This window comes from Anoxybacillus sp. PDR2, assembly GCF_009834045.1.
GTDB lineage: Bacteria > Bacillota > Bacilli > Bacillales > Anoxybacillaceae > Anoxybacteroides > Anoxybacteroides rupiense.
The window spans coordinates 657,501-715,171 of the sequence record NZ_CP047158.1 but is presented as its reverse complement, the minus strand read 5'-3'; the positions used below and the strand labels follow the sequence as shown (position 1 = coordinate 715,171).

The window sequence follows — 57,671 nt, the reverse complement described above, 5'->3', positions numbered from 1 at the left end:
TATGTACTTGGCTCAGTTAGCATTTTTTGGACAAATTGCTTGCCAAACTGTTTGCAACTCTCCCTTTCTTCACTAGTCGGTGCCAATTCAATCTTTAATCCTTCCAGCACAACAGCTGCCCCTAATTCCTGTAATTTTTCCACTAAAATATCAACCGCGGCTCCGTATTTTTCATAGCCGGAATCACACGAGCCAAATACAGCTGCTTTTTTTCCTGATAAATGAATGGAATCCATTTCATCATAAAAATCAAGAAAATCGTCCGGCAGCTCTCCATCTCCCCATGTATATGCTCCCAATAAAATGCCATCATACGCTTCCAGCTCATCTGCGCTCGCATCCAGCACCTCTTTTACCTCCACTTCTATTCCCTCTTCTTGAATTCCTTCTAAGATGGCATTTGCTATTTCCTCTGTATTTCCTGTCATGCTTGTATACACCATGATTACCTTCATCATGACAATCTCCTTTTCTAAAAACGAATGATAATCATTATCAATAATCATTCTATTTGATAAAGATTATCATTGTCAATTATATTTTTTTATTTCGGTTCAATGAAAATTCGTTTCCACAAAGTAAGGGAGGCTCTATCAATAAATCCATGCTGGTTTTCCGATATTCACTAACCGTTTCGATGATTCTTTCGGTTCATTAAAACGGCTTTCTTATAGCAATTTTTCAACCCGAACGCCTTAACAAAATAAAAAAGCAGGTAGCCTCTGCTTTTTTATTCCTATTTTCAACATCATGCTTTCTGGACTCTTAATTGAATTCGATTTCCAAACGGATCGACTGTTACTGCTTCTGTTCCTGTCCATTCAACTTTAGCCCCTATTGCTTTCAAGCTTTCAATCGCCTTTTCAAGCTCCTTTTCATGCGGAAAAACGATAGAAAACAAGCGCAAACCAAGCGCGTTTTCCGGCGGTTTCGGAGCTCCTACACCTATCCATGTATTCAATCCAATATGGTGATGGTACCCTCCAGCTGAAACGAATAATGCATGATTGTCCATGCGAATTGTAATATCAAATCCTAAACCTTGGTGATAAAATTGTTCTGCTTCATGCATATGGGCAACATGTAAATGAATATGACCCATTTTCGTTTTTGGCGGCAATCCTGTCCAAGGAGCGTGATCTGCCTCTGCTAGCAATCCCTCTACATCAAGTGACTCGGTCACCCCTTTGTATTCGCCGTTTTCTGCTTTTTCCCATTGCTCTCTTGGCCTATCAGCATAAATTTCAATGCCATTTCCATCTGGATCAGCCAAATACACCGCCTCGCTGAATTGATGATCTGATGCGCCTTGCAGCGGATAACCTACCTTCAGCAAATGAAGCAGCACACGTGCTAGGGTAGAACGATCGGGAACTAAAATGGCAAAATGATATAAGCCCGTCGTTCGCGGCGGTTTCCTTACTGTATCGCTGCTTTCCTCCAATACAATAAGCCGCGTGATCCCGTCAGCTGTTAGCACCGCTAAGTTTCCTTTCTGCTCTAATAGTTGAAGCCCTATCCATTTCGTATAGAAATGAATGGAGCGATCGAGCTTTGCGACACGTAAATGAACATGGCCAATCTCTACTTTCGGATGAATCGTAGATCTCATGAATGAAGACTCCTTTGATTTATTTTAATTTAATAATATTTAAATTCGAGATAAATAAGCAAGTGGTTAAATAAAAATATTTTACTTTTTATCATAAATATCAAATAATAATTAATATAAAAAATATAAAAAAAGAAATAAAATGGATATTTATCCATTTTATAAAAAATGAACAAAGAGGCAATCTCATTGTCCCGTTATAAAGGGAAAATCCTTTTAATTGTTAATACGGCAAGCTGTTGTCATTTACGCTTCAAAGCATCCACCTTATCCAACTGCCTTTTTTACAAAATTTCTCCCCAAATTTTAATAGCTGTTCCTAAAATTAAAACCGCTAAAATGATTTGAAGCGCTTTTGTATTCATCTTTTGCCCTGCTTTTGCCCCCAGCGGAGAGGCGATTATACTTGCTATAACCATAATCAGCGCCGGGATAAAGTCAACTTGTCCTGTCACAATTTTACCAAATGTGGATCCAATCGAAGAAATAAAAGTAATCGCCAACGAAGAAGCGATCGTCATTCTTGTTGGAATCTTGAGCACAACAAGCATAATGGGAACTAGCAAAAACGCACCAGCTGCCCCTACAATGCCTGACCCGATTCCAACCATCAATGCAAGACCCGCTGCAAGCCATTGATGAAAAGTAACCTGATCTAGCGGAACATCATCAATTCCTTTTTTAGGAATAAACATCATCATTGCAGCGAGCGCTGCAAGCACTCCATAAACAAGATTAATGCTTGCGCCTGTCATAAATTTTGAGCCGTATCCACCAATAAAGCTGCCAATTAAAATGCTAACACCCATATATAGAATAAGCTTTTTATTTAAATAACCACCTTTTCGATAGGCCCATACACCGCCAATGGTGGCAAAAAACACCTGCACCGCACTTACTCCAGATACTTCATGAGCGCTGAACGCGGCCAACCCAAAAAGCGGCGGAAGGTAAAGCAGCATTGGATACTTAATAATCGAACCGCCGATCCCCACCATTCCTGAAATAAAAGAACCGATAAAGCCAATGAGAAAAATAACAATAATAAAATTAAGCGTAATGTCCACTTGATAAATCCCCCTTTATCAAAGAAAGAAAGGGTACTTTATGCGTACCCCCATGCGTTTTTACCGCTTAATGTGTATGGTGTAGCGCGCAGCGATTAGGTCCGATCTCAAGTTCTTGCTGTTGTTCAGCATCCGCTTCCTTTAAACCACGATTAATGGCTACAATTTCCTCGAAGTTTGGCGGTGTTTCATTATTGGCGTTTTGTACTACCATTTCCACAAACTCTTCTTTTGATTGATTCTGCATCATCTCATTGCGGGCACGAATATTCCCAAGTGTATCTCCTACAAAGCCGGCACCATTCATCTCATCATCCAAACTCGCATAATGGCCTGGCAACACCACAACATCATCCGCAATAGCCGCTACTTTTTCGTAAACCGTATCATATAAATCAAGCGCCCATTCCGCGGCTTTTCCTCCTAAATCCGGTCGTCCCAATCCGCCTACGAAAATCGTATCTCCTGAAAAGAGCAGCTTATGATTGACAAAAAACGAAACACTCCCTGGAGTATGTCCCGGTGTTTTCACCGCCAGCACTTCTAATTGAACCTGTTCAAAATCAATCGTGTCGTGCATTTCTAACGGTTCAAAATGATAGACCGCTCCTTCGCTTTTCATTAAATAGTATTTCGCCCCTGTCCGCTCTGCTAGCTCTCTACCTCCAGAAATGTGATCGGCATGCAAATGTGAATCGACAATATGGGTAATATTCACTCCTTCTTCCCTCGCTACATCCTCGTACACATCAATAAAACGAGAAGGATCGACAACTAAAGCTTCTTTTCCAGAAATAACCATATATGACAAACAACCTTTACCGACTCGAATAAATTGATACACCTTCATGTTTTCATCTTCATATACCATCGCTTTATGCAAATGCTCGCTCCATGCTTGCATCCCATCGACAAGTGTAAAGACATTTTGGAATCCAGCCTCCTCAAGCTGTTCTGCTACAAACTCAGATGAACCACCTTTCGCGCAAACCACGATGACTTCCTGATCTTTTGGAATGCGATCCACTACTGCTTCGATCCCGTCTATTAATTCAAAATAAGGAACGTTTAAATACGCAAAATTTTTCCCTTCAATTTTCCAATCCTTAAAGTCACTTTCGTTGCGAACATCAAAGATAAAGACGTGCTCCTTCTTTAACACTTTACTTGTTAATTCTTTTACAGTCATTTGCTTCATAACCAAAATCCTCCCTTATCGTATGATGAAATCCCCCAAATCCCTCTCGCTTACATCTGTTCCTTCTCTAACGGTCCTGTCCACTGCGACATGCCAGGAATTACATTCCATACATGTAAAAATCCATATTCCATCAGCTTCTGCGCCGCTAGATCGCTGCGGTTTCCTGTTCGACAGATCACATACACATGGCTCTCTTTTGATATTTGGTCCATTTTTTGCTCCAATTCTCCAAGCGGAAGCGAAAGCGCACCAGGAATATGTCCAAATGCATATTCTGCCTGTTCCCGAACATCTAAAACAGTCGTGTTCGCTTCATTTAACCGTGCAAGCAACTCTTCGTTCGAAATAATATGAGGAAATTGTGGTTGCTCTTTTTCCTCATTTTCACCTGCCTTACGAATATAATGTTTTAGCACGTTCCCCTCTTCCATCGTTCCAATATACTGGTGTCCTGTGCTTTCTGCCCACGCTTTAATATCAGCTTTAGAACCTTTATCTGTAGCTTGAATCTCTAATACTTGACCCGGCTGTAATTCGTTGATGGCCTTTTTGCTTTTTACAATCGGCATTGGACATGATAGTCCTTTCGCATCAACCGTCATGTTTACATGAATCATCTGCTCTCCTCCCATTGCTTGACAGGCCCCTCCCATGCCAGCATGCCACCTGTCATGTTTGCTGCCTTATATCCATAGCGTTCTAACAATTGTACAGCTTTTGCACTTCTTCCTCCTGAACGGCAAACGATCACGTATTCTCGATCTTTTGATAACTCGTTCATCCGAAACTCAAGAAGTCCGAGCGGAATATTCAGTGCGCCTGGAATGGCCCCCGCTGCTACCTCTTCTGTTTCGCGAACATCAATAATATGCAGGCGATGCCCGCCTTTAAGCCGTTGCTCCACTTCTTTTGCTGTTATTTCCTTCATGTTTTTTCCTCCCCATGCTTTCTAGCGCCATGCATTCATGCCGCCTCTCACATTCGTCACTTGCTGAAATCCTAGCTTCTTTAACAGCCTGTTTGCTTTCGTGCTTCTCATGCCACTTTGGCAAATTACAATCACTTCCTGCTCCTTTGACAGCTCATGAGCACGCTTTTTCAATTCGTGAAGCGGAATATTTTTAAATCCATGAATATGATGAGCGTGAAACTCCAACGGTGTTCGAACGTCAATGTACTGCACTTTTTTATTGCCTAATTCTTTTTTTAAATCAGCCGCAGCGATCGTTCGCACACCTTTAGCCGGAAGAAAGCGGCTTGCGAAAAACCATGCGATCAGTAAGAAAAGAATGGTATTAATGATCGTTTGTGCCATGATTCTCACCTTAAATAAATAAATTCACATTTCCTTCTGAAGCATCTGCCAAGTAAGCAGCTACCCCAGCAAACTCAACACCTTCAATCAACTCTTCTTGCGTAAGCCCTAGAAGGTCGACAGTCATTTGACAAGCAACAAGTTTGACTCCTTGCTCTTGCGCCATTTCTATCAGCTGCGGAAGAGGCATCGTGTGATGCTTTTTCATAACACTTTTAATAAGCCTTGGTCCAACTCCCGCAAAATTCATTCGGGAAAGTCCCATTTTATCTGCCCCTCGCGGCATCATTTTCGCAAACATCTTTTCTAAAAAGCTCTTCTGGACAGGGATTGCTTCATCTTTTCTAAGCGCGTTGAGCCCCCAAAATGTATGAAAAATGGTGACTTCATGATCATACGCCGCAGCGCCATTGGCAATAATATAGGCCGCCATGGCTTTGTCGTAATCACCGCTGAATAAAACGATCGTCGTTTTTTTCTTGTTATCCGCCATCTAACTCCTCCTTTTCACAAATACATGTATAGGTATATTTTTTTACAAAAAAATAATTATGCTTTTTTGATCCAAAATGTAAATACGCCATTTTCCTCTTTCATATCCATCAGCTGATGTCCGCTTGCTTGTGCCCATGCGGCTAAATCTTTTTTCGCACCTTTGTCCGTTGTTTTCACCTCTATTACCTCACCAGAAGCAAGCTGATCGATAGCTTTTTTTGATTTCACAAGAGGCATTGGACATGACAATCCTTTGGCATCAACGACTTTTGCAATATTCATTAGTTAGTTCCTCCTTATTTTCATTTTTACCATTACCCCTATATGTATATTATTGCGATGCAAAAAATTTGTCAACTCCTATTTTAAAGAGTTGACACCTTATTTTATCGGCTCTTTACTAACAACTCTACTGCTTCTTTTACAAGCTGCTCCGTCTGTTCTCCTTTTTCAATATTTTCTCGAATACAATGCTCTAAATTCGTGCTCACAATAACCGCCATGGCCCGGTCGATCGCATTTCTGGCAGCGGCTAGCTGAGAAACTACACTTTTGCAATCTTTTCCTTGCTCCATCATGCTGATCACACCTTTTACTTGTCCTTCGATTCGCTTAAGGCGATTTTTGATTTCTTTGCTATAGTCCATTTTGATTCACCTCTTTTTAGCCCTTGATTAGCCTGCTGATCTTCATTTATCTTCAAAAGCATTGCTTTCTTTACATTATAACATGTATATCTTTAATTATATACCTATAAAGGTATATATTCAAGCACTTGCATCGCGTTGCTCCATATATCATCATTTAAGCGGAACAACCGATGAGGCTGTCCCGCTTCTTTGCATGACCTATGGCTGACTAATCAGCGACATAATGGTTTCTGGATCAAAACCTAGTACCCATTTTCCATTGATTTCTGTTTGTGGAACTCCTGTATGTCCTGTTGTCTCCACAAGCCGCTTCGCCGCTATTGGATCAAGTTGGACATTCACTTCTTTAAATGGAACCCCCTGCTCCTGCAAAAAATTTTTGAGCATCACACAATAAGGACATGTCGTCGTCGTATACACGGTTACATGATTCATGTTTTTCCCTCCATCCATTTACTAAAGTAATGTCTGCGTCTTGCGCAAAATTTAAGAATGCTGTTGTTCCAACAACACCAGTGCCATCAACCAAATACTCTTTTTAAGGACCAGCTCATCCATTGTCACTTGATATGCAAGACATTGGATGTCTCATTCTTGTACTGTTCCTTTTCAAAAATAAATACCCATACATGTATATTACCTATATAGGTATATAGTAAAATAAATATTGTGTGATGTCAATGTTGTTTTCCCTCAGTTATCAACAACAAACTAGGGGCCTGATCTGAAAACAACAATGTGTCAGCGTATGAACGTCTAAAATCTTATGCACTAAAAGACGGAAATCAGCAACAAATGAATAAGCACAACATTTGACATTGTATTTTTCTGCTGATTAAGACTTCGGACGATTCACAACAATGGACAGATTTCTTTAGCTTTAACAGCTAAATAATAAATGCGGGATCTATTTTTCGCTACAGTATCCCTTTCATAACCTTCTTTCTAGAAAGCTAACTGCGCCAAATCATACGAGGCCCATCATCCAAAAATCGGTTACATCCATATAAAAAGGATCGCTGATTATAAAAGAACAGCAAAAAAATACAGTCCAAACATGGCCACAACTGCAAACATTAAAGTTGATAAAAAGAGAATCAACGGTCTTGATGTCCGAAAGGTTTGTTCATTAATTTGTTTCGCTTTTTGAAAATAGCTGACAGTTGAAAAAATGATGGTGCTGACTCCAGCCAGTACCGACAGTATGCCGATCCATTGCACAGCTGCATTCGGCAACGTATGGAAAGAAGATTTGATATGTAAATTAATGATTAAAAAACCGATACCGGTAATAGCAATCGCCGTTCGAATCCACGCTAAATAGGTTCGTTCGTTTGCCAAATGCTGCTGAATATATTTTGAGTCAATAGTAGCGACTCGTTCTTTCTCCGCTTGCATATTGCGCACCTCCCGCTCTTTCCTGTACTATACATGAGAAAAAAATAGGGTTCAATCCTAAGATCATTTTACCAATTTTCGATTGCGTTTTAACGAAAGTTCTCACGGGAATATGGCTAGAATCTCGTATATACTAATGTCCCTTGCACCAGCCCCTAATATAGATGCATAGATAAGCTTGCATTTTTTTCACGATCAGATGGCCGCACAAAACCGGAAAATGGGCTGAAACAGTACTTTTTAGATTTTTGTCATACACTTCAATAAATAACGAAGTCAAATCTATAACCGCCTCGTCTTCAACCTCGATGTTCCTCATCCCTCCTTCCACGGTTAAGCCTGATTGATATTTTCCCATAAAAATTGCACCCTAATTGCTAGATCTATCTAACAATTAGGGTGCCCAACTGCCAGTAGCTTTGTTCATTATATAAATTTCCGATGCACCGTCTTCCCTTCATATGTGAACAGTACCGGTTTATTTTCAACAATTGTTTCCATATGAACGGTTCGTCCCCAAAGCTGATAAATATAAGGAAGCACCTTTTCTAAATATTTAATATCAAGTTCAATTCCTTCATACCAATGCTTTAAATACAATTCGCCATTGCGCATATAATCTCCGTCATTAACGGTAATGTATGGAAATCCCCCATTCACACGAGTACTGACTAGCTGATCGCGAACATGCTCCCAGTCTTTGTCAACAATTTTATAATCCTTGCCTTGTTTTTGGAATAAGTACATATCCTCACGCATCACTAGCTCTTTCGTTAAATAGTTGCGGAGAAAGGAAATATCTGAATCAAGCTCGCGCACCTCAAAAATTTTGGCACGCCCTGATCCCGGCTGAACGCCCCTTCTTTTCATCTCCTCTGTTGGATTATTCCATCGTTCTTCGATATCTTCAAATATTTTCAACCCTAAATAATACGGATTTATGCTTGTGCGCGACGGCTGGACAACTCCCGCATTGAGCTTAGCAAACTCAATCGCTTCATCGCTCGTCAAATCCATCTCCCGCAAAATGCGCTGGTGCCAATAGGACGCCCAGCCTTCATTCATAATTTTTGTTTCAAGCTGCGGCCAAAAATAGAGCATTTCTTCCCGCATCATTGTTAAAATATCGCGTTGCCATTCTTCCAGCTCGCGGCTGTATTCTTCAATAAACAAAAGCACATCCTTCTCCGGCTGCGGCGGAATTTTTCGCCGTTTTTTACGCGGGGGAGCGGTGGATTTATTTCGTTCATCGAGCAACCATAAATCATCATATGGAGTCGGCTTTACGCCCTCTTCCTCTTCTTCAATTTCTGTATCCGCAAGCGTCCACGACAGCTTCGACCGAAGCAGAGATGGATCAATATGCTCCTGAATAGCCAAGACTGCATCTAAAAATTTTTCCACCTCTAATTTTCCATACTGGTGTTCATAATGTTTAATCCGCTCTGCCGTCGCAGCCATGCTTTCGACCATATCTCGTTTTGTGTTGCTAAAGCGGACATTATTTTTGAAAAAGTCGCTATGGGCCAAGACATGAGCGACAATCAATTTATTTTGAATTAATGAATTCGAATCTAACAAAAATGCATAGCATGGATCGGAATTAATAACTAGCTCATAAATTTTACTCAGCCCTAAATCATAATGAAGCTTCATCTTGTAAAATTGTTTCCCAAAGCTCCAGTGAGAAAAACGTGTCGGCATTCCATAGGCGCCAAATGTATAAATAATGTCAGCAGGACAAATCTCATATCGCATCGGATAAAAGTCTAAGCCAAAGCCTTCAGCAATCTCCGTAATCTCCGCAATCGCCCGTTCTAGCTCTTTCAACTCGCCTTGCCTCATGCGCATCTCCTCCTTTTTCTCTTATCCTAAATGTATGAGAAAAAAGAGCATTTGATACGTGTAGATCGCTTGTTTATCCACCCAAGCTTTTAGAAACAAGGCATGCCTATAAACTGTCCTCTTATGAAGAAACGCTCACCGTAAACGGAACAGTAATCACCTTTCCTTCGTGTTGAAACTGTGCCCAAACTTGATAAATTCCGTCTTTAGGAAACTGGACCATAAATGAAGCTTCTGATCCTTCGGCCTGTTCGTCAATCGGATGCGCGTGCAAATAATCATAGCTTCCTTTTCGGATAATGACAACATGTCCCATGGCACCTAAATATGGCTGTAAATGAATAGGCTTGCCGCTCTTTTCATCTTTTAAACGAAATGTCAATGTCGCCTCTTGTCCAGCTACGAGCTTATCAAAAGACAGCGTAATTTCTTTTCCCTCTGCCACTTTAGTTAAATGCTCGTCCGGTTGAAGCGGAACAGCCTTTGCCTTTTCTCCTTGAACGACAACATCATCATTTTTAACTGTAGGATCTCCCCCTTTTGGAACATAATCAGCATACAGCTGATATTCGCCACCGCTTGGGAACGTGACGGCCGTTGTAAATAAGCCGTTACCTTTATATTTAGGATGCAGATGATCAAAATACGATAAATCGCTGCTTACGATAATCAGATGCATCTGTTTTTCATGCTGAATTTCAAAATCTTGAACGGGATTCCCTTTTTGATCCTGAATTTGTATCGTTAAATGGGCTTGTTCATTGCTTTTCAGAGGCTTTTCCGCAAACTTCCAAACCATTTGCGTAGCCGCATGATTTTCTTTACTCATGTGCTCGTGCATTTCGTTATGAGCCACGCCCTGCTGCTGATCTCCGTGATGCATTTGCTCGCTTTCATGGCTGTTGTTTGATTGGCTGCAGCCACTGGCTGATATAAAAATCGCCATAAGAGTGAAACATATTTTTTTTCTCATTTCGCTTCTTTCTCCCCTCAAATAAAGAATGTATGGCAAAATGCTAAACTGACGGCACACTCCAAAAAAATATACACATTAGCCGCCGACAGTGCCAAAGAAACAGGCCATAACTTTTTATGGAAAAAAGAGAACGCAATATCCTTTTGTGGTTCCAACATTTGCATAATGCGATAATTCAGCGGTGATTTAGCAAAATGCGCCGCTCCTTCATTTAACAATTCATGTTCTCCCATTTCCGCTACTTTTAAGAGGACGTTTCCAAGCGGAGTGCTGTTCTTCATTTTTCTCATCGCGTGTTGATCAGCAAGCAATTCTCGTGAAATGCGGTAATATTGTGCAAGGTGCTTGATAAGAGGAATGTAACCTAGTTGTTCAGAAACCGTCTTTATCAGCATAAGTTTTAACGGATCTCGCTGCATCGCGTGAAATTGTTCATGAAACAAGATAGCGCGCAGTTCCGCCTCTGAAAAATGTTCGATAACAAAAGTGGATAGCACGATTTTAGGCTTTATGAAACCAATCGTCAGTGCAATAAACTCTTCATTCTTAATCACTAAAATTCGATTGCCCAATTCCGGGTACTTAACGTTCATATGCTGAGTACGAACTTCATCTGCCAAAAGCAAAAACGCCGTGTACCACTTTTTAGATAGAAACAGTTGCTTCCCCATATTCCCAATCATTTTTATTAATAAAAAAATAAAAAACAGACTTAGAGCTGTTGCAAATACAACATTCTTATCGTTGGCTGTCATGGAAAATGGGTATTTTAACCACTCAAGCACAATGGCCGCAAAATGATGAAATAAAAATAGCGCTATTTCGGCTAGAGTTAATGCCGCAAACAAAACCACACTAGCAAATACAAGAGTTGATTTGCTTTTTAAAGTCATTCATTCTTCCCTCTTTTAGATTCGTTTAATTTTTCCTTTAATTTTTCCAGCAAAGAAGGATCTAAATCACGAATTGCATCCACCATATGCGCTACAGCCAGTCCGCCAAACTCTTCAATTAAACCGTATGCGACTGATTTCGTTTGCTCGGACAAAAACTGCTCTTTCGTTTGAATGGAAGTAAAATAGGCTATTCTTCCCCTCATTTCTTTACGAAGATGGCCTTTATCCGCTAGCCTGTTCATGACGGTCATCACCGCATTGATCGAGATTGGCTTTTCCCGGCAAATATGCTGTTGAACATCTTTAGCCGTAACCTCTCCTGCTGTCCAAATATAATTCATGACCTGTGACTCCAATGCTCCAAAGAAACGTTTTAAACCTTCTTCATTCATCTTAAAATGATTGATTTTCAATCTTTATCCTCCTCTCAACTACAATATGTAGTTATATCCTACATACTGTAGTTGAAAAAGTCAAACAAAAAACACCACTGTGAATGTGGTGTTTTTCTAGCTTGCTTTTTAATGTTCGTGTAAGCTTGATACGGATACCCGTTGTTTATGATTTGGATTTCCTAACGGATAAACAACCGCCATTTCATTTTGTTCATCTACTTGTTCAATATAAATGCGTTCTCCGTTATAAGTGACGTCGGCCATGATCGGAGATGCAGCAATTTCTCGCGCCCTTCTTACATCCATTGCACTTGTCCTCCCTTTTGAAATTGATAACGATTTTAATATGGGCCATTGTTTCAATGAATATACGCATAAAAATCAACAAAAACACCAGCATAAATAAAGGAATGATCTTCATGACACACAATCTAAGCGGCAAAAAAATAGACAATGAGCCATGTGCAAACATACACAAAATCTGCCGCTCAAAAATACACTCTCCTCTTTCTCCGCGCATATCATAAAGCGAAGAGAAAGGGGGGGAAAGCTATTGTACTACTATGATCCATATGCTACTTATTATCGTGAACAGCCTAAAACAGGCAGTATCCGAAAATTAGCAAACGATTTATTAAATGGAATGAAAGGAGAAGCTACCGCTATTCATTTTTATACCCAGCTCATGCAGCTGGCAAAGACAAACGAAGAAAAGTTATACATCTCTCATGCGTTGAAAGATGAACAAGCGCATTTACAACAATTTGTTCATTTGTACATCTCCTTGTTTGGTGCACAACCTGTTTATCAAGCTGAGTCGAAAACCTTTTCGTCATTTGCTGAAGGATTAAAAATAGCTCGAGAAGACGAATTTGAAGCATATGAACAATATCGAAACACCTATCTTTCGACCCATGATCAGCATATCCGCGATGTGTTCTTTCGCGCAATGACCGATGAAATCGAGCACGCGCTTCGTTTTTCCATCTTAGCCCTTGAGCAAGCAAGAAGCTGATGCTAAAAGCGTCAGCTTCCATCTTATGCCCCCGCCTACACTCTGTTTAGAGAGGGTGGATCATCCATATATCTGGATATAAGCTGCAATAAAGAATTTGGCGGTTTTGCTCATGGACAAGCCTTCTTGATATAGAAGTTCAAGATGTTGGTTCTTTAACGAACAGATAATGACCGATTTTGGCGGACAGGCAACAGCCAAAAAATAGACCCCTCGTTTCTTTTTGTAATCCAATGGTGGATATATCACCTAAAATAGACGAATGACCCTCTCCCACCCATGATCCGTTAAGAGGCGGGAGACTTCTTGGTGGAGTATGTTAAACATTCCACTCCACACAAGGAAAAGTTAACATTGTCACTCGTATATTTCTTTTGCTTGTTGAAATCGTTTATAATTGGGAAGGGACAAATTTAAAAATAAAAAGTGCGGTGATTAGATGGAGCAGCATTTACATCATTTTATCGAGCAATTCGGCTACATTGGCATTATGGTTGCTTTAGCAGGAGGAGTCATTGGCCTCCCTGTTCCTGATGAAGTACTATTAACATATGTTGGATATAACGTTTTTACAGGTGCCATGTCATATCCGGCAGCACTAGGCTGCAGCTTCATCGGTGCGCTCCTCGGCATCTCAGTCAGCTATTACTTAGGTATACGCTTAGGAACCTCGTTTTTGCACAAATTTGGTCCAAAAATGCATATGTCAGAGAAGAGGATTGAGCAAGCAAAAGTTCTCTTCGCTAAAATGGGACCTTTCCTCTTATTTATCGGCTATTTTGTTCCCGGGATTCGGCATGTTTCAGCATTTCTGGCCGGAACGAATGAATACCGTTTTAAAAAATTTGCCGCTTACGCTTATACAGGCGCTTTTTTTTGGGTATTTACCTTTACCACTTTTGGAAGGATATTAGGGAGAGATTGGAGAAATATACGGCATTATATGGAGCATTACAGCCTCTACCTTCTTGGCATCCTCATGATTGGTTTATTGATTGCCGGTTATGTTTACTACCAGCGCATAACAACAAAGGAAAATGCATCATAAAAGCACAAGGGTATCCCGCTTAATATTGGGCACCCTTGTGCTTTTGGCGTGCTATCGTGAAAATCATCTCAGCAGAATCGCTTAAGGCTTCGCTTCTCCTTTTTGAAAGGTGTCGGTTAAAATCCCCATAAATGTTCCAAATCCAAACATAAACATGGACGATCCCATAATCCCTAAGCTAATAATGGTGAGAAAGAAATCTTTATTGTAATTGTTTGCAATGAAGCTTAGTAAAAATAGTGCAAATCCAACGATCAACCCTACTGAAGCCATCATTTTACACATTTGTGTAATCGCTTTCCCTTCGTACCGTGTATTCATATTTATCATCCCCTTTCTTTAAGGATAATATTTTTGTCACAAAATTGCAACATTTCTAACAACTATTTTATACCATTTTCGTTTATAATTATTTTTTACCTCATTGAACAACATTTACACCACAACAAATACGCTGTACATCATAAACTAACAATAGCTCCTCGATGAAGGAGGCATGCACATTGAACACAATGGATTATGATAAAGCGTTATACTACACCCACCGTTCCGAATGGGATCATCTGCTTATTTTAATGGTACGTACACAAGATGATTTGCTTTCCAAAAAAATTGAACATTTTCTTCATGCTTATAATTTTGAGTATGATTATTCTGTCATTCAGCGACGACTCACCTCCTTGCTGCGATACATTGACCATGCTTTAGAGATGAGCGAGAGGGAGTACGATATTGGAGATGAGCCATATATACATTATTCTCCATAAAAACAAGGAAGGGATTTCCCTTCCTTGTTAGCATGTTTTATACCAGATAAAATTACTCGATTTACCGCGCATTTTTGATAAAAAGTTTGCGGCCAAACATGCCGCTTTTAATTTTATTGATCGTTTTATAAAGCGGTGTTGTTTCATCAAAAACGGCCCACACTCCATATTGATGCAAATCCTAGTGTGTGAAGTTCCCTCTCTAAATAGACAGATGATGCTCTTTTTTTACTGGAGAGGAAAACTTTATCACAGCCAAAGTAGAAATGATTAATAAGATGCTTAATATGGCATACGGAAGCAAAATATGCTGAGCCGCAACAGCGCCTGTAAACACACTTAACAATAGAGTCCGGATCATAAATCCTAAAGCGCGGAACAAACTGTCCACTCGACCCATTTTATCATTGGGGATGCTTTCCATCATCAATGAACTGCGCGCTACTCTTGCCCCCGCATTGGCAAACGCCGTAAGAACCACAAGTACATAAAAGATCGCCGTCTGTTGACATAAAAGAAACATCGTGATACTAACTGCATAAATACCGACGCTTAAAGCGACACTTCTTTCTATCGCCATGCGTTTCAATAAAATAGGAGTCACCAGTCCAGCTATAGCGGCTCCAATTCCATACACCATACTTTGGATGCCATATACGGAACTGCCTTGCTTCAGCACATCGGCAATATAAATGGGATGAAGATAATTGGTCATCATGACTCCAATAAACGGCATAAATGAAGCGAGAAGGAACCAAAATAACGATGGTCTCTCCTTCATGTAGCGATATCCTTCGAGCATCTTTTCGCGGAACAATGATTGATCCTTGCTCTCAACAAAAGAACGTTTGTACGGAATCAGCCATATGCACAAAAAGGCCAGTACATAGGTCAGTGCATCAAGCGATAAAATCCATGAAAATGGAATGTGGTCAATCATTACGCTTGCCGCTCCTCCAGATATGACCGTCGCCAACTGACCTTGAATTTCCATCATTCCATTTAACTGTTTATATTGCTCCTTAACAAATAATTCTTGATTGAAAGCAAACAAGGTTGGATAAATAAGAAAATAATAAAGGGAGCCACTTGCAAACAAAACGGCTAAATGCCAAACTTTATATTCTCCTGCTCTTCCAAGCAAAGCAAAGAGTAACGAGATGGAAAATCCTATTACCTCCCCAGCAAGCAATATTTTCTTCCGAGAAAAACGGTCGATCCACATCCCGATATATGGCGTCAACAAAAACATCATGATCGTTATCGCAGTTGTCATATATCCGAACGCCGTTTCGCCGCCGCTTTTTTGAACGAAAAGCCAAGGAATAGCTGTCATCGTAATCCCTGTTCCAATAGATGAAAAGGTATTGGCTAGTAACAAATAGTGCAAGCGGCGATCCCGATAGAGGCTATTCATGATCTATCTTTAGCCATTTGGAGGCCTTCATATAACGAGTCAGAGTCGCTATAATCACATCAACCTGTTCCGCTGCTGTGGCTGTCAAACTTTTCTCTGCAAAGCTTACCGGATCCAGCACAAGCTGATTAGGAATTGCATTGGCATATACACCACGCATAACCGTTCGCATGTTATTGAGAGCATTTATGCCTCCTTTTCCTCCTCCACCAACAGCAATTAATGCAACTGGTTTATGCTCAAATTCGTTTTTTCCTAAGAAATCAAGCGCATTTTTTAGAGCCCCGCTCATCGCACTATGATACTCCGGAGAACAAAGAACAACACCATCAGCTTGTTGAACGAGCTGACGCAGGCGAATAACAGCCGGTAACAGATTTTGGCTTTCTTCCCCGTTGTATAGCGGCAATGCGGGCTTGCTTAAATCAATTAGCTCAGCTCCATAATTCTTCGCAATATATTCTGCAACGATTCCAGTTTTCCCCATTTGACGCGGACTTCCATTGATTACTACTAGTTTCATGCTCATCTCTCCTTATGATTTTTCCTATTTTTAATATAAGCTACATAAATGATCGCTAACTCCTTCAATAAACTGATTTTCTTTTACGAAAATGGACGGAAAGGACACTACAACTAAAGTCCGAGATGTTTGACAGCGTACAAAGCGGCTTGCGTGCGATCAGCAAGTCCTAGTTTTGCCAAAATATTTGATACATGTGTCTTGACTGTTTTTTCTGTAATCATTAAAGAGGCGGCAATTTCTTTATTACTTTTTCCTTTCGCAATTTCAGCCAATACTTCTTTTTCGCGCTTCGTCAGTTCCTCCATCTTATTTGCTGGCTCTTGATAATGCAAATGATTCATAACATGCGGAATCACTTTAGTGTGGAGTTCGCTTTCTCCTCTATGTATAGAACGGATAACAGCAACGAGATGATCAGGCTCAATATCCTTTAATTGATAACCAGATGCGCCAGCACGAATAGCTGGAATCACATGGTCTTGATCAGCAAAGCTTGTTAAAATGAGAATCTTCGTCTTTGGAGATCGTTCCTTCATTTTCTTCGTCGCTTCAATTCCATCCATGACCGGCATAACAAGATCCATGATAACAAGATCTGGCTGATGCTCCATAACAAGTTGAACGGCTTCCGCGCCATTTGCCGCCTCTCCAACAACCTCAATGTCTTTTTGAGTTTTTAAAAAAAACACTAACCCTCTTCGTACGATATGATGATCATCGACAATTAACACTTTTATACTCACAATTTCCCCTCCTTCTTTAGTGGGATCGATAATTCAATTGCTGTTCCCTTTCCAATGGAGCTTTTCATACTAAAAACGCCGTTTACTGCTTCTACCCGTTCTTTCATGCTCTTCAATCCCAGCGATAACGTTTCTGCTCCTGTATAATGAAATCCGCACCCTTTATCGCTAATTTTTACAGCCACGCGTTCGTTTTGCACGGACAGCATGATCTCCACTTCGGAAACACCAGCATGCTTTTTACAGTTATTTAACGCTTCTTGTCCGACCCGCCATAAGCATTGTTCGATTTCATTGGGTAAATCAAGCACTCCTTCAATATCAAGCTTTACATTTAATCCAAGCATTTTGCTATAGTTCATCAATGCGCTGGCAACACCATTTTCTAAACCTTGGGGACGAAGCTGCCAAATTAAGGCTCGCATTTCATGAAGTGCCTCTTGTGCTAATGTTTGCATATGCTCTAGCGCTTCTTTTATGTTTTCTTCTGTCGCTATTTCCTTGGCACCGCTCGCTGTCAGCAGCAATGAGAACAGCAATTGGCTGACCGAGTCATGCAAATCGCGCGCCAGTCGATTTCGCTCCGCAAGCAAGGCAAGCTTTTGTTCATTTTCCACAAGCTTTATACGTTTAATAGCCGTTCCGATCTGATAAGCAACTGACTCTAAAAGAGCTAGTTCCTCTTTGGAAAAACGCTGTTTATGAGGAGAAGCAACATTTAAAATCCCAAACTGCTCGTCTCCGGCACGCAAAGGAACGGTCGCATGATGAGTAATTCCGTTTGTTTCTCCTCGATTTTTTACTATCGCTTCTTTTAGCCGTTTGCACTCGATAATATTGACGGCGTTTTTCAGTCTGCCATCCTGATAACGTTCTAAACACCAGCATATCCCTTCACACATCGGTTTTTTATTTTCTCTCATTAAAGCAGGCGGCAATTCATAATCAGCCATTAAAGTATAGGTTCCATCTTCTTCAACCCAAAAAATCCATCCGCATTCCAGTCCTGTAACATCGATTAGTTGTCTTAACACCGTCGGCAGCATTTCTTGTAAATCATTGGCCTCATTTAATGTTTCAGCGATCGTTTTCATCGTCTGCAATGCTTGAACACGCTTCATCTCTTTTACCATTTTCTTCCTCCTTTCTGTCAGGATTCAAGCTTCCTCTTATGAATCTCCTGATAATCATTCGCCAAAAGTGAATCCACGCAACGAACGATCAATGACTGGTGGAAAATGAGCTTGCCTTCGTTCATATATTCGTGTGACCAAGCTTGAACCATGCTGCCTTCGATGCAAACGTGTGAAATAGCTCATTGTTTTGGTTTAATCGTTGAAAACAAAAATAATATTTATCATTAAAATCCCCATGCTAAAAGATGCGATTCCAGCTGCTATAAAAAAAGACAATGCCGAAATAGGCATTGGCACAGACTGTTGGACAAACGCTTTCAAGACAGTCTGAGATGGAAGAAAAAGAACTCAATAGAGGCTTAAAATGATTGTAGACAAAGTCAAAATTGACTTTGTCTACAATCTGAAAGCATGCCGCAATAGGGATGGTCCTTTCCTTACCCGCTAAACAACTGGATATGTCTGTATAAACGGATGAAGCACAATCTCATCAATAAGCATATGCTTAGGAGCGCTAGCCATGTAAATCACGGCATTGGCCACATCACGCGCCTGTAGCCATTTTTGCTTTTCCGGTGCTCCTTGCACCGAATTCGCAAAATATGTATCCACCATTCCCGGGTTGATCGTACCAACGCGAATGCCATATTCTCTCGCTTCCTGTGCAAGCGAACCAGAAAAACCTTGTACCGCATATTTTGTCGCCGTATAAGCCGCTCCATTAGGGATCGTATAGCGCCCCACATCCGAAGAAATAGTAATAATCGTTCCTGTTCTCCGCTCTTTCATATGAGGAAGGACCGCTTTTGTTCCAATAAATACGCCTTGGACATTGACTTCAAAAATCTTTTTCCATTCTTCGAGCGTTGTTTCCTCTATTGGCTTAAAAAATCCGATTCCTGCGTTATTAACTAGGATATCAATTTGTCCAAACTGCTTCAGCGTTTGGGCAACCAATTCACTCATTTGCTGTTCATTTGCTACATCAGCTTGAAATGTTTCCACAAATGGCGCTCCCTGCTCCTTCAGTTCCTTTCCTGTCTGATGAATCGTCTCTGAGCTTCCAACGAGCGCCAGTTTTGCCCCATGCTGAGCCAGTTGAAAAGCAATTTCCTTTCCGATTCCGCGTGAAGCACCTGTGACAATCGCTACTTGATCTTTTAACACGGTCAACATCCTTTCTGCTGCTATATCCTTTTTTTAAACATACGAGACTTCATGCTTAGCGGTTAGCGGATTCATTTAAATAAGCATGCACCTGTTTCATAACAGCTTCAGACAATTCGTGTAAACGCTGTTCACTATCATCCATCGAACGGCCTTTCACTCCAAAATAAACTTTGGCTTTTGGCTCAGTTCCTGACGGGCGCAAGCAAAACCAAGATCCATCCTCCAGATAGTATTTTAACACATTAGATTTAGGCAGCGTAATGGCCGTGACCTCTCCGGTTGCTGTTTCTACGCGCTCACGGGCTTCATAGTCTTCGATCATCACAATTTTCTTTCCAGCGACCTCCGTTGGCTGATGCTGTCGGAAAGAAGCCAACAGAGCTTGAATTTGCTCCGCCCCTTCTTTTCCTTTCAATGTGAGCGATTCCAATCCTTCGCGATAATATCCATACTGCTCAAATAACTGCATTAAAGCATCATATAAAGACAGCCCTTGCTTTTTATAGAAGGCGCATACTTCAACTGCCAATGCAGCTGCTTGAATCGCGTCTTTATCGCGCGCGAAATCGCCAATTAAGTAACCGTAGCTTTCCTCATAGCCAAACAGAAAAACATATTGCTTTGTCTGTTCATACTCTTTAATTTTTTCCCCAATAAATTTAAAGCCTGTTAACGTATCGACTGTTTCGATTCCAAATGATGCAGCAATATCGCGGCCAAATTCCGATGTCACAATCGTTTTTAAAGCGACTCCGTTTTCAGGAAGGATTCCTTTTTTCTTTTTTTGCGACAAAATATAATGAAGCAGTAAACCGCCTGTTTGATTTCCTGTTAATACAACATATTCACCCGTTTCGTTTTTTACGGCAATCCCAAGCCGATCCGCATCTGGGTCTGTAGCGATGAGCAAATCTGCTTCCATCTCTTTCCCGAGTTGAATGGCCCGTTCAAATGCTGCATGCTCCTCTGGGTTTGGAGAAGAAACAGTTGAAAAATTCGGATCGGGAAGCTCCTGCTCTTTTACCACAGCAACGTGCTTATAACCAAACGCTTCAAGAGCGCGGCGCAACGGCTTATTAGCTGTGCCGTGAAGCGGCGTAAAGACCACTTTCACATCAATTTCTTTAGGAAGCTCTGGATTAAGGGAAATTGTCTTTATCTGATCGATATAGGCTTGATCGATCTCTTCTCCAATGATTTGAATAAGTCCTTTTTCTTTTAATACTGCTTCTTCTTCCACATGGAGAGCTAATTCATTTTCCACTTTACTCACATAATGAATCACTTGATCAGCGGCATCGGGCGGAAGCTGTCCACCATCAGGGCCATATACCTTATACCCATTGTATTCTGGCGGGTTATGGCTTGCAGTAATCACAATGCCTGAAAATGCCTTTAAATAGCGCACGGCAAATGAAAGCTCTGGTGTCGGACGGAGCTCATTGAATACGTATGTTTGAATTCCATGTGTAGCCAAAGTTCGCGCCGCTTGCATCGCAAATTCTGGCGATTTATGCCGAGAATCGTAAGCGATAACAACCCCTCTTTTTTTCGCTTCTTCTCCGAACGACTCTATGTATCCTGCTAACCCTTCAGATGCTTTACGAACTGTATATATGTTCATACGGTTAACCCCTGGGCCAATTTCTCCGCGCATCCCGCCCGTGCCAAATTCCAAATTTTTATAAAAGCAATCCTCCAGCCATTTCTCATCCCTGCTTTTTTGCTGAAGTTCCTGCTTTATCTCTTTTTCTAAATGCTCATAAGTCATCCATTGCTCATACTTGCTTTTCCAGTTCATTGCCATATCCCTCCCTGCAAAATTCCCTTACTTTTGTATTCGTCACCATCATACGATATTCCTGTTCTAAAAAAAAGCAAATGTTTATTTAGCACAAAAAGGATGCCCCTTGATTAGAGGCATCCTTTTTGTTATTCTTGTGGCTGGGAAGGCTCAGAAATATTGGTAAGGGCTTGTTCTGCAGCATTGTCATACTGCTGATTAGTAGCAATATCCCCTAGAGCCACAATCCCGCGAAGCTGGTTGTTTTCAACAATCGGCAAACGGCGAATTTGATGCTGAGCCATCACATTTGCGGCTTCTCCCACGCTCATATTTGGCGTTCCTGTCACAAGGTTCGTTGACATTACTTGGGACACCGGAATGGAAGCGCCTTTTCCATCTGCCGTTGTACGCAATGTAATATCACGGTCTGTAATGATTCCTCTTACTTGACCGTTTTCTACAACCGGAAGAGCGCCAACATTTTTCTGGCTCATAAGCTCGGCGGCTTCTTGAACCGTTTGATTCGGAGAAACTGTCGCTACATTTTTTGTCATAATGCCTTCAACAGTGTTGTTATTCAATGTCATCCTCTCCTTTCATCGATTATTGTCACCACTTTGTTCGGATATATAGATAGAAAATAATGTTTGCACACGTATGCTCATGATCCAATAAACACCAATGAAAAAACTGAATCCCTCGGTTTTTTGTCGCGAACTAAGCATGATTATAGGATATCGTTCTTGAACAACGAATGCTTTGCCAACAAATGAATTTGCCGCTGGCGTTCTTGTTTAGGGAAAAGCCAGAAAGGGTTGTGCTTAGCCATTTCGCATGTTAATAATGGATCATCAACATTTTTAATGTTTGCATATTTTTATCTCGTCATCGTCAAAATAAAAACGGGCGCTGTACATCAGGCCGCCCGTTTTTCTTTTATTGTATTTTATAAACGCGTGCTTCCCATGGACGCAAGCGAATTTCATGAAGCTCTTCGCTTTCCACGACAGGATAATTGTGAATAAGCAGCTCTTTTGCAGTATATACAATATCCTCAGGCAAGCGAAAAACAGGGGTCTCGTTCGAAAAGTTCGTGATCACCACCAATTTTTCGTTTTCAAGGGTTCGCGTATAAGCATAAATCAATGGATGGTCTTCTAAAATTAAATGGTACGTTCCATATACAATAACAGGATGCTGCTTGCGGAGCTGTATCAGTTTTTTGTAATAATGAAAAACCGAATCCGGATCTTGAAGTGCCGCTTTTGCATTGATTTCTTTATAATTTGGATTGACCTGAATCCAAGGCGTTCCATCGGTAAAACCGGCGTGTTTGCTATCATCCCATTGCATCGGCGTTCGTGCATTGTCACGCCCTTTATAATAAATTTTTTCAAGCACGGCTTGCGGGTTCTCACCGTACTTTTCAACATATTCTTTATACATATTAAGTGTTTCAATATCGCGGTAGTCTTCGATCGATGAAAAACGGACATTGGTCATTCCAAGTTCTTCCCCTTGATAAATATACGGCGTTCCCTGCATCATATGAAGAAAGGTCGCCAGCATTTTGGCAGACTCCACGCGATATTGCTTATCATCTCCAAAACGAGATACGGCGCGGGGCTGATCGTGGTTATTTAAATAAAGGCTATTCCATCCTTTTCCTTCTAACTCTTTCTGCCATTTTGTCATTGTTTTTTTCAAATCAGCCAACTTCCACGGCCGAATATCCCATTTTCCTCCAGGTCCAGAATCTAAATCAACATGCTCAAATTGAAATACCATATTTAGCTCGCATCGAGCCGGATCGGTATATAAAATTCCTTCTTTTGGAGTCACACCTGGTGTTTCGCCGACCGTCATAATATCGTAATGGGATAACACCTCCCGATTCATTTCCTGCAAAAATTCATGCACACGCGGTCCATTCATAAAATATCGGCTGCCTGATGCATATTTTTTCCCATCGTATGCCTCTCCATCCGGCAGTTCGGGCACTTTCGAAATCATATTGATAACATCCATTCGAAAGCCATCGACCCCTTTGTCAAGCCAAAACCGCATCATTTCATAAATTTCTTTCCGGACATTTGGATTTTCCCAATTCAAATCTGGCTGCTTTTTTGAAAACAAATGCAAATAATACTCTCCAGTTGCTTCATCATACTCCCATGCCGAACCGCTAAAAAACGACTCCCAATTGTTTGGTTCCTTCCCTTCCTTTCCCGGGCGCCAAATATAATAGTCTCGATAGGCATTATCCTTTGATTTCCGCGATTCGATAAACCATGGATGTTCATCCGATGTGTGATTGACCACTAAATCCATCACCAATTTAATACCGCGCTTATGCATTTCTGACACCATTTCTTCCCAATCTTCCATCGTTCCGAATTCATCCATAATATTTCGGTAATCGCTAATATCATATCCATTATCATCATTAGGCGATTGATATACAGGAGATAGCCAAACCACGTCAATTCCGAGTTCTTTTAAATAATCAAGCTTAGAAATAATCCCGCGAAGATCGCCAATTCCGTCACCGTCAGCATCCTTAAAGCTGCGCGGATAAATTTGATACACAACCGCCTCTTTCCACCACTTCTTCTCCATTTTCATCACTCCCATCTACGTCTATATGAAAACGATTTCATATATATGTATTTTACTACAAGATCCTACCTGTGCCTACTAATTTTACATTTTCCCTATCCTCCGCTATAATGAAACTATTCAAAATACATAACGGTAGATTCCATCGCGTGCACGGCCACACGTGTATATGGAATGCAGCTTGCCATGCTCATTTTCGACGATCGGGCGGCCAAACAATGGCGTTATATGCCCCTGATGAAAGCAAGTCCACACGCTTGCTTCCGGTCGTCCGCTTCTTCTGCCTTTCTGTTTATATGGATAATCCATCATTGGAAGATTCAAGCCTGCCATAGACGGCAAACCGTAATAGACATCACACACATCGTGCAGCAATTAAAAAAGATAGTAGGGAGCATGATATGAATCGAAAAGAAAAAATGGTAGAAAATTTATTGCTGGGTGCATGGGGAACTGCTCTAATCGCCACATTAGGAAGTCTTTATTTTTCGGAAGTGATGAAATTCATACCGTGTGATCTTTGCTGGTTTCAGCGCATTTTTATGTATCCGCAGGTCATTCTTTTAGGACTAGCAGCTATTCGCAAGGAATATAGCATGGCACGATATAGCTTGGCGCTGTCTGTGATCGGCGGCACGATTTCACTTTACCATTACTTAATCCAAAAAGTGCCTCTACTCCAAGAGCATGCGATTACTTGCGGCCGCGTTCCATGCACAGGCCAATACATTAATTGGTTAGGCTTTATCACCATTCCATTTTTAGCGCTCACAGCGTTCTCCATCATTAGTCTACTAAGCACGTTCATCATCCGAACAGTGAAGGAAGGGAATTTCAATTGAAAAAAATCTTGATTTTCGGGACCGTTATCCTCGCTTTATTCTTAGCAATCTCTTGGATCACGTCTTATCAGCAAACTGAAAAAGCAAAAGACAATCCTTATAAAAAAGAAAAGTTAGATCCCGCCACCATTGAACAGCTGGATGATCCAAACTACAAAAACCTCATCCTACCAGATGAGCTTGCTAAAAAGCTCGATAATCATGAAACGGTGACAGTATATTTCTATAGTCCTACTTGCCCACACTGCGAAAAAACAACACCGATCGTCGTTCCACTTGCCAAAAAAATGGGCATTGACTTGAAATTGTTCAATTTGCTTGAGTTTGAAGACGGCTGGGATACGTATCATATCGATGGGACACCGACCATTGTCCACTTTGAAAATGGCAAAGAAGTAAAGCGAATTGACGGATACCGTGAGGAAAACGTTTTTCGCGATTGGTTCGAATCGATTAAGTAAAAAGGGCTCTCATCAGCAAGAGTCCTTTTTACATGACCCAATCATTTTGCGGCCGCGAATACATGCTAAAAATACGGCGGCGTTTTTTCCGGAACTGGTCAATAGTAAACGGAAAGGATATTCCAAACTTCTCAAGCAACTGAACATTCCGTTCAAATAAATGATGATATCCTTCTTGGATACCATGATGTTCAATGCACTCAATGACTGTAAGGAGCGATTGCAAGGCCGAAATCAATTGGAATGCTTCTTTCATCGTGCCGTTATATCGCAAACCTTCCATAGAGAGAATTTGCAACTGTTCAAATTTTTGAATCTGCTCATCGTCAAAATAACACGGAAATACTTCGCTATAAAAACAATGAATTAAATCGCCGATATGTTCCTCATGCTCTTTTGTCGCTGCATTCACTACCTTCAATGCTACATACCACCTTTTTCTACCACATTCTACTCTTGCATGTTCAGATCGTTCAACGATACTATGAGTGTATCATACATGCTGAATCAATAGTGAAAGAAATTATTTCCACAATGCAAGAATCTCCCATCGGTTTCTTACTGCTATTGTTTCATGACTCTATTAGCGGTAGTGGACGTTACATGTAAAAATGATCGATATAACTCGATCCCTTGGGAGGACGATCCGTTTTTGACGGTCAGGCGACCAAATAAGGAATGTTCTAAAAGCTATATGGTTTGTCCCAATCGCCTAACTCTTGTTGAATTTAGAGCGTAATAGGCCAAAACGGGGCGCACGCTGTTGGCTATCTCTCTGCACTACTTATTCAGTTTATAAATGATAGAAAATGAAGGTGAAAAATGTGCTAACAATTCGCAAAGGAGAATGGCTAGAATTTACTGTACCGTCCGACTGGCACGGACAAACGATCGAATCTTTATTAAGGACCATGTGGAATTCACCAAAAAAATGGCTTCATCAACTCCGAATGGAAAAAGGAGTGAGAGTAAACGGAGAAACAGTGTCTTGGCAAACCCGCCTGCAAAAAAACGACCGATTCCAGATATGGGTGTATAAACCTGAGACGTCCGACATTTTACCAAACTATCAGGAGCTTGATATTTTGTGGGAAGACGAGCATCTTATCGTCGTAAATAAGGCTGCTGGAATGGAGGTCCATCCAACCTCTCCCAATCAAACAAACACATTATCCAACATTGTAGCAGCCTATTTTCAAACAAAGGGGATTTTTACAAAGGTTCGGCATATCCATCGCTTGGATCGGGATACATCAGGAGCTATTTTATTTGCTAAACACGCTTTGGCAGGTGCCATATTGGACCGTATGCTGGAACAGCGGCAAATCAAACGAACCTATGTAGCTCTTGTTCATGGAATTTTAAAGGAGAAAAGCGGAAGCATTGACGCACCAATCGGACGGGATCGCCATCATCCGACAAGGCGAAGGGTATCAAAAACCGGCCTGGCCGCTGTAACCCATTATCGGGTTCTCGATACGGACTTTAAAAAGCAAACTTCATTGGTCGAACTTACGTTAGAGACAGGACGCACACATCAAATCCGCGTGCATATGAGCTATATTGGTCATCCTTTAGTCGGCGATCGTTTATATGGGGGAAGCGCCCAACCATTGTCAAGACAGGCGCTTCATGCATTCAAGCTCGATTTCCCGCACCCTTTTACCAATGAATTCATTCGCTGCGTAGCTCCTTGCAATGATAAATGGCTGCCTAATACCCTCTGGTCATAAAGCTTGCCTTGCAGACGCTTTTATCATGCACCATTAGTCTCGCTCGGCTGCATTGATCGTCTGCAAGCGTTTTTCAATCGCCATCCATAGATGAGGATGAAAATAGCTGTAGACAAAGTCCAAATGGACTTTGTCTACAGCTTAGCTTTGTACACTTTGCTATCAATAATGAAATTGGGCCTCTCCATCACCATGTAGCGAATGATCTTCCTCTTGAGCTTCCTTTCTCGTGACTTCAATCGTTTTTACATGATGACCATCCATCTCCAGCACCTTCAACAAGTAATGATCCACCTCGATGCTGTCGCCTTCTTTGATATCATAGTGTTCTGTTAAAATCCAGCCGCCGATCGTATCAACGTCACTATCATCAATTGACAGACCAAATAAATCATTGACCTCGCTAATCAACACTTTTCCATCAACCACTGTATGCAGATCATCAATTTTTTGGATTAACGGAAGCTCATCAACGTCAAACTCATCTTGAATTTCACCAACAATTTCCTCCAAGATATCTTCAACCGTAACAAGTCCTGACGTTCCGCCATATTCGTCCACTAAAATCGCCATGTGAATACGTTCTTTTTGCATTTTTACAAGCAAATCATGAATGGCAATCGATTCAATCACTTGAATGATTGGACGAATATAATCCTTTAGCTCCTTCGTTTGTGAGCGATTAGCGACGAGATCTGTAAATACTTCCTTTACATTAATTAAACCGAGAACGTGATCTTTATCTCCATCAATCACCGGATAACGTGTATACTTTTCTTCTTTAATGATCTCTAGATTTTCTTGAATCGAATGATTGATATCAAGAGCTACAATCTCTTTGCGCGGTACCATGATCTCCTTTGCCACCCGGTCATCAAAACGGAAAATGTTATTCACGTATTTATATTCCGACTGGTTAATTTCCCCGCTTTTATAGCTCTCTGATAAAATAAGCCGCAATTCCTCTTCAGAATGCGCAAGCTCATGCTCTGACGCAGGCTTCAAGCCAAACAAATTGGTTACAAGGCGTGCAGATGTATTCAGTGTCCAAATAAATGGATACATGAGCTTATAAAACAAAATAAGCGGCTTTGCTGTAAATAATGTAATAGCTTCAGCTTTTTGAATTGCGAATGTCTTCGGCGCCAGTTCACCAACAACCACATGCAAAAACGTAATGCTAGCAAAGGCAATAATAAAAGACAAAACATGCGAGAGAGATTCCGATAAATCCAATCCTTCAAACACCGGCAGGAGCATTCGCTCAACAGTCGGCTCCCCTAGCCAACCTAATCCTAACGATGTAATCGTAATCCCAAGCTGGTTAGCTGATAAATACTCATCCAAATTTGAAATAACATTTTTCGCGGCAATCGCACGTTTATTTCCTTCGCTAATCAATTGATCGATTCTTGATGTCCGCACCTTGACGATAGCGAATTCCGAGGCAACGAAAAAGCCTGTAATCGCAATTAATAAAGCTACTATCACTAAATTAAATATGTCCAATTAGTTTCCGCACACGTTGACCGTGTGCGGATTACACCTCCTACAAAGCGAATTGTATGTTAATCTTCATCGTTATTGCTTTGGGTAAAGATAAGTATATATTTCAACAGCTCAAGCACCGAAATAAGCGCAGCTGCCACATAAGTCAAAGCGGCTGCCCCCAGCACCTTGTTCACTCCACGCTCCTCTTCACGCTGAATAATTCCTTCAGCAAGCATAAATTTCTTCGCTCTTGAGCTTGCATTAAATTCAACGGGCAGCGTGATTAGCTGAAACGCTACAGCAAAGGAAAAGAAAATAATGCCTAGCCCAATAAGGGAAAGTTGCTTAAAAAGAAATCCCGCTATTAATAAGAACGGAGCGGCTCCAGATGTGAAATTAACAATCGGGAACATGCGGTGGCGAAGCACTAGCGCTCCATATGATTGCTTATGCTGGATAGCATGGCCGACCTCATGCGCTGCCACAGAAACGGCGGCGATGGAACGTCCGTAATATACTGGTTCTGATAGGCGAACAGCACGGGAAATCGGATCATAATGGTCCGTTAATCTTCCTCGAACTGGCTCAACAGGCACATGATAAAGACCATTGCGGTCTAAAATCATTCTGGCCACTTCCGCTCCCGTTAATCCGGAAGAAGCTAATACTCTTGACCATCTTTCAAAGTTTCCCGAAACTTTAAATTGCGCCCACAGAGAAATGCCAAATGCAATCATAATTAAAAAATCCATCGGATGAAAAAACATTCATAAACCCTCCGTTAATGGTCGCATAACATCATGAAAAACATGTTATACTATTTAATATTTTACTGTACCTCGCATTTTTTCGTCAAACAAAGTCCTCTTTACCCTTTAGTATGGAAAAAATGAATGCATATACAAATTCCTTTTTATTCTTATCCGCTTTTTCAAGATGATTCGCTTCATCTCTTTTATCATGTTCATAGCTTATTCTCTTCTCCTCTTCAGCCGTGTTTTCGCCATATCAAACTGAGTGAACCTTTCGACCTTTTCATTTTATTGGACCTCGATTATTCGCAAATGGAGCCAATGTCGAAGTCATGTATATAGTAGCACTTGTTCTATTTCATCGTTGGGTTTCATAACAAGAAGCTTCTCCCCCCTATAAAATTAAAAAGGCTTCCATCATGAAGCCTTTCAATTGACGATAAATACTTTTCTCTTCCATCAATGGCGATCGCCCTTCCGCTTATGAGCTTCTTTCGTGCGATTTGTACCTCCCAGCCGCGTTTCTTTATTTGTGTTTTCAAGCCCGCTTGATGTGGAAGCCTCGCTACAAATGGAGGCTATAAAAATGGTTGTAGCCAAAATCCATGTTCACTTTGACTACAACCTGAAAACCTTCACTCATGACATCTTTTTACAGAAATCAATCTTTTTTTCTCACAGTAGGACGTCTTAGAGATGAAAGGATGCATAAATCTCTCCCAACTCCGCTTTATAAGGCGCAAAACTTCTTGGTGAATATGTTAAAAATTAAAATTATCTGGATCTGGGCCGATCCGCTCATTTTTATTGAGGGAATTAATTTTCTCCATGTCCTCTGCCGTTAATTCAAAATCAAAAATGTTTGCATTTTCTTTAATACGATGTGGAGTGACTGATTTTGGAATAGTCACCACTTCGTTTTGCAAATCCCAGCGAAGAATCACTTGTGCCGGTGATTTTCCATATTTCTTTCCGATTTCAATTAAAGTGGAATCATGAAGCAATTCCCCTTGCATAAGCGGCGACCAAGCCTCCAACTGAATTCCATGCTGTTTGCAGAAGGATCGAAGCTCTTCTTGAGTAAGGCGCGGATGATACTCCACTTGGTTTACCATTGGCTTAATTTGACAATCCGCAAGCAAATCTTCTAAATGATGAATCTGAAAATTACATACTCCAATAGCGCGCACGCGGCCATCTTTGTATAGCTGTTCAAGCGCACGATACGTATCCTTATACTTCCCTTTTACAGGCCAATGAACCAAATAAAGGTCCACATAATCAAGACCAAGCTTTTGCAAACTGTCCTCAAACGCTTTTAATGTAGTATCATATCCTTGATCTGAATTCCACACTTTTGTAGTAACAAAAAGCTCTTGGCGCGGCACGCCAGATTCCTTTATAGCCTGGCCGACTCCTTGTTCATTTTTATAGACTGCGGCTGTATCAATATGACGGTATCCTACTTCAATCGCTGTTTTCACCGCTTGAACTACTTCCTCGCCATCCTTTACTTTCCAAACACCAAATCCAAGCCACGGCATTTTGACACCATTATGTAAGATCGCTCCATCATGTAAGCTATTCATTGCTTCTCCTCCTTCCAAATTTTACGTTTTCATTATCGCTTTTTTTGCTTTTAAAAAGCAAAAGATATGCTTGATCAAAAAACCGGCTTCTTATCGCCTTGTGGCGATGTTAGAAGTCGGTTTCATCTGATCTCATGAATTTTTTATTTTTGTAAACCTTTTTTCACCCATTGGGCGACTTGCACCGTGCGTTTTGCTTGATGTTTGACAGCCGCCTCAGCATCTTCAGCAATATTGCCGTTTTGATCTACTGTTACACTTGTACCATACGGATTTCCTCCGCCAGCAAAAATCGCCGGATCGGTATATCCTGGCGCTGCCACAATGGCCCCCCAATGATACATCGTTGTGTACAATTGCAAAATGGTTTGCTCTTGACCACCATGAGGGTTTTGAGCGCTTGACATAGCACTTACCACTTTGTTGACAAGCTTCCCTTGGAACCAAAGCCCCCCTGTTGTGTCTAAAAATTGTTTAAGCTGTCCTGGAACATTGCCAAATCGGGTTGGTGCGCTGAAAATAATCGCATCTGCCCATTCCAAGTCATCTAGAGTGACCGTTGGAACATCTTTTGTCGCTTCCACATGTGCCTTCCAAGCAGGGTTAGATTCAATGGCTGCCGCTGGAGCAAGCTCGGGAACTTTTAATACCTTTACGTCTGCCCCTGCGTCTTTCGCCGCTTCTTCTGCCCATTTCGCTAATTTGTAATTGGTTCCGGTAGAACTGTAATAGATGATCGCTAAGTTGACATTTGTCATATCCATTCTCTCCTTTATAAATATATAATCTCATTCCGCCTTTTAAGGCAGATCAATGAGCATTACCCGCGTATCGGTCTCAGCGGCTATTTTTAATTGAGGGGTTTGAGCCATTCGTGCAGAATCTCGTTTATATAGATTAACTTCCTCGTTAACTTTCAATTCTCCATCAATCACAAACAGGAAAATGCGACGGCCGCTCTCCTGCTCAAATATGATCCCATTTCCCGCTTCGATATCTGACAAATAGATGGTTAAATCCTGATGAATGTGCGCCACATTAGGAGATTGTGGGTTTTTCGCTACAACAGGAAGCCATTGGTTTTTCAATTGGCTTATATCAAAGTCGGTTTTCTCATAAGACGGAGCAAGGCCGCGACGTTCTGGCAAAAACCAAAGCTGCAGCAAATTCACATCCTCTGTCGCTGATGGATTCACTTCAGAATGAACAATTCCAGTTCCTGCCGACATTCGCTGAATGCCTCCAAATGTAGTAATGGCTTCATTGCCTAAACTATCTTTATGCTTCAGCTGACCGCTAAGCACAATCGACACAATCTCCATCTCCTGATGGGGATGTGCACCAAATCCACGAAGTGGTTTGATCACATCATCATTTAATACACGCAAGGGGCCAAAATTTACGTTAGTGGGGTCAAAATACTCAGCAAAAGAAAAACTAAAGTACGTATCTAACCAACCATGAGTGGCATGATATCTTTCATCTGCCGGATATATTTGAATCAACCTAGCTCACATCCTCCCAAAAATCAAAAATCTCGAAATCGAGATAATAAATTTTGATCTAATAAATTTTTAATTCGAGATTTATTATACAAACAATAAATGCCATTGTCAACCTATTTTGAATAAAAAAACATACACTTCCTTTTTTACTTTTTTGTATGAGCATGGAGCCTATATAGTGTAATGACGGCTGAAGGAAAATCTACTTCTTTGCCTTCGGCCGCCGATTTTTCTGAAGATATTGGTTCATGCTGAACCATGCTCTTTCAAAAGCAATATAGTCAGCATGTCCAAGAATTCATTTGCTGAAACTCTTGCGATGGCTATGTTCCATGGTTCTTTCTGTCATCCTCCATCATCCATTACTGGGCGATGGTCATCTTTTGCTTCATCTCAGGATTGCCCTCAGTATGAAATTCCTTTTCCATTTTCGAAACAACAACTGTAGCTACCCCGTTTCCGATGAGATTCGTGATAGCGCGCGCTTCTGACATAAAGCGATCCACCCCAAGAAGCAATGCAATTCCCTCTACTGGAATCATCGGAAATGCTGTGAGCGTTGCCGCCAGCGTAATAAACCCTGAACCCGTTACTCCTGCCGCTCCTTTCGAAGTCAGCATTAACACACCTAACAATGTGAGTTCTTGCCATATGGTCAGATCAATCCCGTACGCTTGTGCAATAAACATGGCTGCCATGGAAAGATAAATCGATGTCCCATCTAAGTTGAAAGAATATCCTGTCGGAACCACAAGACCAACAACCGATTTAGAGCACCCGTACTTTTCAAGTTTTTCCATCATTTTTGGCAAGGCTGATTCTGAAGAAGATGTTCCGAGTACAAGCAAAATTTCGTCTTTAATGTATGCAATAAATTTAAAAATGCTAAATCGATAAAATTTAGCAATCGCCCCCAGCACAAGCACGATAAATAAAAACATTGTCATATAAACAGATCCCATTAGCTTTCCAAGGGCCACTAAAGAGCTTAATCCAAATGTACCGATCGTATAAGCCATAGCGCCAAAAGCCGCAAGAGGAGATACCTTCATTACCATGTTAACAATACGGAAGAAAATATCAGCTAATCTTTCAAATAAATCTACTACTGGCTTTGCTTTTTCTCCCATTGCCGCTGTCGCTAATCCAAACAGTACAGCAAAGAAAAGAATCGGAAGCAGGTCTCCCTTCGCCATCGCTCCAACCACATTATCAGGAATAATACTTAATAAAAACTCGACAATCCCGTGGTCCGTTGCTTCTGCCTGCTTCGTATACTGGGAAACATCGCCCCCCTTTATCGCGTCTATATTAACTCCTGCACCAGGCTTGATAAGATTGACAACAATGATCCCGATAGCTAAAGCGAACGTCGTCACAATTTCAAAATAAATGAGCGCTTTACCGCCAATTCGTCCTACCTTTTTCAAATCCCCCATGTTTCCAATACCGATGACAACAGTAAAGAAAATAATGGGTGCGATCAGCATTTTAATTAACTTAATAAACCCATCGGCTAGCACCTTTAGCTGCGCTCCAAAATCAGGAAATAAAAAACCTATCAAAATACCAAGTACAATTCCCGTGAGCACCTGAACCGTTAAATTTTTAAAATGAATCCTCATCCTTCTGTCCTCCTCTATTTGACAACGCTTTCATTTATCATTTCCTTTATCTTAACAAATAACAAAAAAGTATGAATATTATGTTAATATTGTTCATTTTGTTCATTTTGTTCTTCAAACCAAATCCATAAAAAATACTGAGCCAATGGGGCTCAGTGCTGAATCTTCCGCAAAAGGTCGTCGCCAAATTCTCTCTGAAATTCTTTATATAATGATCTAAATGACTGCTTCCATTTTTCTCTTTCTGTTTCTGTAAGTTCATAAATATGCATTTGCTGATTTTGTTTCATTCGTTCCAATTCTTCTTGATTTTGTTGTTTAGACTGCTGTAAATTCCATCTCGTTGTCTCCTGCATGGCTTCGGTAATTTTTTCTTGAATATCTTTTGGTAAACTACCCCAGAATCTTCCGTTGACTATAACAGCATAGCCAAGATAGCCATGATTACTGATTGTTAAGTATGGTTGAAATTGATAAAACCCTTTTGAATAAATATTGGAGATCGTATTTTCTTGTCCATCAAATTCATGCTTCTCTAACGATTCATAAACACGGTCAAAAGAAACCACGATCGGATTGGCCCCTAAAACCTGAAACTGTTTGCTAATGACTTCACTCGGCATCACCCGAAACCTTAATCCTGAAAAATCGTTTGGTTCAATCAATAGCCGGCGATTGCTCATCATCTGTTTAAAACCATTACTCCATAACGCAAGCCCTTTCATCCCTTCGCGGTCAAGCATCGCTAATAATTGCTTTCCGGCCTCTCCTGTAAATACTCTTTCGACATCGCTATAATCTTTAAAAATAAACGGCAAATCCAGAACCTGCCACTCTGGAATCAACTGTGTGACCTTTGACAATGATGGCGCAATCATTTGCACATCACCGCGCAATAAGGCATCGATTTCTTCCCCGTCTGAGTATAAAGATCCATTTGGAAATACTTCTACCTTCACCCGGCCATTTGTCTTCTTCTCCACCAATTGAGCGAATTTCTGCGCTGCTAATCCTTTTGGTGTATTTTCAGCGACAACGTGGCTAAAATAAATCACAATTTGCTTGTTTAACCCTTGCTGTTCATCATCATAAACAAGCTGCTCCGGCTTTTGAATTTGTATCATCCATACGATTACAGCAGCTAAAATAGCCAATAAGCCGGTGATCATCCATTTTCTTCTCATGCTTCTCTCCCGTCACCTGTTTTCTGCTTTGAGAAAATTCTAACATATACAGAGAGAAATGATAAAATAGATAGAAGAAAAGTTTTATGCTTTATGATCAAGACACAATGGAGGATCTGTTTTGGGAACCCATCGCTTCAATCTTTCTCCTGTTTTTTCTACTGCCTCTCACGGTCAAAAAGCAGAGAGGCAACAGGCAAAACAACTGGCATGCTTTGTCTTTCTGAGAAGGAGTTGACAGATGAAAAGACTATCGATTCGTTGGAAAATTACAGCCCTTATCTTTTTTATTGTGAGCTTCTCTTTACTGTTAGGCGGCATTGTGATTGTCGGAAATTTCGTTCACACAAAGGAAGAAGAGCTGAAACAACGCGCTCTTTTAACTGCGCGCACGGTCTCTGAACTTCCAGAGATCAAGCAAAATATAATAGGAACACCAGCTGGGCGACACTCTATTAATGCTGTGGTGGAACGTTTACGAATCATTCATGGAGCGACCTATATCGTCGTATTAGATCAACATCGTATTCGATTATCCCATCCTGTGCAAGAAATGATCGGCAAGCCGTCATTTGGAAAAGATGAAGGCCCTGCCTTCGCTGAACATACATACACATCTAAAGCTCGCGGTGAAATTGGCACGGTTATTCGCGCATTTGTTCCGATTATGAACAACGATCACCAGCAGATTGGCGTCGTTATCGCCGCTTATCAGCTTCCGAGCGTCCTAGAAGCATTATTATCCTTAAAAATAGAAATTTTGCTTACCGCTGGCCTTTCTTTATTGTTTGGGGGAATCGGATCTTGGCTGCTTGCTTCTCATATTAAGCGGCAAATGTTTCAACTGGAGCCGCATGAAATTGCGAAGCTGCTTGTTGAGCGAACAGAGACATTTAATGCGATGCATGAAGGGGTTATTGCCATTGATAAAGATGAAAAAATTACGATTTTTAACGACAAAGCGAAACAAATGTTAGGAATTTATGAAGATGTCATTGGCAAACCGATTCGTTTGATCCTTCCCGATACACACTTACCGGAAATCCTGCAAATCAATGAGCCAATCTATAATAAAGAACTGCAAATTCGGCATTTAAATATTTTAAGCAACCGAATTCCTATTAAAGTAAATGGTCAAATTGTCGGAGCCGTCGCTATTTTTCAAGATCAAACAGAAGTCAAAAAGCTGGCGGAGGAATTGACAGGAGTGAAAGCCTTCGTCAGCGCCTTGCGGGTTCAAAATCACGAATATATGAATAAGCTTCATACCATTGCTGGCCTTATTCAGCTCGGCCATAAAGAAAAAGCGCTTGAATACGTATTTAAGATAACTGAAGAACAGGCCGAACTGACTAAATTTTTAAGCCAAAAGATTAAAGATGATAGTATTTCCGGACTGCTGCTTAGCAAAATCCGCCGCGGAAAAGAGCTCGGCATTCAAGTCATCATCGACCGCCATAGTAAGCTCAAAAAACTCCCAAGTGCGTTAGACCATCATGATTTCGTGGTTATACTTGGAAATTTAATCGAAAACGCCTTCGACTCTTTTCAAACGATGATTGAGCGAAAGAAAGAAATTTATATTAGCATTGAACAGAATGATGAACTCTTATGCCTTTCAGTAGAGGATAACGGTTGCGGTATCGATCAGCGCCATCTCCCTTATATTTTTGATGAAGGATTTTCAACAAAGGATAAAAAGAACCGGGGCATCGGCTTATATCTCCTTCAACAAATCGTCAAGAAAGGGAACGGAAAAATCCATGTAGAATCAGAGATGGGCAAGGGAACCATTTTTACTATTACATTCGACATGTAAGAAAAGGGGAAAATAAAGAATGTACAAAGTGCTATTAATCGAAGATGACCCGATGGTGCAAGAAGTCAATCGACAATTTATTGAGCAAGTTCCGCACTTTAAAGTGATCGGTATATCCTCAAATGGAATCCAAGGAATCGAAATGGTGCGCCGTCTTCATCCTGATCTAGTCATCGTTGATATTTATATGCCGCACCAAGATGGACTGGAAACATTGCAGAAGATTCGAACAGAGGGGCACGCCGTTGATGTCATTGCCATTACCGCTGCCAGCGATATAGAGACGGTAAGACGTGTACTGCAAAACGGCGCATTTGATTATATTATGAAGCCATTCAAATTTGAACGATTAAAACAGGCATTAGAAAATTATCATACTTTCCGACAAAAGCTGACTATTAAAACCACATTAACACAGCAAGAATTGGACGGGCTTTTGCAAATGCCGCAGATCGAAAGAAACGGCGGACTTCCAAAAGGATTGAATGAGATTACACTTCAAAAAATCATCAATTACCTTCAGCAACAGGCAATCCCTGTTTCAGCAGAAGAGGTGGCTGAGGGAGTCGGAATTGCCCGCGTCACTGCCCGGCGTTATTTAGAATATCTAGAAAAGCAACAAAAAGTGCAAATCGATATTCAATATGGCGGAGTCGGCCGGCCTATTAACCGCTATATGTTAAAACATTAGCTTTTCTATATAAGTGATGAATGACTTTAGCAATTGGCCCCATTTGCGAATGATCGAGGCCCCGCGAAAAAAGGGAATAGACGGCCCATCCAAAAGCAGAATTCTATTTTCTTCGATGGTCGGAGACAAATCTACGACTTGCCTTTTCGTCACAAGAAGGTAAGATAAAGATCTGAAAGCAGCGCTGCTCGACCGCCCGCGCCCAGACCATCGCAAAACCGGCCAAATTCTATCATACAAATACAATCATGCCATGTAGCTTATGATTGTGATAAAATGATGAATAATCCATCCTTTTCACATGATTCATTCAAAATCAAGAATATCCATGCCCTGCTTGTGGGAGAACAAGCAACAAAGTAGTTTGATTCTAAATGATTTTCTATCCATTTTTCAGAAAGCGATTAGCGTTAAGGTAATAAGCGTCATTTGAACTTCTATTTTCATCCATTTTTTAGCTCCCCCTCCACCTACGCTTCGTTAAGAGATGAGGAGCTTCTCGATGGGTGATGTTAAAAGGTTATAGTAAAAAAATAGGCAGAAAGCCTCTATTTCGCATATTGCGGCACATTTTTAGTAAAATAATGGATAATTCGTACTCTTCATATGATATAATAATGATATTCTTCCATTTATTTAAGGAGGGCTTTTTATGAAATCACTATACAAAATATTGACACTGTTTGTAGCAGGAACTGTTCTTCTAGCTGGTTGTGGCACAAAGCAGGAAACTGAAAAAACGGCAACAACTCCAAACGCTAACACTGCCAGCACTCAAGACAACAGGAGTACAGACAACAGCAACAAAGACAGCAGCGTCAGCACGAATAATAACAATTCGACAGATCATCATAACATAGGCACTGACAGCCCGAATACGGACAATGCATCTCAAACAGAGGCCAAACCTCCCACTAAGAAAAAGCTATCTTATACTAAAGATGGAAAAACATATGAAGAAACAGGAAAATTAGAAACAAGTGAAAACCAATCCTTCTCTCTTTATGTTTTAGGGAACTGGAAGCTTGAAGCAGAAGAACCGAATTCTGATGTTCTCCTAAAAGATCGTTCATTTGTCAGAATCCGCCTAGTGCAGCCAGACGACAACGAAACGGACTATGCCAAAATGGTCGAAGATCAAGCCAAGGCAGTGACCTCCGACGCTGTCCAGCAAGAAACTAATAACCTGCAAGGAAGGCTTCATCAAGCGGTCTGGTACAAAGCTTATACAAACGATACGGCCGTAAATGTGCTTTGGATCAAAGGAAACGTTCCAATGATTGTTAATATCCAGACACCGCGTAACCAAGAAGTGTTGGAACCTATTTTTGCAATGCTAGAGACGATTCAAAAACTGGATACTTCCCAAACGAATTAATTCGCTTGATTTGGCAATGGGAAGGTGGGGGATTTCTCGGTGGATCTGTTAAATTTTTTGATTTTTAGGAAAGGTAATTTCTAAACAGGTCCCTTCACCTAGCTTACTTTTCACTTTCACCTTCCCATAATGCTGGTCGATAATCCATTTCGCAATGGAAAGCCCCAAACCTGCTCCATCTGATGCGGCGCGAGCTTTATCGCTTTGGTAGAAGCGATCAAAAATTTTCGGAATGTCCTCTTCTGCAATACCGATTCCATTATCCTGTACTTTTAGTATAATAGAAGATGCGCTTTGATGGCAGGAAAGATGGATTTTTCCGCCTTCCTTTGTATATTTCATGGCATTATCTAATAAAATCACAATCAGCTGATGAATCCTTTCTCTATCTCCCGCAAATAAAAGAGAAGGTTCACTATCTAGCGTCATTTCTTTTTGCTGATAGGAAGCAATTTCATCATAATGATTGACAATTTCCCGCAGCAACTCATCGATTCGAAATGGCTCCTTTTTCATCTCGATCTGATTTGAATCCGAACGGGCCAATGTTAATAAATTCGCTACCAGCTTAGAAAGACGTCTGCATTCTTTAGCAATGACGGAGATATCGACAATTTTTTCTTCGATGGTCGCCGAAGGAGAGCGAAACAATAAATCCGTTTTCGCCTGTATAACCGCTAAAGGTGTTCTAAGCTCATGAGAGGCATCGGAAACAAACTGCTGCTGCTTTTGCCAAGCGCTTTTAATGGGCACCAGCGCTCGTTCAGCAAGAAAATATCCCGCCGCCACCGAGCAAAGAAGAGCGACGCCGCCTCCTACTATCATCAGCAGCAACAGACGATTTAAAATTTCTTTTTCCGAATTGATATTCCGCAATATTTGCACAGTTATTTTACCAAACGCCGTATCTATAGAGACAGCCATTGTTCGAAAATATAAATGGTCAATTTGGATATCATATAGCTCATTTAACTGTTGGGGATAAATGGTGAGCTCGTTCTGTTGAAACAATGTTGTGTTCGCATTCGGATCAATGATTTTTCCTTGTTCGTTCCAAGCAATAATAAAAAGGCGAGGATCCCGCAGCGGAGCGATTCTTTCTCCCGCCTCCCCATATTGAACTCGCTCCATCGCACGAATAATGGTCTCATCCACATCTTTATATAAGCGCGTTTGCAAATACGAATATAAAAAAACACCAAGCATGCTAATAAGAATGAAAAAAACAAATGAGTTTAAAATCGTCAGTCGAATATGGGTACGTCGAAACATAGAGGTCTCTCCTATGATTCCGCAAGCATGTATCCCACGCCGCGAATCGTTTTAATATCTGTATGATAGCCAAACGGCTCCAGTTTTTTGCGCAAATGATGAATAAATACCTCGACAATCGCAATCGTCGTATCTGAATCAAATCCCCATACACGATCATAAATTTGTTCTTTCGTTAAAATCGTTCCTTTATTATTGATCAGATATTCCAGCAACTCATATTGCTTCGCAGTCAAGCGAATGAAATGATCATCGACTTTAATATCCTTTTCTTTTCCTAGCAATTCAATCCCGCGATAGCGAAGGGTTTGATTCGTCGTTAAGCTGCCGCTTCTCCTTAATAAAGCACGCAGGCGCGCCTTTAGCTCCGCAGCCTGAAACGGCTTTACCAAGTAATCATCCCCGCCAAAATCAAGTCCCTTTACCCGGTCCTCAAGCGAATCTTTTGCCGTTAAAAATAGAACTGGCGTTTGAATCTCTTCTGCTCTCATTTTCTGAACAATCGCAAAGCCGTCGATTTCAGGAAGCATCACATCCAATATGATTGCATCATAAATATTTTGCCGTGCCAAAAATAGCCCTTCCTCGCCGTTTGTCGCACTGTCTACTGTAAACTCATCATTTAAAATTTGAATAATCGATTGCAATAAATCCACATTGTCTTCTACGATTAATAGCCGCACCCAGTTCCCCTCCTTCTTTCCAATATACAACAAAACGAAGCGGTCGCAAAAGGCGATCGCTTCATTTCCAAAATCAATCATAACGGAGTGCTTGAATCGGATCGAGCTTTGCCGCTTTGCTAGCCGGAAAGACCCCAAAGACAATACCGACAATTAACGAGAACAAGAATGCAATGAGCACGACAGACACAGAATAAGACACAGATAACTTCAGCGTCACAGAGAGTATTTGGCCAATTCCTAAACCAAGTCCAATGCCGATTATCCCTCCAAAAGCACTTAACACAGCGGCCTCAATTAAAAATTGCAGTAAAATATCTCTTCGTTTGGCACCAATGGCTTTACGAATTCCAATCTCTTTCGTTCGTTCTGAAACGGATACGAGCATAATATTCATAATCCCGATTCCGCCGACTAAAAGTGAAATACCTGCAATTCCTCCAAGCATCATGGTCATCGTATTTGTCACCGAACTCATTGTATCCATTAAATCTTGCTGATTAAAAACACTATAGCTATCTTGATGGTCTGGGAACATGCGCATCAAAGTTCGTTCGATTTCTGCCATTATCCAGTTTAATTGTTCAGCACTTTTTGCTTGAATATACATGGTTTGTACATTGGTATTCTTCGTGATACGCTGTGCCGTTGAAAGCGGCAGCAAAATAACATCATCGCCGCTTTGTCCCATGGAACCTCCTTTGGATGCAAGCACCCCTACTACTTTAAAAGATATTCCATCCACCTGAATATATTTTCCGACCGGATTTTCCATTCCAAACAGCGTTTGCGCAGTATTAGCTCCTAAAACAGCTATTTTTTGGCGATATTCTACATCGATATCTGACAAAAAGCGCCCTTGGCTAACTTGAGCCTCTCGCACAGTCTGGTAGGAAGCAGTCGTCCCGATCAACGATACTTGCGTAGCGGTCGTGCCATTTTTAACACTTACACGCCCTGATACAACTGGAGCGATCTCCTTCACCCCGTCCAGTTTACGAAATTTTTCGGTATCTTCTACCGTCAGTTTTACAATATCTGAATTCATCACATTGACCGTTAATAAATTGGTTCCTAATTGATTAATTTGCTCTGCTACAGCTTTACTTGATCCTTGGCCAATCGAAATTAAAACAATGACAGAAGACACGCCAATAATAATTCCAAGCATTGTTAAAAAAGAACGTAGCTTATTGCCGCGAATGCTGCGCATCGCCATTTTAATCGACTGAAGAAGCCTCAATGAAATCACCTCTGCTTTCAAATAAACGACCATCTTGAATACGTACGATGCGCTTCGCCTGTTTGGCCACTTCCCAATCATGGGTAATGATAATAATCGTATGCCCTTGTTCATTTAGTCCTTTCATAATGTTAATAATCTCTTGACTCGTTTTACTATCAAGTGCTCCCGTCGGCTCATCTGCCAGCAAAATAGGAGGATTGCCCACAAGCGCTCGCGCGATTGCCACACGCTGCTGTTGCCCGCCTGATAGTTGGCTTGGCAAATGATGAGCACGTTCTATTAATCCGACTTTTTTAAGGCATTCTTGCGCTATTTGCTGCCTTTCTTTTATTTTCATTCCTCTATACAATAGAGGGAGTTCGACATTTTCCAGCGCAGTTAGGCGCGGCAATAAGAAAAAATTTTGAAAAATAAAACCGATTTTCTCATTTCGAATGGCTGCTAGTTCATTGTCATTCAATCTGGCAATTTCTTTTCCATCAAGAAAATAGCTGCCAGCATCTGGTCGATCCAGGCATCCGATCATATTCATAAAAGTCGACTTTCCTGAACCAGAGGGTCCAACAATCGCCAGGAAATCGCCACTGTGAATCTGCAAAGAAATTCCTTGTAAGGCTTGGACCACCTCACCGCCTAGGCGGTATGTTTTCGTCATATTTTGTATTTCAATAATTGACTTGGCCATTTGCCTACTCCCCTCCTCGGTAGCTTCTGCCACCCATACCGCCTGCCCCATTCATTCGTGGCATACGGTTCATCATTCCGCCAAACTCCATTCTGTTATTCATATTTGAGCTTGTAACTGCCGTTCTCGGCAATTGAACAATCTCTCCCTCTTCTAATCCTTCAGTGATTTCTACGTAATCTTCATTATTGATCCCTGTTTTTATGATCTGTCGTCTAGTAGCTTCGCCATTTTCCGAAGAAGATGGGTCAGTGACAACAACAAACTTTTGTCCATTGATCGTATTAACAGCTTCAATCGGCACGTATAACACGTTATCCTTGCTTTCTACTAAAATACTTGCTTCTGCTGTCATGCCAACCTTCACATTGGTTGATTTATCAAGATGCACTGTCACATCAAATGTTGAAACACCATTAGAGACGGTTCCCTCATTTGCAATAGAGGTCACCTTGCCGCTGTATGTTGTATTGGGAAATGCATTGATTTTCACGCTTGCGGTCTGGCCTGCTTTTATTTTCGGAATATCTAATTCATCGATTTGTACCGTCACTTGTAAATCATCATAATTAGTAAGATGAGCAACAACTTGACCTATTGTTACTCGCTGTCCTGGCTCTACTGCTACTGATGTCACCGTTCCAGCTGCCGGCGCCGTAATTGGATCGCTGCCATCTGTAAAAGTTATCAGCTCTTGCCCTTCTGTCACTTTCTCGCCTTCAGAAACAAGGACTTCGTCTACTTCCTTGTTGGCTTTTGCTTTGAGATCTTCGCTTGTAACAGGCTGGATCGTTCCATTGCCACTTACCTTCACTTCCAACTTTCCTTTTTGCACAGAGGCTGTAGGTGTTTGCGCTACAACAGTATCTTTTTTGCCCATTGACCAAATCCAAACACCTCCGCCAATCACCACAATGGCAACAATGAATATAACTATCCATTTTTTCAATACAGACTCCTCCTTATTGAAACTATTTAAATTGGCTAGTCCTATTATGCAAATCATTTCTTAATTTTTTCTTAATAAAATGGCTTCCTTCTGAGGGAGGAGCTTGAATCTTTCACTTTCCTAGCGTTTCACTAACCCATTCTTTATGTCAGACTGATAAGACAGGAGCGCTTTATCTTACAGGATCCTATTTACACAAAAAAGCATTCGCGGCGATCGCCCGCGAATGCTTAAAACGAAAAACGATGGGAGGGTTATTTATAAAAGAAATGATCTTTAATGAACCGCCCCACTTCCACTCCGTTAAGAAGTGGGAGACTCCTCGATGGATTATGTTAAAAGGTATAAAAACAGTTGCTTTATTTCACTAATCCTGCCTCATCCACTGGCCATATCCGTAATACAGCCTTACCTACAATATCCTTCATTGGCACAAGTCCAAAATAACGGCTATCCTTGCTGACTAAACGGTTATCCCCTAACACAAAAACGTACCCTTTTGGAATGACTTTTTTATTTGTAATTTCCTGCAAAGTAAAATCTCCTGTCACAAGGCCTTCCGTCTCATTTTTCTCCTTCCATGTTTTTAAATATGGTTCATTATAGGCTTTACCATTAATGTATAAAGTATCATGCTTCATTTCAACGGTATCTCCGGGTAAGCCGATAATTCTTTTGATATACTTTTCTTTTGAATCAGGAGCATTGAATACAATGATATCAAAGTGCTTGTATCCCTCCCATTTGCTGAATTTGCTCACGATCAGGCGATTATCATTTTGCAGAGTCGGCAGCATGGACTCCCCTTTCACAATATAAGGAGCAAAAATTAGATTTCTAACTACGACTGCAATAATAACGGCAATTCCAACCGCCTTTCCCCATGATACGATCTCTTCTTTCCAATTTGACATGATCCATTCCCTCTCTTTCTTCTCTGCATTTATCCTTTTGTCGTTTCATTCCCCATATTGATCAATCTTTACAGGTCTGGCTTCTGCTGCGAATTCAGGCCACGCCATCTTCTTAAATAAACATCTATGTATGATCATCCTCACTATTCCAATTATTACTATATGAGTTTATCATATCATCGAGAGAGAGGAGCTAGCAACACCTCGATGGCCTGCTTCGTAAGAAAAGGGCAAAACATCCACCTACTGGCGAAGATCGTACAAGCCCCACTGAGGAGAGCTCGAACCAAGCCAAGTTTGGTCCTGCGCCGTCGCTGAATGAAGGAACCGCCGCAATACGGAGAGGAGCGATTCGAGCCGATGGCGCTTGAAGCTAGACAGCGCCTCACTTCTTTTAAAAAAGGCAAGATCATAAATTCTGATATGATAAAAAAACCCCTGCATCACGCAAGGGCTATACAAGTGTTTTATTTTCCTCTTTTCTAAAAAATGTGGTCATCGCGTGAAACACATCCGATTTTTGCTTGAGAATATAGTAACGAAATTTCTCATCTTTAATGTTTTTATAAGCAGACATGAGAGTCGAATGGCGATTGTACTGGTTCACCTCTCCATATCCAAACATATTGGACACCTTCATTAATTCATTCACAAGCTTTACACATCGGGCGTTATCGGAGGTGAGATTGTCTCCGTCTGAGAAATGAAACGGATAAATGTTATAGCGCGAAGGTGAATATTTAGTTTCCACCAATTCAAGCGCTTTTCTGTAGGCTGATGAACAAATGGTTCCTCCGCTCTCCCCTTTTGTGAAAAATTCCTCTTCTGTTACCACCTTCGCTTCTGTATGATGAGCGATAAAAGCAATTTCCACCGTTTCATATTTTGTACGCAAAAACCGTGTCATCCAGAAGAAAAAGCTGCGAGCCATATACTTTTCCCATAGACCCATAGAGCCACTCGTGTCCATCATCGCAAGAACAACCGCTTTCGAATCTGGCTTGACGACTTCATTCCATGTTTTAAATTTTAAATCTTCCGGATAAATCGGATAAAAGCTTGGATTTCCGCTCATCGCATTTCGCTTAAATGCGGACATCATCGTTCGTTTTTTATCAATATTTCCCATCAATCCGGTTCGGCGAATGTCGTTAAACTCAATGTGTTGAACAGTATTTTGATCTGCTTCCTTTCGTTTTAGATCCGGAAGCTCTAACTGGCTAAATAAAGCCTCTTGCAGCTCTAATAGTGAAACTTCGGCCTCATAGTAATCGTCTCCTGCTTGATCACCAGCTCCTTGCCCCTTACCTGGTCCTTTTTGTCCTTCTCCAGAACCATCACGAGCAACCACGTCACCTACTTGACTGTCCCCATCTCCTTGGCCGACATGTTTATTTTTATCGTAGTTATAACGAATTTTATACTCATCTAAAGAACGAATTGGAATTTTAATCACATCGCGACCATTTGACATAATGATGCTTTCTTCAGTAATTAAGTCAGCTAAGTTATTTTTTATCGCTTCTTTTACTTTTTCCTGATGCCTTTTTTGATCATCATGTCCTTTCCGATGGAGGGACCAGTCTTCTTTTGATACAATAAAATTTCCACTCATTGTTTCCCCTCCTAATCACATTTTTTACCCTTTCATCATATACTGGTGTTGGCGTCTACAAACATACAATAATGGCGGTTGTTTACTCTATCCTATGCAAAAACCAAAAATAATTGACAAATAATTAAGAAAATTAGTCCCCATTTCTCCGTAAGACAAGCCTAAAATCCCAATGGATGAAAAAAGCATGCCTGATGCTGAGGCATGCTAGCGATTCAATAAGCTTCCGACATAACGGAGCAAATCATTGGCAGACGTTGAATTATATCCATATTCATCGATAAGGCGGGCAACCACCTCGTTAATTCTTTTAAGTTGTTGCTCATCCGGCGTTTTTGTGGATGTTGTAATTTTTACGATGTCCTTCAAATCAGCGAATAATTTCTTTTGAATCGCTTCCCGCAATCGTTCATGGGAGTTGTAATCAAATCGTTGCCCTTTTCGCGCATATGCTGAAATACGAATTAAAATTTCTTCACGAAATGCTTTCTTTGCATTTTCCGAAATGCCAATTTGTTCCTCGATCGAACGCATGAGTTTTTCATCCGGATTCATTTCTTCTCCTGTTAACGGATCCCGCAATTTTGTTTTATTGCAATACGCTTCTACATTGTCTAGATAATTATCCATTAATGTTTTAGCGGATTCTTCGTACGAGTAGACAAATGCTTTTTGCACCTCTTGCTTTGCAATTTCATCATACTCTTTTCGCGCCAAGGAAATGAAATTTAAATATCGCTCGCGATCTTCTTTTGAAATAGATGGATGTTGGTTCAGCCCTTCTTTTAATGAACGAAGCACATCTAATGCATTAATGGATGGCACTTCCTTGCGAATAATGCATGAAGAAATGCGGTTAATCACATAACGCGGATCAATTCCGCTCATTCCTTCATCGGTATATTCCTTCTTCAATTCCTCTACATCGACTTCATTAAACCCTTCTACGGTTTCACCGTCATATAAACGCATTTTCTTCAGCAAATCAATATCTGGACGCTTTGGCTCCTTCAATCTCGTCAGAATCGTAAACATGGCTGCGACACGAAGTGTGTGCGGTGCAATATGCACATCTGCAACATCGCTTTCCCGAATCATTTTCTCATAAATTCGTTCTTCCTCAGACACCTTTAAATTATATGGAATCGGCATCACAATAATCCGTGAATGAAGCGCCTCATTCTTTTTGTTAGAGATAAAAGAGCGGTATTCCGTTTCGTTTGTGTGAGCGACAATTAATTCATCTGCGCTAATTAATGCGAATCTGCCAGCTTTGAAATTTCCTTCTTGTGTTAGTGAAAGCAAATGCCATAAAAATTTTTCATCACACTTTAACATTTCTTGAAATTCCATCATTCCGCGATTCGCTTTGTTCAATTCACCATCAAATCGATAGGCGCGAGGATCAGACTCTGAACCATACTGAGCAATCGTTGAAAAATCAATGCTTCCTGTTAAATCGGCAATATCTTGTGATTTAGGATCGGATGGACTAAATGTACCAATTCCGACGCGCTTATTTTCTGAAAAGAAAATTCTTTCGACCATTACATCTTCAATTCGACCGCCATATTCTTTTTCCACTCTCATCATGTTAAGTGGCGAAAGCTCTCCTTCAATCCGTATTCCATACTCTTTGTAAAAATCATCACGCAGGTGATGGGGGATAAGATGGAGCGGGTCCTCATGCATTGGGCAGCCTTTAATGGCGTATACAGCCCCTCGTTCTGTTAGTGAATAATCTTCCAATCCCCTCTTTAACATCGTAACAAGTGTTGACTTCCCTCCGCCGACCGGTCCCATCAATAACAAAATACGCTTCCGAACATCCAATCGTTTCGCGGCAGGGTGAAAATATTCTTCTACTAGGCGCTCAAGTGCTTCTTCTAAGCCAAACAACTGCCCACTAAAAAAATTGTATCGTTTTTTTCCATCTACTTCCTCCACCCCGGCATCTTTAATCATATTATAGACACGCGAATGAGCGGACTGGGCAACCCATGGCTTTTCCTTTAAAACCTGCAAATATTCGGCGAAGGTTCCTTCCCACTTTAATCGTTGCTCATCTTCCCTGTATCTTTCGATTTTTTTTAAAATATCCATAAAGAACCTCCTTAATACTTGATGACTAACAACGAGATTATTACAATGTATGCGAGGATGTCCTTGATCATTCACTATAAAACAAAAATTTACTTGTTCCTCTAAACAATACTTGTCCCATGGGCTATAATAGTAAGGAGAAGCGACTATTTATCACATAAGGAGGAAATTCACGATGAGAACATTACTCGTGCTCGGGGTCATCATTGCCTTTTTATCTGCCATTTTTACAGCTGGATATGACGACAAGCCAAGTGTAAAAAACTAAACAATAAAAAACGACCTCCTCATGAAGGTCGTTTTTTGTTAATATAAGCCTTTAAATCCTTGCTGCCTGAGGGCTTCATACACCAGAATGGCAGCCGTATTGGATAAGTTTAATGAACGAACTTTATCGTTCATCGGGATGCGCAAGCAACGATCCATATTGTTTTCAATCAATTCTTTTGGAAGACCGCTTGTTTCACGTCCAAATACAAAGAAATAGTCCTTTTCGCGATCGCTAAAATCAAAAGAATCGTAATGCTTTTGACCAAATTTTGTAATAAAATAAAACTCCCCATCTGGATACTGATCAAATAACTCTTGTAACGAGTCATAGTAAAAAATATTGACATACTCCCAATAATCCAATCCTGCCCGCTTTAACATTTTATCATCCGTAGAAAATCCTAACGGCCGGATCAAATGCAATACTGTGTCCGTTGCTGCGCATGTACGTGCAATATTTCCAGTATTCGCTGGAATTTCTGGTTGATACAATACTACATGTAAAGCCACGTTTACTCACCTCAGATTTGATCTTTCTCGTTTTATTATACTATCCCTTATCCTCAATATGAAAAAATTTATACTGAATACTTGGAGTGTAGGCACTCGAATCTTCATACGACCAATATCTCATCCGGCTATTCGTTGTATGAGCATTTACGAGCGGCATGCCTTTTTGGTCTTTCGCGACTACAATCGTCGAGTGGTCAAAACGTCCGTCTCCTTGAAAATCATAACAAATAATATCGCCAGGCAACAACTGCTCTGGAGAGGTAACCTCTACTGCGTTCCACCCGGTATGCGCTCCTCCCAAATACCACCGAAAGGCATGAGCGACGGTCCAGCTATAGCTCCAATTGTTATTTTGCATCCACCATCCCTTGCCGCGCTCCGGATAGCCAACCATCGGCATTCCTCCCGCGTACAAGCATTGAGAAACAAAATTTGTACAATCAACGGAAAATTTAGGGAAACGGGGATTATAGCTGTTCCACCATGTTTCTGCATATTGAACAGCCTTGATTCGATCATATACATAAGCCTTTTTTTCTCCTTTTGCCATTCGTTCAACTGTATGTTCAGGCTCTATTCTATCTAAAATCGTCAGCTTATGATCTTCCACTAATTGTTTTTGCTCAAAACAAGCGCGCCTTGGCTCTGTCATTTCCTCTATATACATCCATTCACGTTGCTTTACTAAAAATTGATAATGCACGATATAATCAAGATCGATCTTCTCCCTGAGCTTCTGTTTTCGCCAAACCGTTCCCTTTATGCTACATTTTACGATTTCCGCATCCCGTTTCTGGAATAATTGCAGTTTTCTTTCAATCATTGGATCGTCTTTGCATCTCGATAATGAAACAAAGGATTGTGCCCGTTTTCTAAGCAGCTCTTCTAACTCTTTTTTCACATTGCCCACCACTTTTTCTTTTTTATTTTACATTATGTGATGGTCGGCTGATTTTTTCCATCTTTCCTTCTATTCATCAACAACTGCAATCCTTTTTTTATTTCTCGCAATACTTCTTCATCTTTTTCAATTTGTAAGGCCTCTTCTAAAATGGGCATAACATTTTCATCACCAATTTTCCCTAATGCCCAAGCTGCTGTTCCCCGGATGACTGGCCGACTATCTTCCTTTAGCAATTTTAACAAATCAGGAATGGCTGTCCGATCTTGAAAATGAGCTAATGCCAAAATAGCATTTCTTTGAATCGGCTTTTTCCCCCTCCATGCACCCGAAAGAGTCCCAAACTTTTCTCTAAACTCTCGATTCGTCATATGGAGAAGTGGCTTAAGTAATGGCTTCACCACCTCTGGATCCGGTTCCATTTCTTCGTGAAAATGAAAGTCCTTTCCTTTGTTTTCTGGGCACACTGTTTGGCAAGTATCACATCCGTATAAACGGTTGCCAATTTTTTCACGAAATTCATCTGCGATAAAACCTTTTGTCTGCGTTAAAAAAGCAATGCACCGTTGAGCGTTGAGCTGTCCCCCTTGGACAAGCGCTCCTGTCGGGCAAGCATCGAGGCATTTTGTACATGAACCACACCGATTTTCTATAGGATTATCTGGAGGAAACGGTATATTCGTGATCATTTCTCCCAAATACACATATGATCCAAACTCTGGAGTAATAATCGCACAGTTTTTGCCGCTCCAACCGATCCCGGCTCTCTCAGCCACAGCCCGATCCGCTAATTCTCCCGTATCTACCATTGATTTAACCTTTGCATTTGGCACTCTTTCTAAAATAAACTCCTTTAGCTTTAACAGACGCTCTTGCAAAATAATATGATAATCCGTTCCCCACGACGCCCTGCAAAAAATTCCGCGTTTTTCCTCTTTTGTGCTTCGAGGCGCATTTTTCATTTTCGAAGGATAAGCAAGCGCGATAGAAATAATGGATTTCGCTTCATCCAACAGCAGAGCGGGATCGGTTCTTTTTTCAATATCCGGCTCCTCAAATCCTGATTGATATCCAAGCTGTTGCTGAAGACGAAGGCGTTCCTTTAGTTCCACAAACGGATCAGCACTTGCAAAGCCAATTTTATCAATTCCGATGGTTTGGCTGTATTGAATAATATCTTCTTTCAATTTTTTCACATCCATGCTAATCCCTCCTTTCGCTAAAATATTAAATTCATGGTAAAATGAAATTAAAAACTAGAGGTGAACATATGAACATCAATATATCACAAACACTCAAGCATATCATTCCAACATTCAAAGTAGGAGTCATCACTTACAACAATATCGTAGTAGACGATTCTCCGCAAATGTTGAAGGGAAGATTGCAGCTTTTTCAAGAATCCATTTATTTTGAATGGCACGAGAAGCCTATTATTGAAATGAAAGAAATCAATGAATGGCGGCAAATTTTTAAAGCCATTGGAACTGATCCAAGTCGATATCGTCCTTCTTCAGAAAGCTTATATCGGCGTATACAAAAACAGCAATTTATTCCTTCCATTCACTCAGCTGCCGACATCAATAACTTCTTTTCCCTTTATTATAAAATACCGATCGGAATTTATGACGCCGACCAAATAAAGGGAGATATTTCGATTGAAGTCGGTACAGAGGAAGATCAATATCAGGCGATCAATGGCCGCCATGTTCAATTAGCTAAAAAACTGATTGCCAAAGATGAGCTTGGTCCATTTGGAAGCCCTATTGTAGATTCTGAACGCACGGCCGTTACATACAGTACCAAACAAGCCATACAAATCGTATACTTATCTCCAGCAATGGAGCAAACCGAGTGTGCAAAAATGATTAGCTCCATTCAAAGCATGTTCACACAGATTCATGGAGGAGAATCGACAATGAAAATCATACAATAAACGTGCATGTAAAAACAAAAAACGCAATGCCCCGTTCTCCTAAGAAACGAAACACTGCGTTGTCCCCTATGTATGTATAAATGGAGCGGGTGATGGGAATCGAACCCACGACATCAGCTTGGAAGGCTGAGGTTTTACCACTAAACTACACCCGCATAATTATCAAATTTTTCATTACAAATTTCTAGTGTCCCGATATGCCATGCCTCTTCCTCTACCAGTTCATTCTAAGATGCTTTGTGCGTCGAGGCAACTCGTCGTCTATACAATGATGTATCGCTCGCGGCTGAGGTTTTACCATTAAACTACACCCGTGCATATACTATAATAGCAACCACAGCTAAACAAAATTGTAATTTTTTGAAGCAAAAAAAGTAAAATTTTGTCGAAGCAAATTTAAAATAAAAAACAGGTCATCCCTGTTAAAATAAATGGTGCCGATGGTGGGAGTCGAACCCACACTCCCTCACGGGAACACGATTTTGAGTCGTGCGCGTCTGCCAATTCCGCCACATCGGCAAATCACAAACATCAGAACATGATATATTATACCACAAAACAAACTATTAGTCAACTAATTAAACAACAACAATTATATTCATTACATTTGATAAAGGCGGCACCCGGATTCGAACCGGGGGTAAAGGTTTTGCAGACCTCTGCCTTACCACTTGGCTATGCCGCCATCAAAGCGGAAGACGGGACTCGAACCCGCGACCCCCACCTTGGCAAGGTGGTGTTCTACCACTGAACTACTTCCGCATTTGGCTGGGGTAGCTGGATTCGAACCAACGCATCACGGAGTCAAAGTCCGTTGCCTTACCGCTTGGCTATACCCCAATCCTCTTCATATTCAAAAGGGGCGACTAGTGGGAATCGAACCCACGAATGCCAGAGCCACAATCTGGTGCGTTAACCACTTCGCCATAGCCGCCATGCTGTAAAATGGCAGGGGCAGTAGGAATCGAACCCACACCGGAGGTTTTGGAGACCTCTGTTCTACCATTAAACTATGCCCCTAACTGGTGGAGGGGGACGGATTCGAACCGCCGAACCCACAGGGAGCGGATTTACAGTCCGCCGCGTTTGGCCACTTCGCTACCCCTCCATTACTCAAAAAAGTTAAAATGCCGACTGCAGGACTTGAACCCGCAACCTACTGATTACGATTCAGTTGCTCTACCAATTGAGCTAAGTCGGCTTCATCCATAGAACTAACCATAAAAGCATATGTGTCCTGTGCCTCTTCCTCTTCAAGATATTTCAAGATGTCCAATGCGTCGAGGCAACTCGCAGTCATTTCACCGATGCTTCGCTCGTCTCTACCAATTGAGGTAGGCCGGCTTATTTCTATGAAAAATCAGCCATGACATAAGCTTTTTTGCGCTATTCTTCTAAATTATTCACCAAAGACAGCACTTTTCTCAGCAACTCATTCGCTTTATTTACAAACATTCACACAAAAATGGTGGCTCGGGACGGAATCGAACCGCCGACACAAGGATTTTCAGTCCTTTGCTCTACCGACTGAGCTACCGAGCCATACGCATTTATGGCGGTCCCGACGGGACTCGAACCCGCGATCTCCTGCGTGACAGGCAGGCATGTTAACCACTACACTACGGGACCATTTTGTTTGGTTGCGGGGGCAGGATTTGAACCTGCGACCTTCGGGTTATGAGCCCGACGAGCTACCTGGCTGCTCCACCCCGCGATGATCATTAGCTTATTAATATTGATGGCGGAGGAGGAGGGATTCGAACCCCCGCGCGCCTCTCGACGCCTCTCGGTTTTCAAGACCGACCCCTTCAGCCAGACTTGGGTACTCCTCCAAACAATTTCAAAATGGTGGACCTTGTAGGACTCGAACCTACGACCGGACGGTTATGAGCCGTCTGCTCTAACCAGCTGAGCTAAAGGTCCAAAATTCATAATATGGCGGTGGAGGGGATCGAACCCCCGACCTCACGGGTATGAACCGTACGCTCTAGCCAGCTGAGCTACACCGCCATACGTTAAATCATGGTGGAGCCTATCGGGATCGAACCGATGACCTCCTGCGTGCAAAGCAGGCGCTCTCCCAGCTGAGCTAAGGCCCCTTCGTTCCAAATGGTCGGGAAGACAGGATTCGAACCTGCGACCCCATGGTCCCAAACCATGTGCTCTACCAAGCTGAGCTACTTCCCGTATGGCGCGCTCGAGAGGATTCGAACCCCTAACCTTCTGATCCGTAGTCAGATGCTCTATCCAATTGAGCTACGAGCGCAGATGCCGAGGGCCGGACTCGAACCGGCACGGTAGTCACCTACCGCAGGATTTTAAGTCCTGTGCGTCTGCCAATTCCGCCACCCCGGCGTGGCTGGAGCGGAAGACGGGACTCGAACCCGCGACCCCCACCTTGGCAAGGTGGTGTTCTACCACTGAACTACTTCCGCATTGGCTCCTTATTCTTTATCATGGTGCGGGTGGAGGGACTTGAACCCCCACGCCGTGAGGCGCCAGATCCTAAGTCTGGTGCGTCTGCCAATTCCGCCACACCCGCAAAAAGTGAGCCATGGAGGACTCGAACCTCCGACCCTCTGATTAAAAGTCAGATGCTCTACCTGCTGAGCTAATGGCTCCTGCTCCTATATTCTGTTATGGTGCCGGCTGCAGGACTTGAACCCGCAACCTACTGATTACAAGTCAGTTGCTCTACCAATTGAGCTAAGCCGGCGTCATCTATACTAGTTTTCATTGAAATAATGGTGGAGGATGACGGGATCGAACCGCCGACCCCTTGCTTGTAAGGCAAGTGCTCTCCCAGCTGAGCTAATCCTCCGATATGTAGCGCCTAGCAACGTCCTACTCTTGCAGGGGCGTTAGCCCCAACTACCATCGGCGCTGGAGAGCTTAACTTCCGTGTTCGGGATGGGAACGGGTGTGACCTCTCCGCCATCGTCACTAGGCTTGTTATTTCAAACAGACAAGTATTATTATAACGAGCATTTCGCCCATGTCAAGAACTTTTTAGTTCTTTCAAAACTAGATAACAGATCAGGGAAGAAAGGAGGCAGTGCTTTTCTTGGTGTCTAGCTCCCCTTTTCGTATTGGTTAAGTCCTCGATCGATTAGTATCCGTCAGCTGCACGTGTCGCCACGCTTCCACCTCGGACCTATCTACCTCGTCATCTTCGAGGGATCTTACTTGCTTATGCAATGGGAAATCTCATCTTGAGGGGGGCTTCACGCTTAGATGCTTTCAGCGCTTATCCCTTCCGCACATAGCTACCCAGCGGTGCCCTTGGCAGGACAACTGGTACACCAGCGGTGCGTCCATCCCGGTCCTCTCGTACTAAGGACAGCTCCTCTCAAATTTCCTGCGCCCGCGACGGATAGGGACCGAACTGTCTCACGACGTTCTGAACCCAGCTCGCGTACCGCTTTAATGGGCGAACAGCCCAACCCTTGGGACCGACTACAGCCCCAGGATGCGATGAGCCGACATCGAGGTGCCAAACCTCCCCGTCGATGTGGACTCTTGGGGGAGATAAGCCTGTTATCCCCGGGGTAGCTTTTATCCGTTGAGCGATGGCCCTTCCATGCGGAACCACCGGATCACTAAGCCCGACTTTCGTCCCTGCTCGACTTGTAGGTCTCGCAGTCAAGCTCCCTTCTGCCTTTACACTCTTCGAATGATTTCCAACCATTCTGAGGGAACCTTTGGGCGCCTCCGTTACTCTTTGGGAGGCGACCGCCCCAGTCAAACTGCCCACCTGACACGGTCTCCCACCCCGATCAGGGGTGCGGGTTAGAACTTCAGTACGACAAGGGTGGTATCCCAAGGGCGACTCCGCCAAGACTGGCGTCCTGGCTTCTCGGTCTCCCACCTATCCTGTACATGACGTACCAAAATTCAATATCAGGCTGCAGTAAAGCTCCACGGGGTCTTTCCGTCCTGTCGCGGGTAACCTGCATCTTCACAGGTACTATAATTTCACCGGGTCTCTCGTTGAGACAGTGCCCAAGTCGTTACACCTTTCGTGCGGGTCGGAACTTACCCGACAAGGAATTTCGCTACCTTAGGACCGTTATAGTTACGGCCGCCGTTTACTGGGGCTTCGGTTCGCACCTTCGCTTTGAGCTAAGCGCTCCCCTTAACCTTCCAGCACCGGGCAGGTGTCAGCCCCTATACTTCGCCTTTCGGCTTCGCAGAGACCTGTGTTTTTGTTAAACAGTCGCTTGGGCCTTTTCACTGCGGCTCTCTCGGGCTCAACACCCAAGAGAGCACCCCTTCTCCCGAAGTTACGGGGTCATTTTGCCGAGTTCCTTAACGAGAGTTCTCCCGCGCACCTTAGGATTCTCTCCTCGCCTACCTGTGTCGGTTTGCGGTACGGGCACCTCTCACCTCGCTAGAGGCTTTTCTTGGCAGTGGAGGATCAGGGACTTCGGTACTTTGATTCCCTCGCCATCACGGCTCAGCCTTGACGCCAGACGGATTTGCCTATCTGGCAGCCTAACCGCTTGGACAGGCTATTCCAGCAGCCTGCTCACCCTACCTTCCTGCGTCCCCCCATTGCTCAAACGGTGAGGAGGTGGTACAGGAATCTCTACCTGTTGTCCATCGCCTACGCCTTTCGGCCTCGGCTTAGGTCCCGACTAACCCTGAGCGGACGAGCCTTCCTCAGGAAACCTTAGGCTTTCGGTGCAGAGGATTCTCACCTCTGTTTTCGCTACTCATACCGGCATTCTCACTTCTAAGCGCTCCACCCGTCCTTCCGGTCGGGCTTCGACGCCCTTAGAACGCTCCCCTACCGATGACGTCAGTCATCCCACAGCTTCGGTGATACGTTTAGCCCCGGTACATTTTCGGCGCAGAGTCACTCGACCAGTGAGCTATTACGCACTCTTTAAATGGTGGCTGCTTCTAAGCCAACATCCTGGTTGTCTAAGCAACTCCACATCCTTTTCCACTTAACGTATACTTTGGGACCTTAGCTGGTGATCTGGGCTGTTTCCCTTTTGACCACGGATCTTATCACTCGTAGTCTGACTCCCAAGGATAAGTCATTGGCATTCGGAGTTTGACTGAGTTCGGTAACCCGATGAGGGCCCCTAGCCCAATCAGTGCTCTACCTCCAAGACTCTTCCCTTGAGGCTAGCCCTAAAGCTATTTCGGGGAGAACCAGCTATCTCCAAGTTCGATTGGCATTTCACCCCTACCCACACCTCATCCCCGCACTTTTCAACGTGCGTGGGTTCGGGCCTCCAGTAGGTGTTACCCTACCTTCACCCTGGACATGGGTAGATCACCTGGTTTCGGGTCTACGACGACGTACTATGGCGCCCTATTCAGACTCGCTTTCGCTGCGGCTCCGTCTCTTCGACTTAACCTTGCACGTCATCGTAACTCGCCGGTTCATTCTACAAAAGGCACGCCATCACCCATGAATGGGCTC

General features: G+C 41.9%; 57 protein-coding genes, 24 tRNA genes and 2 rRNA genes (2 of these 83 cut by a window edge). 11 read left to right on the top strand and 72 right to left on the bottom strand.

Translation table 11 applies throughout. The annotated features are described in order from the left end of the window. A protein-coding gene (locus GRQ40_RS03495) for a flavodoxin (RefSeq protein ID WP_369815512.1) crosses the window boundary here: on the bottom strand, positions 1-446 show its 5' portion. It extends 4 nt beyond the left edge of the window; the window shows 446 of its 450 coding nt (coding positions 1-446); the start codon lies at positions 444-446; its stop codon lies off the left edge, out of view. On the opposite strand from GRQ40_RS03495, the gene GRQ40_RS18920 reads away from it, so the two are divergent. Next, a complete protein-coding gene (locus GRQ40_RS18920) occupies positions 427-486 on the top strand; it encodes a hypothetical protein (protein WP_369815511.1) in 60 nt (19 codons plus the stop codon). The two genes, GRQ40_RS03495 and GRQ40_RS18920, sit on opposite strands and share 20 nt — an antisense overlap. A 262-nt stretch (positions 487-748) precedes the next feature. Here GRQ40_RS18920 and GRQ40_RS03490 read toward each other — a convergent pair whose 3' ends face one another. The 17 genes from GRQ40_RS03490 to GRQ40_RS03405 form a co-directional block, all read right to left on the bottom strand. Beyond that, complete coding sequence (locus GRQ40_RS03490) at positions 749-1,612, bottom strand: VOC family protein (RefSeq protein ID WP_066147986.1); 864 nt, start codon at positions 1,610-1,612, stop codon at positions 749-751. A gap of 284 nt (positions 1,613-1,896) precedes the next feature. After that, a complete protein-coding gene (locus GRQ40_RS03480; protein ID WP_044745594.1) occupies positions 1,897-2,679 on the bottom strand; it encodes a sulfite exporter TauE/SafE family protein in 783 nt (260 codons plus the stop codon). A 67-nt stretch (positions 2,680-2,746) separates the two neighbouring features. After that, positions 2,747-3,877, bottom strand: a complete 1,131-nt coding sequence (locus GRQ40_RS03475) for an MBL fold metallo-hydrolase (RefSeq protein ID WP_082741657.1) — start codon at positions 3,875-3,877, stop codon at positions 2,747-2,749. A gap of 50 nt (positions 3,878-3,927) precedes the next feature. Continuing rightward, positions 3,928-4,497, bottom strand: coding sequence for a sulfurtransferase TusA family protein (locus GRQ40_RS03470; protein WP_066147980.1), 570 nt, complete (start codon positions 4,495-4,497; stop codon positions 3,928-3,930). Continuing rightward, positions 4,494-4,808: a rhodanese-like domain-containing protein gene (locus tag GRQ40_RS03465; RefSeq protein WP_066147977.1), complete on the bottom strand. Its 315-nt coding sequence runs from the start codon at positions 4,806-4,808 to the stop codon at positions 4,494-4,496. The genes GRQ40_RS03470 and GRQ40_RS03465 overlap by 4 nt, the downstream gene beginning before the upstream one ends. 21 nt (positions 4,809-4,829) lie before the next feature. Next, the gene (locus GRQ40_RS03460) at positions 4,830-5,195 is read right to left on the bottom strand and encodes a rhodanese-like domain-containing protein (RefSeq protein WP_159719373.1); all 366 of its coding nucleotides are present in this window, start codon (positions 5,193-5,195) and stop codon (positions 4,830-4,832) included. A 10-nt stretch (positions 5,196-5,205) separates the two neighbouring features. After that, on the bottom strand, positions 5,206-5,688 hold the full coding sequence (locus tag GRQ40_RS03455; protein ID WP_066147970.1) for a DsrE/DsrF/DrsH-like family protein: 483 nt from the start codon (positions 5,686-5,688) through the stop codon (positions 5,206-5,208). A gap of 56 nt (positions 5,689-5,744) precedes the next feature. After that, positions 5,745-5,972, bottom strand: a complete 228-nt coding sequence (locus tag GRQ40_RS03450) for a sulfurtransferase TusA family protein (protein ID WP_066147968.1) — start codon at positions 5,970-5,972, stop codon at positions 5,745-5,747. Positions 5,973-6,076: 104 nt separating this feature from the next. Then, positions 6,077-6,337, bottom strand: a complete 261-nt coding sequence (locus GRQ40_RS03445; protein ID WP_066147965.1) for a metal-sensitive transcriptional regulator — start codon at positions 6,335-6,337, stop codon at positions 6,077-6,079. Between the two features lie 201 nt (positions 6,338-6,538). Continuing rightward, positions 6,539-6,775, bottom strand: a complete 237-nt coding sequence (locus GRQ40_RS03440; RefSeq protein ID WP_044745587.1) for a glutaredoxin family protein — start codon at positions 6,773-6,775, stop codon at positions 6,539-6,541. Between the two features lie 588 nt (positions 6,776-7,363). Continuing rightward, complete coding sequence (locus tag GRQ40_RS03435) at positions 7,364-7,738, bottom strand: YidH family protein (RefSeq protein WP_044745586.1); 375 nt, start codon at positions 7,736-7,738, stop codon at positions 7,364-7,366. Positions 7,739-7,871: 133 nt separating this feature from the next. Continuing rightward, positions 7,872-8,096, bottom strand: a complete 225-nt coding sequence (locus tag GRQ40_RS03430) for a hypothetical protein (protein WP_066147962.1) — start codon at positions 8,094-8,096, stop codon at positions 7,872-7,874. A 68-nt stretch (positions 8,097-8,164) separates the two neighbouring features. Continuing rightward, positions 8,165-9,583 carry a SpoVR family protein gene (locus GRQ40_RS03425; protein ID WP_066147960.1) on the bottom strand — a complete coding sequence of 473 codons (1,419 nt, stop codon included), beginning with the start codon at positions 9,581-9,583 and terminating at the stop codon, positions 8,165-8,167. Positions 9,584-9,704: 121 nt separating this feature from the next. After that, on the bottom strand, positions 9,705-10,556 hold the full coding sequence (locus GRQ40_RS03420) for a hypothetical protein (RefSeq protein WP_080860450.1): 852 nt from the start codon (positions 10,554-10,556) through the stop codon (positions 9,705-9,707). A gap of 17 nt (positions 10,557-10,573) precedes the next feature. Further along, positions 10,574-11,452: a M56 family metallopeptidase gene (locus tag GRQ40_RS03415; protein WP_066147953.1), complete on the bottom strand. Its 879-nt coding sequence runs from the start codon at positions 11,450-11,452 to the stop codon at positions 10,574-10,576. Beyond that, positions 11,449-11,868, bottom strand: coding sequence for a BlaI/MecI/CopY family transcriptional regulator (locus GRQ40_RS03410; protein WP_066147952.1), 420 nt, complete (start codon positions 11,866-11,868; stop codon positions 11,449-11,451). The genes GRQ40_RS03415 and GRQ40_RS03410 overlap by 4 nt, the downstream gene beginning before the upstream one ends. A gap of 108 nt (positions 11,869-11,976) precedes the next feature. Next, on the bottom strand, positions 11,977-12,156 hold the full coding sequence (locus GRQ40_RS03405; RefSeq protein WP_044745583.1) for a small acid-soluble spore protein H: 180 nt from the start codon (positions 12,154-12,156) through the stop codon (positions 11,977-11,979). 247 nt (positions 12,157-12,403) lie between these two features. Here GRQ40_RS03405 and GRQ40_RS03400 point away from each other — a divergent pair, with 247 nt between their 5' ends. Both GRQ40_RS03400 and GRQ40_RS03395 read left to right on the top strand, forming a co-directional pair. Then, positions 12,404-12,865 carry a ferritin-like domain-containing protein gene (locus GRQ40_RS03400; RefSeq protein WP_044745582.1) on the top strand — a complete coding sequence of 154 codons (462 nt, stop codon included), beginning with the start codon at positions 12,404-12,406 and terminating at the stop codon, positions 12,863-12,865. Positions 12,866-13,304: 439 nt separating this feature from the next. Further along, positions 13,305-13,913 (top strand): DedA family protein, encoded by a 609-nt coding sequence (locus GRQ40_RS03395; protein WP_066147948.1) that lies wholly within the window; start codon positions 13,305-13,307, stop codon positions 13,911-13,913. Between the two features lie 81 nt (positions 13,914-13,994). Here the strand turns inward: GRQ40_RS03395 and GRQ40_RS03390 are convergent, their stop codons facing one another. Beyond that, a complete protein-coding gene (locus tag GRQ40_RS03390) occupies positions 13,995-14,234 on the bottom strand; it encodes a hypothetical protein (protein WP_044745580.1) in 240 nt (79 codons plus the stop codon). Positions 14,235-14,416: 182 nt separating this feature from the next. Here GRQ40_RS03390 and GRQ40_RS03385 point away from each other — a divergent pair, with 182 nt between their 5' ends. After that, positions 14,417-14,680 (top strand): YhdB family protein, encoded by a 264-nt coding sequence (locus tag GRQ40_RS03385; protein ID WP_044745579.1) that lies wholly within the window; start codon positions 14,417-14,419, stop codon positions 14,678-14,680. Between the two features lie 202 nt (positions 14,681-14,882). On the opposite strand, the gene GRQ40_RS03380 is transcribed toward GRQ40_RS03385, so the two are convergent. The 8 genes from GRQ40_RS03380 to GRQ40_RS03345 all read right to left on the bottom strand — a co-directional run bounded on the left by GRQ40_RS03380 (position 14,883) and on the right by GRQ40_RS03345 (position 24,077). After that, positions 14,883-16,097: an MFS transporter gene (locus tag GRQ40_RS03380; protein ID WP_080860448.1), complete on the bottom strand. Its 1,215-nt coding sequence runs from the start codon at positions 16,095-16,097 to the stop codon at positions 14,883-14,885. Continuing rightward, on the bottom strand, positions 16,090-16,620 hold the full coding sequence (locus GRQ40_RS03375; protein WP_159719372.1) for an NADPH-dependent FMN reductase: 531 nt from the start codon (positions 16,618-16,620) through the stop codon (positions 16,090-16,092). The genes GRQ40_RS03380 and GRQ40_RS03375 overlap by 8 nt, the downstream gene beginning before the upstream one ends. Positions 16,621-16,733: 113 nt before the next feature. Then, positions 16,734-17,366, bottom strand: coding sequence for a response regulator (locus tag GRQ40_RS03370; RefSeq protein ID WP_159719371.1), 633 nt, complete (start codon positions 17,364-17,366; stop codon positions 16,734-16,736). Continuing rightward, positions 17,363-18,499, bottom strand: a complete 1,137-nt coding sequence (locus GRQ40_RS03365) for a GAF domain-containing sensor histidine kinase (protein WP_159719370.1) — start codon at positions 18,497-18,499, stop codon at positions 17,363-17,365. Before GRQ40_RS03365 ends, GRQ40_RS03370 begins: the two co-directional genes overlap by 4 nt. Before the next feature lie 447 nt (positions 18,500-18,946). After that, positions 18,947-19,669, bottom strand: a complete 723-nt coding sequence (locus tag GRQ40_RS03360; protein ID WP_066147937.1) for an SDR family oxidoreductase — start codon at positions 19,667-19,669, stop codon at positions 18,947-18,949. 55 nt (positions 19,670-19,724) lie between these two features. After that, positions 19,725-21,473, bottom strand: a complete 1,749-nt coding sequence (locus GRQ40_RS03355) for a phospho-sugar mutase (RefSeq protein ID WP_159719369.1) — start codon at positions 21,471-21,473, stop codon at positions 19,725-19,727. 131 nt (positions 21,474-21,604) lie between these two features. Next, positions 21,605-22,045, bottom strand: coding sequence for a CBS domain-containing protein (locus GRQ40_RS03350; protein ID WP_044745572.1), 441 nt, complete (start codon positions 22,043-22,045; stop codon positions 21,605-21,607). A gap of 349 nt (positions 22,046-22,394) precedes the next feature. Continuing rightward, entirely contained in the window at positions 22,395-24,077 is a 1,683-nt protein-coding gene (locus GRQ40_RS03345) for a glycoside hydrolase family 13 protein (protein WP_159719368.1), read from the bottom strand. Positions 24,078-24,478: 401 nt separating this feature from the next. On the opposite strand from GRQ40_RS03345, the gene GRQ40_RS03335 reads away from it, so the two are divergent. Together GRQ40_RS03335 and GRQ40_RS03330 are read left to right on the top strand one after the other, a co-directional pair. Next, the gene (locus GRQ40_RS03335; protein ID WP_159719366.1) at positions 24,479-24,919 is read left to right on the top strand and encodes a disulfide formation protein C; all 441 of its coding nucleotides are present in this window, start codon (positions 24,479-24,481) and stop codon (positions 24,917-24,919) included. Next, on the top strand, positions 24,916-25,380 hold the full coding sequence (locus GRQ40_RS03330) for a thioredoxin family protein (protein WP_066147924.1): 465 nt from the start codon (positions 24,916-24,918) through the stop codon (positions 25,378-25,380). Before GRQ40_RS03335 ends, GRQ40_RS03330 begins: the two co-directional genes overlap by 4 nt. 28 nt (positions 25,381-25,408) lie before the next feature. Here the strand turns inward: GRQ40_RS03330 and GRQ40_RS03325 are convergent, their stop codons facing one another. Then, positions 25,409-25,792, bottom strand: a complete 384-nt coding sequence (locus tag GRQ40_RS03325; protein WP_311975544.1) for a DUF5365 family protein — start codon at positions 25,790-25,792, stop codon at positions 25,409-25,411. A 397-nt stretch (positions 25,793-26,189) separates the two neighbouring features. On the opposite strand from GRQ40_RS03325, the gene GRQ40_RS03320 reads away from it, so the two are divergent. Beyond that, on the top strand, positions 26,190-27,113 hold the full coding sequence (locus GRQ40_RS03320; protein ID WP_159719365.1) for an RluA family pseudouridine synthase: 924 nt from the start codon (positions 26,190-26,192) through the stop codon (positions 27,111-27,113). A 162-nt stretch (positions 27,114-27,275) separates the two neighbouring features. On the opposite strand, the gene GRQ40_RS03315 is transcribed toward GRQ40_RS03320, so the two are convergent. The 7 genes from GRQ40_RS03315 to GRQ40_RS03285 form a co-directional block, all read right to left on the bottom strand. After that, positions 27,276-28,622, bottom strand: coding sequence for a hemolysin family protein (locus GRQ40_RS03315; protein WP_044745565.1), 1,347 nt, complete (start codon positions 28,620-28,622; stop codon positions 27,276-27,278). A 59-nt stretch (positions 28,623-28,681) separates the two neighbouring features. After that, positions 28,682-29,371, bottom strand: a complete 690-nt coding sequence (locus GRQ40_RS03310; RefSeq protein WP_159719364.1) for a zinc metallopeptidase — start codon at positions 29,369-29,371, stop codon at positions 28,682-28,684. A gap of 746 nt (positions 29,372-30,117) precedes the next feature. Then, positions 30,118-30,945 (bottom strand): aldo/keto reductase, encoded by an 828-nt coding sequence (locus tag GRQ40_RS03305; protein WP_080860432.1) that lies wholly within the window; start codon positions 30,943-30,945, stop codon positions 30,118-30,120. Between the two features lie 143 nt (positions 30,946-31,088). After that, positions 31,089-31,703: an NAD(P)H:quinone oxidoreductase gene (wrbA, locus tag GRQ40_RS03300; protein ID WP_159719363.1), complete on the bottom strand. Its 615-nt coding sequence runs from the start codon at positions 31,701-31,703 to the stop codon at positions 31,089-31,091. Positions 31,704-31,745: 42 nt separating this feature from the next. Then, a complete protein-coding gene (locus tag GRQ40_RS03295) occupies positions 31,746-32,450 on the bottom strand; it encodes a pirin family protein (RefSeq protein WP_159719362.1) in 705 nt (234 codons plus the stop codon). Positions 32,451-32,812: 362 nt separating this feature from the next. After that, positions 32,813-34,075, bottom strand: coding sequence for a dicarboxylate/amino acid:cation symporter (locus GRQ40_RS03290; RefSeq protein ID WP_159719361.1), 1,263 nt, complete (start codon positions 34,073-34,075; stop codon positions 32,813-32,815). 152 nt (positions 34,076-34,227) lie between these two features. Continuing rightward, positions 34,228-35,259 (bottom strand): TRAP transporter substrate-binding protein, encoded by a 1,032-nt coding sequence (locus tag GRQ40_RS03285; protein WP_159719360.1) that lies wholly within the window; start codon positions 35,257-35,259, stop codon positions 34,228-34,230. A gap of 241 nt (positions 35,260-35,500) precedes the next feature. Between GRQ40_RS03285 and GRQ40_RS03280 the strand changes: the two genes are divergently transcribed. From GRQ40_RS03280 to GRQ40_RS03270, 3 genes are all read left to right on the top strand, one after another. Further along, positions 35,501-37,078, top strand: a complete 1,578-nt coding sequence (locus tag GRQ40_RS03280) for an ATP-binding protein (RefSeq protein ID WP_159719359.1) — start codon at positions 35,501-35,503, stop codon at positions 37,076-37,078. Between the two features lie 19 nt (positions 37,079-37,097). Next, positions 37,098-37,769, top strand: coding sequence for a response regulator (locus GRQ40_RS03275; RefSeq protein ID WP_066147901.1), 672 nt, complete (start codon positions 37,098-37,100; stop codon positions 37,767-37,769). Between the two features lie 652 nt (positions 37,770-38,421). Then, positions 38,422-39,147, top strand: coding sequence for a hypothetical protein (locus GRQ40_RS03270; RefSeq protein ID WP_159719358.1), 726 nt, complete (start codon positions 38,422-38,424; stop codon positions 39,145-39,147). A gap of 48 nt (positions 39,148-39,195) precedes the next feature. Here GRQ40_RS03270 and GRQ40_RS03265 read toward each other — a convergent pair whose 3' ends face one another. The 11 genes from GRQ40_RS03265 to queG all read right to left on the bottom strand — a co-directional run bounded on the left by GRQ40_RS03265 (position 39,196) and on the right by queG (position 51,500). Then, entirely contained in the window at positions 39,196-40,419 is a 1,224-nt protein-coding gene (locus GRQ40_RS03265) for a sensor histidine kinase (RefSeq protein WP_159719357.1), read from the bottom strand. A gap of 11 nt (positions 40,420-40,430) precedes the next feature. After that, positions 40,431-41,102, bottom strand: a complete 672-nt coding sequence (locus tag GRQ40_RS03260) for a response regulator transcription factor (RefSeq protein WP_066148364.1) — start codon at positions 41,100-41,102, stop codon at positions 40,431-40,433. A 73-nt stretch (positions 41,103-41,175) separates the two neighbouring features. Beyond that, positions 41,176-42,345, bottom strand: a complete 1,170-nt coding sequence (locus GRQ40_RS03255) for an ABC transporter permease (protein ID WP_231734612.1) — start codon at positions 42,343-42,345, stop codon at positions 41,176-41,178. Then, positions 42,323-43,033 (bottom strand): ABC transporter ATP-binding protein, encoded by a 711-nt coding sequence (locus GRQ40_RS03250; protein WP_066147892.1) that lies wholly within the window; start codon positions 43,031-43,033, stop codon positions 42,323-42,325. The genes GRQ40_RS03255 and GRQ40_RS03250 overlap by 23 nt, the downstream gene beginning before the upstream one ends. Before the next feature lie 4 nt (positions 43,034-43,037). Then, on the bottom strand, positions 43,038-43,982 hold the full coding sequence (locus GRQ40_RS03245; RefSeq protein WP_231734611.1) for an efflux RND transporter periplasmic adaptor subunit: 945 nt from the start codon (positions 43,980-43,982) through the stop codon (positions 43,038-43,040). A gap of 359 nt (positions 43,983-44,341) precedes the next feature. After that, the gene (lepB, locus tag GRQ40_RS03240; protein WP_066147887.1) at positions 44,342-44,896 is read right to left on the bottom strand and encodes a signal peptidase I; all 555 of its coding nucleotides are present in this window, start codon (positions 44,894-44,896) and stop codon (positions 44,342-44,344) included. Between the two features lie 454 nt (positions 44,897-45,350). After that, positions 45,351-46,511 (bottom strand): sporulation protein YhbH, encoded by a 1,161-nt coding sequence (gene yhbH, locus GRQ40_RS03235; protein WP_044745213.1) that lies wholly within the window; start codon positions 46,509-46,511, stop codon positions 45,351-45,353. A gap of 207 nt (positions 46,512-46,718) precedes the next feature. After that, positions 46,719-48,614, bottom strand: a complete 1,896-nt coding sequence (locus GRQ40_RS03230) for a PrkA family serine protein kinase (RefSeq protein ID WP_159719356.1) — start codon at positions 48,612-48,614, stop codon at positions 46,719-46,721. 306 nt (positions 48,615-48,920) lie between these two features. After that, a complete protein-coding gene (gene trmL, locus GRQ40_RS03225) occupies positions 48,921-49,394 on the bottom strand; it encodes a tRNA (uridine(34)/cytosine(34)/5-carboxymethylaminomethyluridine(34)-2'-O)-methyltransferase TrmL (protein WP_159719355.1) in 474 nt (157 codons plus the stop codon). A 40-nt stretch (positions 49,395-49,434) separates the two neighbouring features. Continuing rightward, positions 49,435-50,298, bottom strand: coding sequence for an amidase domain-containing protein (locus tag GRQ40_RS03220; protein ID WP_044745210.1), 864 nt, complete (start codon positions 50,296-50,298; stop codon positions 49,435-49,437). A 32-nt stretch (positions 50,299-50,330) separates the two neighbouring features. After that, entirely contained in the window at positions 50,331-51,500 is a 1,170-nt protein-coding gene (gene queG / locus GRQ40_RS03215) for a tRNA epoxyqueuosine(34) reductase QueG (RefSeq protein ID WP_066147752.1), read from the bottom strand. Positions 51,501-51,568: 68 nt separating this feature from the next. Here queG and GRQ40_RS03210 point away from each other — a divergent pair, with 68 nt between their 5' ends. Further along, the gene (locus GRQ40_RS03210; RefSeq protein WP_066147749.1) at positions 51,569-52,234 is read left to right on the top strand and encodes a B3/B4 domain-containing protein; all 666 of its coding nucleotides are present in this window, start codon (positions 51,569-51,571) and stop codon (positions 52,232-52,234) included. A gap of 81 nt (positions 52,235-52,315) precedes the next feature. On the opposite strand, the gene GRQ40_RS03205 is transcribed toward GRQ40_RS03210, so the two are convergent. From GRQ40_RS03205 to GRQ40_RS03080, 26 genes are all read right to left on the bottom strand, one after another. After that, positions 52,316-52,389 (bottom strand) — tRNA-Gly (locus GRQ40_RS03205). 277 nt (positions 52,390-52,666) lie between these two features. Beyond that, positions 52,667-52,753: transfer RNA gene (locus GRQ40_RS03200), tRNA-Leu, on the bottom strand. 95 nt (positions 52,754-52,848) lie between these two features. After that, positions 52,849-52,919, bottom strand: a tRNA-Cys gene (locus GRQ40_RS03195). Positions 52,920-52,924: 5 nt separating this feature from the next. After that, positions 52,925-52,996 (bottom strand) — tRNA-Gly (locus GRQ40_RS03190). Between the two features lie 3 nt (positions 52,997-52,999). Then, a tRNA-Gln gene (locus tag GRQ40_RS03185) sits at positions 53,000-53,074 on the bottom strand. A gap of 21 nt (positions 53,075-53,095) precedes the next feature. Next, positions 53,096-53,168: transfer RNA gene (locus GRQ40_RS03180), tRNA-His, on the bottom strand. Between the two features lie 12 nt (positions 53,169-53,180). Beyond that, positions 53,181-53,254, bottom strand: a tRNA-Trp gene (locus GRQ40_RS03175). A gap of 3 nt (positions 53,255-53,257) precedes the next feature. Next, positions 53,258-53,342 (bottom strand) — tRNA-Tyr (locus GRQ40_RS03170). 20 nt (positions 53,343-53,362) lie between these two features. After that, positions 53,363-53,435: transfer RNA gene (locus GRQ40_RS03165), tRNA-Thr, on the bottom strand. 265 nt (positions 53,436-53,700) lie between these two features. Next, positions 53,701-53,776, bottom strand: a tRNA-Phe gene (locus GRQ40_RS03160). Between the two features lie 11 nt (positions 53,777-53,787). After that, positions 53,788-53,863: transfer RNA gene (locus tag GRQ40_RS03155), tRNA-Asp, on the bottom strand. 8 nt (positions 53,864-53,871) lie between these two features. Beyond that, positions 53,872-53,948, bottom strand: a tRNA-Met gene (locus GRQ40_RS03150). A gap of 25 nt (positions 53,949-53,973) precedes the next feature. Beyond that, positions 53,974-54,066, bottom strand: a tRNA-Ser gene (locus GRQ40_RS03145). A gap of 14 nt (positions 54,067-54,080) precedes the next feature. Continuing rightward, positions 54,081-54,157: transfer RNA gene (locus GRQ40_RS03140), tRNA-Ile, on the bottom strand. Between the two features lie 13 nt (positions 54,158-54,170). Continuing rightward, positions 54,171-54,244 (bottom strand) — tRNA-Met (locus GRQ40_RS03135). A 13-nt stretch (positions 54,245-54,257) separates the two neighbouring features. Next, positions 54,258-54,333: transfer RNA gene (locus GRQ40_RS03130), tRNA-Ala, on the bottom strand. An 11-nt stretch (positions 54,334-54,344) separates the two neighbouring features. Then, positions 54,345-54,421: transfer RNA gene (locus GRQ40_RS03125), tRNA-Pro, on the bottom strand. 2 nt (positions 54,422-54,423) lie between these two features. Beyond that, a tRNA-Arg gene (locus GRQ40_RS03120) sits at positions 54,424-54,500 on the bottom strand. A gap of 3 nt (positions 54,501-54,503) precedes the next feature. Then, positions 54,504-54,589 (bottom strand) — tRNA-Leu (locus GRQ40_RS03115). A gap of 5 nt (positions 54,590-54,594) precedes the next feature. Then, positions 54,595-54,669, bottom strand: a tRNA-Gly gene (locus tag GRQ40_RS03110). Positions 54,670-54,691: 22 nt separating this feature from the next. Continuing rightward, a tRNA-Leu gene (locus GRQ40_RS03105) sits at positions 54,692-54,776 on the bottom strand. 6 nt (positions 54,777-54,782) lie between these two features. Next, positions 54,783-54,855 (bottom strand) — tRNA-Lys (locus GRQ40_RS03100). Between the two features lie 19 nt (positions 54,856-54,874). Then, a tRNA-Thr gene (locus GRQ40_RS03095) sits at positions 54,875-54,950 on the bottom strand. A 29-nt stretch (positions 54,951-54,979) separates the two neighbouring features. Further along, positions 54,980-55,055 (bottom strand) — tRNA-Val (locus GRQ40_RS03090). A 10-nt stretch (positions 55,056-55,065) separates the two neighbouring features. Next, positions 55,066-55,182 (bottom strand): 5S ribosomal RNA (gene rrf, locus GRQ40_RS03085). A 141-nt stretch (positions 55,183-55,323) separates the two neighbouring features. Beyond that, positions 55,324-57,671 (bottom strand): 23S ribosomal RNA (locus tag GRQ40_RS03080); it runs 581 nt beyond the window's last position.

Coding starts and splice junctions, on each gene's coding strand:
- GRQ40_RS03490 (WP_066147986.1), bottom strand. CDS start 1,612: ATGAGATCTACGATTCATCCGAAAGTAGAGATTGGCCATGTTCATTTA.
- GRQ40_RS03475 (WP_082741657.1), bottom strand. CDS start 3,877: ATGAAGCAAATGACTGTAAAAGAATTAACAAGTAAAGTGTTAAAGAAG.
- GRQ40_RS03470 (WP_066147980.1), bottom strand. CDS start 4,497: ATGATTCATGTAAACATGACGGTTGATGCGAAAGGACTATCATGTCCA.
- GRQ40_RS03465 (WP_066147977.1), bottom strand. CDS start 4,808: ATGAAGGAAATAACAGCAAAAGAAGTGGAGCAACGGCTTAAAGGCGGG.
- GRQ40_RS03460 (WP_159719373.1), bottom strand. CDS start 5,195: ATGGCACAAACGATCATTAATACCATTCTTTTCTTACTGATCGCATGG.
- GRQ40_RS03455 (WP_066147970.1), bottom strand. CDS start 5,688: ATGGCGGATAACAAGAAAAAAACGACGATCGTTTTATTCAGCGGTGAT.
- GRQ40_RS03450 (WP_066147968.1), bottom strand. CDS start 5,972: ATGAATATTGCAAAAGTCGTTGATGCCAAAGGATTGTCATGTCCAATG.
- GRQ40_RS03445 (WP_066147965.1), bottom strand. CDS start 6,337: ATGGACTATAGCAAAGAAATCAAAAATCGCCTTAAGCGAATCGAAGGA.
- GRQ40_RS03440 (WP_044745587.1), bottom strand. CDS start 6,775: ATGAATCATGTAACCGTGTATACGACGACGACATGTCCTTATTGTGTG.
- GRQ40_RS03435 (WP_044745586.1), bottom strand. CDS start 7,738: ATGCAAGCGGAGAAAGAACGAGTCGCTACTATTGACTCAAAATATATT.
- GRQ40_RS03430 (WP_066147962.1), bottom strand. CDS start 8,096: ATGGGAAAATATCAATCAGGCTTAACCGTGGAAGGAGGGATGAGGAAC.
- GRQ40_RS03425 (WP_066147960.1), bottom strand. CDS start 9,583: ATGAGGCAAGGCGAGTTGAAAGAGCTAGAACGGGCGATTGCGGAGATT.
- GRQ40_RS03420 (WP_080860450.1), bottom strand. CDS start 10,556: ATGAGAAAAAAAATATGTTTCACTCTTATGGCGATTTTTATATCAGCC.
- GRQ40_RS03415 (WP_066147953.1), bottom strand. CDS start 11,452: ATGACTTTAAAAAGCAAATCAACTCTTGTATTTGCTAGTGTGGTTTTG.
- GRQ40_RS03405 (WP_044745583.1), bottom strand. CDS start 12,156: ATGGATGTAAGAAGGGCGCGAGAAATTGCTGCATCTCCGATCATGGCC.
- GRQ40_RS03395 (WP_066147948.1), top strand. CDS start 13,305: ATGGAGCAGCATTTACATCATTTTATCGAGCAATTCGGCTACATTGGC.
- GRQ40_RS03390 (WP_044745580.1), bottom strand. CDS start 14,234: ATGAATACACGGTACGAAGGGAAAGCGATTACACAAATGTGTAAAATG.
- GRQ40_RS03380 (WP_080860448.1), bottom strand. CDS start 16,097: ATGAATAGCCTCTATCGGGATCGCCGCTTGCACTATTTGTTACTAGCC.
- GRQ40_RS03375 (WP_159719372.1), bottom strand. CDS start 16,620: ATGAAACTAGTAGTAATCAATGGAAGTCCGCGTCAAATGGGGAAAACT.
- GRQ40_RS03365 (WP_159719370.1), bottom strand. CDS start 18,499: ATGGTAAAAGAGATGAAGCGTGTTCAAGCATTGCAGACGATGAAAACG.
- GRQ40_RS03355 (WP_159719369.1), bottom strand. CDS start 21,473: ATGAACTGGAAAAGCAAGTATGAGCAATGGATGACTTATGAGCATTTA.
- GRQ40_RS03350 (WP_044745572.1), bottom strand. CDS start 22,045: ATGACATTGAATAACAACACTGTTGAAGGCATTATGACAAAAAATGTA.
- GRQ40_RS03345 (WP_159719368.1), bottom strand. CDS start 24,077: ATGGAGAAGAAGTGGTGGAAAGAGGCGGTTGTGTATCAAATTTATCCG.
- GRQ40_RS03335 (WP_159719366.1), top strand. CDS start 24,479: ATGAATCGAAAAGAAAAAATGGTAGAAAATTTATTGCTGGGTGCATGG.
- GRQ40_RS03320 (WP_159719365.1), top strand. CDS start 26,190: ATGAAGGTGAAAAATGTGCTAACAATTCGCAAAGGAGAATGGCTAGAA.
- GRQ40_RS03310 (WP_159719364.1), bottom strand. CDS start 29,371: ATGTTTTTTCATCCGATGGATTTTTTAATTATGATTGCATTTGGCATT.
- GRQ40_RS03305 (WP_080860432.1), bottom strand. CDS start 30,945: ATGAATAGCTTACATGATGGAGCGATCTTACATAATGGTGTCAAAATG.
- wrbA (WP_159719363.1), bottom strand. CDS start 31,703: ATGACAAATGTCAACTTAGCGATCATCTATTACAGTTCTACCGGAACC.
- GRQ40_RS03290 (WP_159719361.1), bottom strand. CDS start 34,075: ATGAGGATTCATTTTAAAAATTTAACGGTTCAGGTGCTCACGGGAATT.
- GRQ40_RS03285 (WP_159719360.1), bottom strand. CDS start 35,259: ATGAGAAGAAAATGGATGATCACCGGCTTATTGGCTATTTTAGCTGCT.
- GRQ40_RS03280 (WP_159719359.1), top strand. CDS start 35,501: ATGAAAAGACTATCGATTCGTTGGAAAATTACAGCCCTTATCTTTTTT.
- GRQ40_RS03275 (WP_066147901.1), top strand. CDS start 37,098: ATGTACAAAGTGCTATTAATCGAAGATGACCCGATGGTGCAAGAAGTC.
- GRQ40_RS03270 (WP_159719358.1), top strand. CDS start 38,422: ATGAAATCACTATACAAAATATTGACACTGTTTGTAGCAGGAACTGTT.
- GRQ40_RS03265 (WP_159719357.1), bottom strand. CDS start 40,419: ATGTTTCGACGTACCCATATTCGACTGACGATTTTAAACTCATTTGTT.
- GRQ40_RS03250 (WP_066147892.1), bottom strand. CDS start 43,033: ATGGCCAAGTCAATTATTGAAATACAAAATATGACGAAAACATACCGC.
- lepB (WP_066147887.1), bottom strand. CDS start 44,896: ATGTCAAATTGGAAAGAAGAGATCGTATCATGGGGAAAGGCGGTTGGA.
- yhbH (WP_044745213.1), bottom strand. CDS start 46,511: ATGAGTGGAAATTTTATTGTATCAAAAGAAGACTGGTCCCTCCATCGG.
- GRQ40_RS03230 (WP_159719356.1), bottom strand. CDS start 48,614: ATGGATATTTTAAAAAAAATCGAAAGATACAGGGAAGATGAGCAACGA.
- queG (WP_066147752.1), bottom strand. CDS start 51,500: ATGGATGTGAAAAAATTGAAAGAAGATATTATTCAATACAGCCAAACC.
- GRQ40_RS03210 (WP_066147749.1), top strand. CDS start 51,569: ATGAACATCAATATATCACAAACACTCAAGCATATCATTCCAACATTC.